At 66.9% G+C, this 57,384-nt stretch carries 46 protein-coding genes and 1 riboswitch (1 of these 47 only partly in view); of the genes, 26 read left to right on the forward strand and 20 right to left on the reverse strand.

The window, feature by feature from the left end; all coding sequences use genetic code 11:
- Positions 1–476 precede the first annotated feature (476 nt).
- The 5 genes from mdtD to AC5QAH_RS00025 all read right to left on the reverse strand — a co-directional run bounded on the left by mdtD (position 477) and on the right by AC5QAH_RS00025 (position 5,099).
- Positions 477–1,886: a multidrug transporter subunit MdtD gene (gene mdtD, locus AC5QAH_RS00005; RefSeq protein WP_010482759.1), complete on the reverse strand. Its 1,410-nt coding sequence runs from the start codon at positions 1,884–1,886 to the stop codon at positions 477–479.
- A gap of 92 nt (positions 1,887–1,978) precedes the next feature.
- Positions 1,979–3,061 carry a uroporphyrinogen decarboxylase gene (gene hemE / locus AC5QAH_RS00010; protein WP_019336385.1) on the reverse strand — a complete coding sequence of 361 codons (1,083 nt, stop codon included), beginning with the start codon at positions 3,059–3,061 and terminating at the stop codon, positions 1,979–1,981.
- 26 nt (positions 3,062–3,087) lie between these two features.
- Entirely contained in the window at positions 3,088–3,327 is a 240-nt protein-coding gene (locus AC5QAH_RS00015) for a WGR domain-containing protein (protein WP_019336384.1), read from the reverse strand.
- Positions 3,328–3,447: 120 nt separating this feature from the next.
- Positions 3,448–4,560 carry a 3-dehydroquinate synthase gene (gene aroB, locus AC5QAH_RS00020; RefSeq protein WP_049454938.1) on the reverse strand — a complete coding sequence of 371 codons (1,113 nt, stop codon included), beginning with the start codon at positions 4,558–4,560 and terminating at the stop codon, positions 3,448–3,450.
- Positions 4,557–5,099: a shikimate kinase gene (locus tag AC5QAH_RS00025; RefSeq protein ID WP_010482764.1), complete on the reverse strand. Its 543-nt coding sequence runs from the start codon at positions 5,097–5,099 to the stop codon at positions 4,557–4,559. Before AC5QAH_RS00025 ends, aroB begins: the two co-directional genes overlap by 4 nt.
- A 99-nt stretch (positions 5,100–5,198) precedes the next feature.
- On the opposite strand from AC5QAH_RS00025, the gene AC5QAH_RS00030 reads away from it, so the two are divergent.
- Complete coding sequence (locus AC5QAH_RS00030; protein WP_005410663.1) at positions 5,199–5,402, forward strand: dodecin family protein; 204 nt, start codon at positions 5,199–5,201, stop codon at positions 5,400–5,402.
- 6 nt (positions 5,403–5,408) lie between these two features.
- On the opposite strand, the gene AC5QAH_RS00035 is transcribed toward AC5QAH_RS00030, so the two are convergent.
- The gene (locus AC5QAH_RS00035; protein ID WP_049454936.1) at positions 5,409–6,236 is read right to left on the reverse strand and encodes a kinase; all 828 of its coding nucleotides are present in this window, start codon (positions 6,234–6,236) and stop codon (positions 5,409–5,411) included.
- Positions 6,237–6,276: 40 nt separating this feature from the next.
- Between AC5QAH_RS00035 and pdxH the strand changes: the two genes are divergently transcribed.
- A complete protein-coding gene (gene pdxH, locus AC5QAH_RS00040; RefSeq protein WP_049410407.1) occupies positions 6,277–6,876 on the forward strand; it encodes a pyridoxamine 5'-phosphate oxidase in 600 nt (199 codons plus the stop codon).
- 84 nt (positions 6,877–6,960) lie between these two features.
- Here the strand turns inward: pdxH and prpR are convergent, their stop codons facing one another.
- Positions 6,961–8,544, reverse strand: a complete 1,584-nt coding sequence (gene prpR, locus AC5QAH_RS00045; RefSeq protein WP_495232027.1) for a propionate catabolism operon regulatory protein PrpR — start codon at positions 8,542–8,544, stop codon at positions 6,961–6,963.
- A 154-nt stretch (positions 8,545–8,698) separates the two neighbouring features.
- Between prpR and prpB the strand changes: the two genes are divergently transcribed.
- The 9 genes from prpB to pbpC all read left to right on the forward strand — a co-directional run bounded on the left by prpB (position 8,699) and on the right by pbpC (position 24,403).
- Complete coding sequence (gene prpB / locus AC5QAH_RS00050; RefSeq protein WP_010482769.1) at positions 8,699–9,592, forward strand: methylisocitrate lyase; 894 nt, start codon at positions 8,699–8,701, stop codon at positions 9,590–9,592.
- Positions 9,593–9,628: 36 nt separating this feature from the next.
- Positions 9,629–10,786 (forward strand): bifunctional 2-methylcitrate synthase/citrate synthase, encoded by a 1,158-nt coding sequence (prpC, locus tag AC5QAH_RS00055; protein WP_010482770.1) that lies wholly within the window; start codon positions 9,629–9,631, stop codon positions 10,784–10,786.
- 97 nt (positions 10,787–10,883) lie between these two features.
- On the forward strand, positions 10,884–13,502 hold the full coding sequence (gene acnD, locus AC5QAH_RS00060) for a Fe/S-dependent 2-methylisocitrate dehydratase AcnD (protein ID WP_049410403.1): 2,619 nt from the start codon (positions 10,884–10,886) through the stop codon (positions 13,500–13,502).
- Positions 13,503–13,602: 100 nt separating this feature from the next.
- Positions 13,603–13,860: a type II toxin-antitoxin system ParD family antitoxin gene (locus AC5QAH_RS00065; RefSeq protein ID WP_019338677.1), complete on the forward strand. Its 258-nt coding sequence runs from the start codon at positions 13,603–13,605 to the stop codon at positions 13,858–13,860.
- Positions 13,847–14,173, forward strand: a complete 327-nt coding sequence (locus AC5QAH_RS00070) for a type II toxin-antitoxin system RelE/ParE family toxin (RefSeq protein WP_019338676.1) — start codon at positions 13,847–13,849, stop codon at positions 14,171–14,173. Before AC5QAH_RS00065 ends, AC5QAH_RS00070 begins: the two co-directional genes overlap by 14 nt.
- 23 nt (positions 14,174–14,196) lie before the next feature.
- Entirely contained in the window at positions 14,197–15,375 is a 1,179-nt protein-coding gene (prpF, locus tag AC5QAH_RS00075) for a 2-methylaconitate cis-trans isomerase PrpF (protein ID WP_049454932.1), read from the forward strand.
- A gap of 71 nt (positions 15,376–15,446) precedes the next feature.
- Positions 15,447–16,907, forward strand: a complete 1,461-nt coding sequence (locus AC5QAH_RS00080) for a bifunctional 2-methylcitrate dehydratase/aconitate hydratase (protein WP_019338674.1) — start codon at positions 15,447–15,449, stop codon at positions 16,905–16,907.
- A 157-nt stretch (positions 16,908–17,064) separates the two neighbouring features.
- On the forward strand, positions 17,065–21,972 hold the full coding sequence (locus tag AC5QAH_RS00085; protein ID WP_049454930.1) for an alpha-2-macroglobulin family protein: 4,908 nt from the start codon (positions 17,065–17,067) through the stop codon (positions 21,970–21,972).
- Between the two features lie 49 nt (positions 21,973–22,021).
- Entirely contained in the window at positions 22,022–24,403 is a 2,382-nt protein-coding gene (gene pbpC / locus AC5QAH_RS00090) for a penicillin-binding protein 1C (protein ID WP_049454928.1), read from the forward strand.
- A gap of 154 nt (positions 24,404–24,557) precedes the next feature.
- On the opposite strand, the gene AC5QAH_RS00095 is transcribed toward pbpC, so the two are convergent.
- Together AC5QAH_RS00095 and AC5QAH_RS00100 are read right to left on the reverse strand one after the other, a co-directional pair.
- Positions 24,558–25,133, reverse strand: coding sequence for a ferritin-like domain-containing protein (locus tag AC5QAH_RS00095; RefSeq protein ID WP_010482780.1), 576 nt, complete (start codon positions 25,131–25,133; stop codon positions 24,558–24,560).
- Positions 25,134–25,162: 29 nt separating this feature from the next.
- Positions 25,163–25,645 (reverse strand): peroxiredoxin, encoded by a 483-nt coding sequence (locus AC5QAH_RS00100; protein WP_049454927.1) that lies wholly within the window; start codon positions 25,643–25,645, stop codon positions 25,163–25,165.
- A 261-nt stretch (positions 25,646–25,906) separates the two neighbouring features.
- On the opposite strand from AC5QAH_RS00100, the gene AC5QAH_RS00105 reads away from it, so the two are divergent.
- Positions 25,907–26,800: a DnaJ C-terminal domain-containing protein gene (locus AC5QAH_RS00105; RefSeq protein WP_010482782.1), complete on the forward strand. Its 894-nt coding sequence runs from the start codon at positions 25,907–25,909 to the stop codon at positions 26,798–26,800.
- 88 nt (positions 26,801–26,888) lie between these two features.
- Here AC5QAH_RS00105 and pilH read toward each other — a convergent pair whose 3' ends face one another.
- Positions 26,889–27,260: a twitching motility response regulator PilH gene (gene pilH, locus AC5QAH_RS00110; RefSeq protein WP_005410644.1), complete on the reverse strand. Its 372-nt coding sequence runs from the start codon at positions 27,258–27,260 to the stop codon at positions 26,889–26,891.
- An 88-nt stretch (positions 27,261–27,348) separates the two neighbouring features.
- The gene (locus AC5QAH_RS00115) at positions 27,349–28,344 is read right to left on the reverse strand and encodes a YhdH/YhfP family quinone oxidoreductase (protein WP_495232028.1); all 996 of its coding nucleotides are present in this window, start codon (positions 28,342–28,344) and stop codon (positions 27,349–27,351) included.
- A 153-nt stretch (positions 28,345–28,497) separates the two neighbouring features.
- Between AC5QAH_RS00115 and hflK the strand changes: the two genes are divergently transcribed.
- The 5 genes from hflK to AC5QAH_RS00140 all read left to right on the forward strand — a co-directional run bounded on the left by hflK (position 28,498) and on the right by AC5QAH_RS00140 (position 33,145).
- Positions 28,498–29,631: an FtsH protease activity modulator HflK gene (gene hflK, locus AC5QAH_RS00120; RefSeq protein WP_010482784.1), complete on the forward strand. Its 1,134-nt coding sequence runs from the start codon at positions 28,498–28,500 to the stop codon at positions 29,629–29,631.
- A complete protein-coding gene (gene hflC / locus AC5QAH_RS00125) occupies positions 29,628–30,491 on the forward strand; it encodes a protease modulator HflC (RefSeq protein WP_010482785.1) in 864 nt (287 codons plus the stop codon). The genes hflK and hflC overlap by 4 nt, the downstream gene beginning before the upstream one ends.
- Positions 30,492–30,559: 68 nt before the next feature.
- Complete coding sequence (locus AC5QAH_RS00130; protein ID WP_049454925.1) at positions 30,560–30,745, forward strand: DUF2065 domain-containing protein; 186 nt, start codon at positions 30,560–30,562, stop codon at positions 30,743–30,745.
- A gap of 317 nt (positions 30,746–31,062) precedes the next feature.
- Positions 31,063–32,355, forward strand: a complete 1,293-nt coding sequence (locus tag AC5QAH_RS00135; RefSeq protein WP_010482787.1) for an adenylosuccinate synthase — start codon at positions 31,063–31,065, stop codon at positions 32,353–32,355.
- Positions 32,356–32,482: 127 nt separating this feature from the next.
- Entirely contained in the window at positions 32,483–33,145 is a 663-nt protein-coding gene (locus tag AC5QAH_RS00140) for a hypothetical protein (protein WP_049410388.1), read from the forward strand.
- On the opposite strand, the gene AC5QAH_RS00145 is transcribed toward AC5QAH_RS00140, so the two are convergent.
- A complete protein-coding gene (locus tag AC5QAH_RS00145) occupies positions 33,081–33,731 on the reverse strand; it encodes a M23 family metallopeptidase (protein WP_049454923.1) in 651 nt (216 codons plus the stop codon). The genes AC5QAH_RS00140 and AC5QAH_RS00145 overlap by 65 nt on opposite strands.
- A 4-nt stretch (positions 33,732–33,735) precedes the next feature.
- Positions 33,736–34,695 carry a L,D-transpeptidase family protein gene (locus AC5QAH_RS00150; protein WP_049454921.1) on the reverse strand — a complete coding sequence of 320 codons (960 nt, stop codon included), beginning with the start codon at positions 34,693–34,695 and terminating at the stop codon, positions 33,736–33,738.
- Positions 34,696–34,930: 235 nt separating this feature from the next.
- Between AC5QAH_RS00150 and AC5QAH_RS00155 the strand changes: the two genes are divergently transcribed.
- Positions 34,931–37,054, forward strand: a complete 2,124-nt coding sequence (locus tag AC5QAH_RS00155; protein WP_049454919.1) for a methyl-accepting chemotaxis protein — start codon at positions 34,931–34,933, stop codon at positions 37,052–37,054.
- Positions 37,055–37,191: 137 nt separating this feature from the next.
- Here the strand turns inward: AC5QAH_RS00155 and AC5QAH_RS00160 are convergent, their stop codons facing one another.
- Together AC5QAH_RS00160 and AC5QAH_RS00165 are read right to left on the reverse strand one after the other, a co-directional pair.
- Entirely contained in the window at positions 37,192–37,686 is a 495-nt protein-coding gene (locus tag AC5QAH_RS00160) for a hypothetical protein (RefSeq protein WP_049454916.1), read from the reverse strand.
- A 22-nt stretch (positions 37,687–37,708) separates the two neighbouring features.
- Positions 37,709–39,799 (reverse strand): catalase, encoded by a 2,091-nt coding sequence (locus AC5QAH_RS00165; RefSeq protein ID WP_049454914.1) that lies wholly within the window; start codon positions 39,797–39,799, stop codon positions 37,709–37,711.
- A 114-nt stretch (positions 39,800–39,913) separates the two neighbouring features.
- Here AC5QAH_RS00165 and AC5QAH_RS00170 point away from each other — a divergent pair, with 114 nt between their 5' ends.
- From AC5QAH_RS00170 to AC5QAH_RS00180, 3 genes are all read left to right on the forward strand, one after another.
- A complete protein-coding gene (locus AC5QAH_RS00170) occupies positions 39,914–40,636 on the forward strand; it encodes an AraC family transcriptional regulator (protein WP_043399063.1) in 723 nt (240 codons plus the stop codon).
- An 82-nt stretch (positions 40,637–40,718) separates the two neighbouring features.
- The gene (locus tag AC5QAH_RS00175) at positions 40,719–42,086 is read left to right on the forward strand and encodes an amino acid permease (protein ID WP_043399061.1); all 1,368 of its coding nucleotides are present in this window, start codon (positions 40,719–40,721) and stop codon (positions 42,084–42,086) included.
- A 140-nt stretch (positions 42,087–42,226) separates the two neighbouring features.
- A complete protein-coding gene (locus AC5QAH_RS00180) occupies positions 42,227–42,637 on the forward strand; it encodes a VOC family protein (protein WP_005410627.1) in 411 nt (136 codons plus the stop codon).
- A 92-nt stretch (positions 42,638–42,729) separates the two neighbouring features.
- Here the strand turns inward: AC5QAH_RS00180 and gcvP are convergent, their stop codons facing one another.
- Positions 42,730–45,597 carry an aminomethyl-transferring glycine dehydrogenase gene (gene gcvP, locus AC5QAH_RS00185; RefSeq protein ID WP_019338660.1) on the reverse strand — a complete coding sequence of 956 codons (2,868 nt, stop codon included), beginning with the start codon at positions 45,595–45,597 and terminating at the stop codon, positions 42,730–42,732.
- 62 nt (positions 45,598–45,659) lie between these two features.
- Positions 45,660–45,762, reverse strand: a riboswitch (glycine riboswitch).
- Between the two features lie 301 nt (positions 45,763–46,063).
- Between gcvP and AC5QAH_RS00190 the strand changes: the two genes are divergently transcribed.
- The 3 genes from AC5QAH_RS00190 (at position 46,064) to AC5QAH_RS00200 (ending at position 48,804) form a co-directional block, all read left to right on the forward strand.
- Positions 46,064–47,290, forward strand: coding sequence for a multidrug effflux MFS transporter (locus tag AC5QAH_RS00190; protein WP_049454912.1), 1,227 nt, complete (start codon positions 46,064–46,066; stop codon positions 47,288–47,290).
- Positions 47,291–47,431: 141 nt separating this feature from the next.
- Entirely contained in the window at positions 47,432–48,328 is an 897-nt protein-coding gene (locus AC5QAH_RS00195) for a siderophore-interacting protein (protein ID WP_010482799.1), read from the forward strand.
- An 83-nt stretch (positions 48,329–48,411) separates the two neighbouring features.
- On the forward strand, positions 48,412–48,804 hold the full coding sequence (locus AC5QAH_RS00200) for a hypothetical protein (protein ID WP_010482800.1): 393 nt from the start codon (positions 48,412–48,414) through the stop codon (positions 48,802–48,804).
- A 127-nt stretch (positions 48,805–48,931) separates the two neighbouring features.
- Here the strand turns inward: AC5QAH_RS00200 and AC5QAH_RS00205 are convergent, their stop codons facing one another.
- The 4 genes from AC5QAH_RS00205 to AC5QAH_RS00220 all read right to left on the reverse strand — a co-directional run bounded on the left by AC5QAH_RS00205 (position 48,932) and on the right by AC5QAH_RS00220 (position 55,733).
- A complete protein-coding gene (locus tag AC5QAH_RS00205; RefSeq protein WP_049454910.1) occupies positions 48,932–50,896 on the reverse strand; it encodes a M2 family metallopeptidase in 1,965 nt (654 codons plus the stop codon).
- A 581-nt stretch (positions 50,897–51,477) separates the two neighbouring features.
- Positions 51,478–53,127: a phosphoethanolamine transferase gene (locus tag AC5QAH_RS00210; RefSeq protein WP_010482802.1), complete on the reverse strand. Its 1,650-nt coding sequence runs from the start codon at positions 53,125–53,127 to the stop codon at positions 51,478–51,480.
- Positions 53,124–53,891: a phosphatase PAP2 family protein gene (locus AC5QAH_RS00215; RefSeq protein WP_029379842.1), complete on the reverse strand. Its 768-nt coding sequence runs from the start codon at positions 53,889–53,891 to the stop codon at positions 53,124–53,126. Before AC5QAH_RS00215 ends, AC5QAH_RS00210 begins: the two co-directional genes overlap by 4 nt.
- Before the next feature lie 111 nt (positions 53,892–54,002).
- Positions 54,003–55,733, reverse strand: coding sequence for an ArnT family glycosyltransferase (locus AC5QAH_RS00220; protein ID WP_277883754.1), 1,731 nt, complete (start codon positions 55,731–55,733; stop codon positions 54,003–54,005).
- A gap of 103 nt (positions 55,734–55,836) precedes the next feature.
- On the opposite strand from AC5QAH_RS00220, the gene AC5QAH_RS00225 reads away from it, so the two are divergent.
- Positions 55,837–56,550 (forward strand): response regulator transcription factor, encoded by a 714-nt coding sequence (locus AC5QAH_RS00225; protein ID WP_049454906.1) that lies wholly within the window; start codon positions 55,837–55,839, stop codon positions 56,548–56,550.
- A protein-coding gene (locus tag AC5QAH_RS00230; RefSeq protein ID WP_049435291.1) for a sensor histidine kinase crosses the window boundary here: on the forward strand, positions 56,537–57,384 show its 5' portion. The gene runs 439 nt beyond the window's last position; the window shows 848 of its 1,287 coding nt (coding positions 1–848); the start codon lies at positions 56,537–56,539; its stop codon lies beyond the right edge, outside the window. Before AC5QAH_RS00225 ends, AC5QAH_RS00230 begins: the two co-directional genes overlap by 14 nt.

A 57,384-nucleotide genomic window follows, 5' to 3' on the forward strand; every position in this document is an offset into this window, starting at 1 on the left:
CGGGGCCCGGCCCAGCCGCTGGCGGCTGTGCGTTCGGGCGCTTGCGAAGCAGTGCTTCGCAAGCAAAGCGCCCTCACCCATGTAAGCTCGGTCGCCGCATCCATGCGGCTCACGCCCCCGCAACCGGACCCACCCCGCCTTTGACAGATTCTCGCGAGCTGCCGGCGCCCTGTGTAGAGCCGAGCCATGCTCGGCTCAAATCTCACAGATATCGAAATGTTCGATTTCAATGGACGTTCATCCACGCACGGCGTGGATCTACCCGATCGCGAAAATCTGTCAGAGGTGGGGCGGTGTGGGCTTGCAGGACCGTTGGCGCCATGGATGGCGCCATCGAGCCCCCATGGACGGGTTTACGGCGTGTCCTGCAAGCCCACACCGCCCCGCCATCCCAAGGAATGCCTGCTTTTGCTGTTGCTGTTGCCTTGGCTTGAAGCCTCTGCAGGTGCAGGGCCGCAGGCCCTGCCGAACCACCCTCACTCCGCGACGTGCTCGACCTGCCGTGGCTCCGGCTTGGTATCGGGCAGCTGCCAGAAGATCATCGTCGAAGTCAGCGTGATCGCGCCCACGCACAGGAACGTCGCATGCAGCGCCGCGGTCGCGCTGTTGCTGTCCAGGTGGTTGCCGAACGCGGCCAGCAGGCTGCCCGCAGCGGCGGCACCGAAACCAGCGGCGAGCATCATCACCATCGACAGCAGGCTGTTGCCGGAACTGGCGAATTCGCGGTCCAGGTCGCGAAGGGTCACGGTGTTCATCACGGTGAACTGCAGCGAATTGACCGCACCGAAGAACGCCAGCTGCAGCAGGCGCCACGCCAGGTGTTGGCCCGGTGTCATCAGGATGAAGCTGGCCATCGCCAGGCCGACCAGCACGGTGTTGACCATCAGCACGCGGCGGTAGCCGTAGCGCTCAACCAGCTTTACCGCCAGCTTCTTCGACACCATGCCGGCCGCTGCCACCGGCACCATCATCAGGCCGGCGTTCATCGGGCCCAGGCCCAGGCCGACCTGTAGCAGCAGCGGGATCAGCATCGGCATGGCGCTGCTGCCGATGCGCGAGAACAGGTTGCCGAGGATACCGATGCGATAGCTGGGCACGCGGAACAGGGCCAGCGAGAACAAGGGAGCGGTGGAGTTGGCGGCGTGCAGCCAGTAGCCCACCAGCGCAGCCAGGCCGGCCACGGTCATCAGCATCACCAGCGCATGTGGCGTGCCGAGTCCAGAGATGCCGTCCAGCGCCAGTGACAGCACCACCATCGCGAAGGCCAGCATGATGTAGCCACGCAGGTCGAAGCGGGTGCGATGGCTGGCGTAGTGGTCGGGCATGATCTTCATCGCGGCGATGAAACCGATCACGCCGATCGGCAGGTTGATCAGGAACACCCAGTGCCACGAGGCGATCTCGACCAGCCAGCCACCCAGCGTGGGACCGATCAACGGGCCGACCAGCGCGGGGATGGCGATGAAGCTCATCGCACGCAGGAAATCCTCGCGCGGCACCGAACGCATCACCGCCAGGCGACCGACCGGCAGCAGCATCGCACCGCCGATGCCCTGCAGCACGCGCGCACCGACCAGCTGGTGCAGGTGCTGGGCCAGCGCGCAGGCCAGCGAGCCGAGGGTGAACAGGATGATCGCCACCAGGAAGGTGCGGCGGGTGCCGTAGCGGTCAGCGATCCAGCCGGAGGCGGGAATGAAGGTAGCCACCGCCAGCGCATAGCTGAACACCACCGACTGCATCTGCAGCGGGCTTTCGCCCAGGCTGGCGGCCATCGCCGGCAACGCCGTGTTGACGATGGTCGAGTCCAGCATCTGCATGAAGATCGCCAACGAAACCAACCACAGCAGGGGGCGCTGGCGGTTGTAGGTCGATGGCGATGTGGACATGGGGCGCGGCCGGTGCAGCGTGGGGGAGACCATGATCGCGCACTGCGGGTCACGGCGCGATCAACATCGCGCCGCAACCGCATGCGCAAGGTTCAGCGCTGGCTGTGCGCGTGCACCGCGTCGACCAGCACCTGCACGTGCGCCGGGTCCATGTCCGGCGACATGCCGTGGCCAAGATTGAACACATGGCCCTCGCGCGAACCACCGTTGCCCGCGGCATAGGTGTCGAGCACGCGTGCGGCAGCGGCGGCGATCGCATCCGGCGAGGCGTACAGCGTGGTCGGGTCGAGGTTGCCCTGCAGGGCAACGCGGCCACCGGTGCGGCGCATGGCCTCGTCCAGGTCCAGCGTCCAGTCCAGGCCCAGCGCATCGGCGCCGGTCTGCGACAGCGCTTCCAGATGCAGGCCGGTGCCCTTGCCGAACAGGATCAGCGGCGTGCGCTCGCTGCCTTCGCCACGCTCCAGGCCCTCGGCAATGCGCTGCAGGTAACGCAGCGAGAACTCGCGGTACATCGACGGCGACAGCACGCCACCCCAGGTGTCGAACACCTGCAGCGCCTGCGCACCAGCCGCACGCTGCGCGCCGAGGTAGGCGATCACCGCTTCAGTGGTGACCTCCAGCAGGCGGTGCAGGGCCTGGGGGTGGTTCAGCGCCATCGCCTTGATGCGCGCAAAGTCCTTGCTGCCGCCGCCTTCCACCATGTAGCAGGCCAGCGTCCACGGGCTGCCGGAGAAGCCGATCAACGGCACCTGGCCATCCAGTTCGCGGCGGATCAGGCGCACCGCGTCCATCACATAGCCCAGGTCCTGTTCCATGTCCGGCACGGCCAGCCTGGCGATGGCCGCTTCATCACGCACCGGGTGGCGGAACTTCGGGCCTTCGCCTTCGACGAAGTACAGCTCCAGGCCCATCGCGTCGGGAATGGTGAGGATGTCCGAGAACAGGATGGCCGCGTCCAAGGGGAAGCGGCGCAGCGGCTGCAGGGTGACCTCGCAGGCGATCTCCGGATTCTTGGCCATGGCCAGGAAGCTGCCGGCCTTGGCCCGGGTCGCGCGGTACTCCGGCAGGTAGCGGCCGGCCTGGCGCATCAGCCAGACGGGGGTGCAGTCCACCGGTTCGCGGCGCAGGGCGCGCAGCAGGCGATCATTGCGGAGAGGGCTGGTCACGATGGGCATTCCTTGGACGAAAGTTGGCAGCGGCGTCAGTCGCCGTGCGAAAGGATCTGGAAGCCGCGATGCAGTTCGGCATCGCGGGCCTTCTCGAAAGCATGGCGGGCTTCGTCGGCCTGCAGGAACAGCTCGCGCCGCAGCTGCGAGCGGGCACCGACGCGGCCGCTTTCGCGCAGCAGTTCCCAGCCGCCGAACAGATCCGGCTGCAGGCTCAGGCGCAGGAAGCGCGGTGCCTGCGCACCGGCGTCGGGATGTTGCAGGTAGACGTGCATGGCGCCGATTGTATCGCCCCGGGGCGGCACGGACCTGTAGAGCCGAGCCCACGCTCGGCTGCGCTTCATGCCGCAGCACAATCCGTCAGCGCCGGGCCATGCCCGGCGAACGCGGAAAGGTCAGCCCGCGCCCAGCACCTTCAGCACAGCCTTCTCATCCACGTCCGGCACCACCTCGGCACGGCCCATGCCGCGCCACAGCACCAGGCGCAGGCGGCCGGCCACGTTCTTCTTGTCCAGCCGCATGCGGCCGAGCAGGGCCTGTGGGTCCAGCCCGGCCGGAATCGCCACCGGCAGGCAAAGGCGCTCCAGAAGCGATTGCAGGCGCGCGCGGTCGGCATCCTCGGCCAGGCCCAGGTGGGTGGACAGCTTCGCCGCCAGCACCATGCCCACCGCCACGGCCTCGCCGTGGTTCAGCGCATCGCGGCCCGGGGCCGAGTAGCCCTGTTCGGTCTCGATGGCATGGCCGAAGGTGTGGCCCAGGTTGAGCAGGGCACGCTCGCCCTTCTCGAACGGATCGCGCTCGACGATGGCGGCCTTGTGCCGGCAGCTGCGCGCGATGGCTTCGGAAAGCACGTTGTCTTCACCGGCGATCAGCGCATCGGCATGCTGCTGCAGCCATTCGAAGAACATGGCATCGCCCAGCGCGCCGTACTTCACCACTTCGGCCAGGCCGGCACGCAGTTCGCGCGGCGGCAGCGTAGCCAGCACGCGGGTATCGGCAATGACCGCGCGCGGCGGATGGAAGGCGCCGACCAGGTTCTTGCCGGCCGGAATGTCGACCGCGGTCTTGCCGCCCACCGACGAATCGACCATCGCCAACAGCGTGGTCGGCAGCTGCACGCAGTCCACGCCGCGCATCCAGCAGGCGGCTGCAAAACCGGCGAGATCACCGACCACGCCGCCGCCGAGGGCGAACACGCAGGCGTCGCGGGTGGCGCCAAGCGCGGCCAGTGCTTCGATCGCACGGCCGAACTCGGCCAGGGTCTTGGAGGCTTCGCCTGCGGCCAGCACGTGCTCGCCGACGATCAGGTCGGGGCGTGCGGCCAACAGCGTCTGCTTCACGGCGTCCAGATAGCGTGGGGCCACTTCGCTGTCACTGAGCAGCAGCACGTGGCGGCCGCGAACATGCGAGGCCAGCGCAGCGCCGTCGGCCTGGGCACCGGCGCCGATGGTGATGGTGTAAGGGCGGTCGCCGCCAACGGCGACCTGCAGCAGGGCGGGGGAAGTCATGCGGTCAGGTCCTGGCGCTGCCATTGCGTGGCCAGCTTGACCACCAGGTGGGCGGTCGCGTCGGCAGCGGTATACGGGTCGGTATCGAGGGTGAGGTCGGCCAGTTCGCGGTACAGCGGGTCGCGGTGTGCGGCCAGATCGTGCAGCACCTGCTCGCGGTCCGGGCGCTGCAGCAGCGGCCGGCCCTTGTCGCGGGCCAGGCGTTCCAGCTGCGCGGCCACGCTGACCCGCAGGTAGACCACGAAGCCGCGCTGGGCGATCAGTGCACGATTGCCAGGATCCAGCACCGCGCCGCCACCGGTGGAGACAAGCTGGCCGCGGCCTTCCAGCACGCGCGCAAGCGCCTCGCGTTCATGGCTGCGGAAGCCGGCTTCGCCGGAGTGCTCGAAGATGGTCGGGATGCTGGCGCCGGCGGCATCGACGATGGCCTGGTCGACGTCGACGAAGTCCAGCGTGAAGCGCTCGGCCAGGCGGCGGCCGATGCAGGTTTTGCCGGCGCCCATCGGGCCGATCAGGATCAGGTTCGGAGCAGGATTCATGCATCTCTGATGCTAACACCTCCGTGCCCTGGCCTTTACGTTCTTCACGTCAGGGTAGGCGTTCCTGCGGGGTCTCCCGCGCCAGCCGGAGTACAGGCCATGACGGTCGCCAAGGTCATCGAAATCACCGCCTCCTCGCCGAAAAGCGTGGAGGACGCCGTGCGCAGCGGGCTGAAAAAGGTCTCCGAGACGGTCAAGGGCATCCAGGGCGCCTGGGTGAACGAGACCAAGGTGGTCACCAATGGCAGTGGCGAGATCACCGAATGGCGGGTCAACCTGCGGGTGACCTTCCTGGTGGAATAGGCGCGCTCAGCGCACGTCCTGCACCTGTCGCTGGCCGTCCAGCACCACCACGTGGTCGGCCAGGGCGGGCAGGGCACGCAGCGCCTGGCGGCTGACCCGCTCGTAATACTGCACGAAGCGCTCCAGCTGTGGCCGGCTCATGCCGTGCCGGCCCGGCTGCGCGGCCTGAAGGTTCTGCTCCTGCTGCCAGCGCCAGCGTGGCACCACCGAGAAATCCGGTGGCTGCAGGAACCACAGGCGGTCGCAGCGCTGCCACAGCGCAGGATAGTCGCAGGCCAGCGCCTGGTTGCACCAGCGCCGCCAGCGGCCATCGGCGTCGGCCTCGCGTTCCAGCGCGTTCAACGGGCTGTCCAGCGCGTCGTCATCCTGCGCAGGCGTGCCCAGGAACCAGCCTTCGAACACCAGCAGGTCCAGCGGTTGTTGCAGCTGCGACCATTGCGCTTCGGGCAGGCGTTCATCGGCAAGCTTGTCGAAGCGCGGCATCGCGAAGGGCTGGCGTGCGGCCACTGCATCCAGTACCGCATGGGCCAGCGGCAGGTCATGGGTGCCAGGCGGGCCGCGGGTGATCAGCAGTGGGTGCACCTGGCGGGCCAGCCGTTGGCGCTGTGCGCGGGTCAGGTAGACATCATCGATCGACAGCGTGGCTGCCCTCAGGCCGCGTGCCTGGGCGCGGGCCACCACCTGCGCGGCCAGCGTCGATTTGCCGCTCCCCTGCAGGCCGCTGATCGCCAATACTGGAACCGCTGCGTCGCTGCCCAGCGCATCGTCCAGCGCCTGTTCGGCCAATGTTTCGGGGAATCCTTTCACCTGGGGCATATACGCAGCAGCGGCCATGCAGCCACAATAGCCCAATCCGTGTGAGAAGAACGCAATCATGAGCGACCTGTACGCCGAAGCCCTGTCCACGTTTGCCGGCCTGTTCGAAGAGGCCAAGCAGAGCCGCGAGGTCGAGCCGAATGCGATGACCGTGGCCACCGCCGATACGCAGGGTCGTCCCTCGGCACGCACCGTGCTGCTGAAGGCGTTCGATGAGCGCGGCTTCGTGTTCTACACCCATCTGGACAGTCACAAGGGCCAGGAACTGCAGGCCAATCCGCAGGCGGCGCTGTTGTTCCTGTGGCGCAGCCTGCGCGAGGCCGGCATCCAGGTGCGCATCGAGGGGCGCGTGGAGCAGGTGGCCGACGCCGAAGCCGATGCCTATTTCGCCAGCCGTCCGCGGATGAGCCAGATCGGCGCCTGGGCCTCGCAGCAGTCGAAGACGCTGGCAACGCGTGAAGAGTTCGACGCGCGCGTTGCCGGAATCGAAGCCCGCTTCGAAGGCAAGGACGTGCCGCGCCCGGAGGGTTGGAGCGGCCTGCGCGTGGTGCCCGACCGCATCGAGTTCTGGTACGGCGCGCAGTTCCGCCTGCACGAACGCTGGTGCTATGAAGCCGGTGCCGAAGGGCGCTGGAGCAAGCGCCTGCTGTATCCGTAAGTCGGGGCGGTGCCGGGGCTGCGGTAGAGCCGAGCCCATGCTCGGCTGTTGTCCCTGCAGAAGCAGCCGAGCATGGGCTCGGCTCTACAGACCCTCCGCGCGCAGCCAGCGCCATAGCGTGGTGCGTGATACGCCCAGCGCCTGTGCCATGCCCTCGCGGTCATTGCGATGTTCCTGCAGCAATGCTTCCAGCTGCGCACGCGGCGGGCGTCTGCCGTTACTTTCCAGCGGCAGTGCCGTCGCGCCTTCGCTTGCCAGCTCGGGCGCAAGCTGCAGCAGTCGCGAAGCATCAATAGGCCCTTCAGCCGGCTGCCAGTGGATGCGCAGGCGATCCACCAGATTGCGTAGTTCACGCACGTTGCCGGGCCACTCGGCCGTGGTCAGTACCGCCAGTGCATCCTTATCCAGTGGTGCGTCAATGCCACGCAGCTGGCGGAAGAAGTGCTGTGCCAGCAGCGGAATGTCCCCGCGCCGGGCACGCAGCGAGGGCAGGGCGATGCGCAGCGCCGCCAGCCGGTAATACAGGTCGCGACGGAAGCTGCCTGCTGCTGCGCGCTGCTCCAGCGATTGCAGCGTGGCGGCTACCACGCGCAGGTCGACCGGCGTCGGTTCGGTGGCGCCCACGCGCAGCACTTCACGTTCTTCCAACACCCGCAGCAGGCGGGTCTGCAACGGCAGCGGCAGCTCGCCGATCTCATCCAGGAACAAGGTGCCCCCGTCTGCGGCTTCAACCAGGCCGACGCGTCCGCCGCGACGTGCGCCGGTGAAGGCACCATCGCTGTAGCCGAACAGTTCTGCCTCCAGCAGCGATTCGCTGATCGCGCCGCAGTTCAGCGCGACGAAACGCCCACGACGACCACTTACGGCGTGCAGCTGGCGCGCGACCAGTTCCTTGCCGGTGCCGGTTTCGCCACTGACCAGCACGGTGCTGTCGTGCGGTGCATAGAGCGCAATCTGTGCGCGTACCTGTGCCATCGCATCGCTGTCGCCGAGCAGTTCATGCGCGTCGCCACGTACTGCCGGGCGCCGGCGTGGGGTGGATCGGTTGCCACTGGAGCGGGCCAGCGTCTGGGTCAGTTCCAGCGCATGCTCGAACGCCTGCCGCACCGAGTCGGCCGAGTACAGCAGCACGCCAGGCAGGCCGGCCTGTTCGGCGTGATCGATGGCCATGCCGGTGCCGACGATCACTTCGATGCCATTGGCGCGCAGGTCAGCGATGCAGTCGCGGGCGTCCTCGCGGGTGACGAAACGGCGATGCTCGATATCCAGGCCGAAACTCTGCTGGAAGTTGCTGAACACCGGTACGTCGCTGGCGTGGGTGACCAGGCCGATGCGGCTGGCGATCCGTCGTGCCCGGGCCAGCGCTTCCATCAGGTCGAAGCCGTTGGCCTGGATCGGCACCAGCGGCAGCTCCAGCCGGCCGCGCAGCCAGGCCGCGTTGGAGCCGCCGGCGATGACCACGTCGCAGTGCTCGCGGCGCAGGCGCTGCCCGATCACATCCACCGCTTCCTCGAAGCCGAGGTTGATCTGTTCGATGCGCGCGCGGCGGTCGAACTCGGGAATGACGTCGCCCAGCAGGCCGGTCAGCCGCGAGACACTGACCGTCCAGATCACCGGGCGGCCGGGGTCGGCATCGGTGTGGCGCAGGGGCGAGCGGGGCAGATACATGGTGGCTCGGACCGGGAAGGGTGTTTCATGGTACATCTGTTTCAGTGTTTCATATGTTTCACTGATGCGGGTCAGTCATCCCCGTGAAATCAAGCGCTTGCAGGTTGGCATGGTGTTTGCGCATACACACACGTTCTCCAACCTGGATTGCCGCATGACCGCTTCCACTCCTTTCTCTGCCGGTGCCCGCTTCCGTGAGGCGCTGGCTGCCGAATCGCCGCTGCAGGTGATCGGCGCGATCAACGCCAACCACGCCCTGCTGGCCAAGCGCGCCGGCTTCCGCGCCATCTACCTGTCTGGTGGCGGTGTTGCCGCCGGCTCGCTGGGCCTGCCGGACCTGGGCATCAACACCCTGGAAGACGTGCTGGTGGACGTGCGCCGCATCACCGATGTCTGCGACCTGCCGCTGATGGTCGACATCGATACCGGCTTCGGCCCGAGTGCGTTCAACATCGCGCGCACCGTGAAGTCGCTGATCAAGGCCGGTGCGGCCGCCTGCCACATCGAGGACCAGGTTGGCGCCAAGCGCTGCGGTCACCGTCCGGGCAAGGAGATCGTGTCGCAGGGTGAAATGGTCGACCGCGTGAAGGCGGCCGCCGATGCCAAGACCGATCCGGACTTCTTCCTGATCGCGCGCACCGACGCCATCCAGGTGGACGGCGTGGACAAGGCCATCGAACGTGCCATCGCCTGTGTCGAGGCCGGTGCCGACGGCATCTTCGCCGAGGCCGCCTACGATCTGGATACCTACCGCCGCTTCGTCGATGCGGTGAAGGTGCCGGTGCTGGCCAACATCACCGAGTTCGGCGCCACCCCGCTGTTCAGCCGCGACGAACTGGCTTCGGCCGGTGTTGCCATCCAGCTGTTCCCGCTGTCTGCCTTCCGCGCCGCCAACAAGGCCGCCGAGAACGTCTACCAGGCGGTGCGCCGCGATGGCCACCAGCGCAACGTGGTGGAGACCATGCAGACCCGCGAAGAACTCTACGACCGCATCGGCTACCACGCGTTCGAGCAGCAGCTCGATGCACTGTTCGCCGCCAAGAAATAAGCAGTACCCTGCACCATCAAGTTTTCGGAGGGAAACATGAACGATACGACCGCAACCCCGACCTTCAAGCCGAAGAAGTCCGTCGCCCTGTCCGGCACCGCTGCCGGCAACACCGCGCTGTGCAGCGTGGGCCGCAGTGGCAACGACCTGCACTACCGTGGCTACGACATCCTGGACCTGGCCAACACCAGCGAGTTCGAGGAAATCGCCTACCTGCTGGTGCACGGCAAGCTGCCGACCCGCGCCGAGCTGGTTTCCTACAAGGCCAAGCTGAAGTCGCTGCGTGGCATTCCGGCCGCGGTGAAGGCCGCGCTGGAAGAGCTGCCGCCGTCGGCGCACCCGATGGACGTGATGCGCACCGGCGTGTCCGTGCTTGGCTGCGTGGCGCCGGAGAAGGACGATCACAACCACCCCGGCGCGCGCGACATCGCCGACAAGCTGATGGCCTGCCTCGGTTCGATGCTGCTGTACTGGTACCACTGGAGCCATAACGGCCGCGCCATCGATGTGGAAACCGATGACGACTCGATCGGTGGCCACTTCCTGCACCTGCTGCACGGCGAGAAGCCGCAGGAGTCGTGGGTGAAGGCGATGCACACCTCGCTGATCCTGTATGCGGAACACGAGTTCAACGCCTCGACCTTCACCTGCCGTGTCATCGCCGGTACCGGCAGTGACATGTACAGCGCGATCTGTGGTGGCATTGGTGCCCTGCGCGGTCCGAAGCACGGTGGCGCCAACGAAGTGGCGTTCGAAGTGCAGAAGCGCTACGACACCCCCGATGAGGCCGAGGAAGACATCAAGGCCCGCGTCGAGCGCAAGGAAGTGGTGATCGGTTTCGGCCACCCGGTCTACACCGTCTCCGATCCGCGCAACAAGGTGATCAAGGACGTGGCCCGCGAGCTGTCCGAAGAACAGTCCAGCATGAAGATGTACGACATCGCCGAGCGCCTGGAATCGGTGATGTGGGACATCAAGAAGATGTTCCCGAACCTGGACTGGTTCAGCGCCGTCAGCTACCACATGATGGGCGTGCCGACTGCGATGTTCACCCCGCTGTTCGTGATCGCCCGCACCGCCGGCTGGAGCGCGCACATCGTCGAGCAGCGCATCGACGGCAAGATCATCCGCCCGAGCGCCAACTACATCGGTCCGGAAGACCGCGACTTCGTCGCCATCGACAAGCGCGTCTGATCCACCTGCTGTACCCATCCGGCCGGCCGCGTGCCGGCCGGATGCTTTCGCCGCCGCACCGCCGGCACCCGGCCCGCCTCAAGCACTCCGCCAGCCCATGAATACCGATTACCGCAAGAACCTCCCCGGCAGCGCGCTGGACTATTTCGACGCGCGTGCCGCTGTCGATGCGATCCAGCCCGGCGCCTACGCCACCCTGCCGTACACCTCGCGCGTGCTGGCCGAGAACCTGGTGCGCCGCTGCGATCCGGCCACGCTCAGCGATTCGCTGAAGCAGCTGATCGAGCGCCGTCGCGACCTCGATTTCCCGTGGTTCCCGGCGCGCGTGGTGTGCCACGACATCCTCGGCCAGACCGCACTGGTCGATCTGGCCGGGTTGCGCGATGCGATCGCCGACAAGGGCGGCGACCCGGCCAAGGTCAATCCGGTGGTGCCGGTGCAGCTGATCGTCGATCACTCGCTGGCGGTGGAGTGTGGCGGTTTCGATCCGCAGGCGTTCGAGAAGAACCGCGCGATCGAAGATCGTCGCAATGAAGACCGTTTCCACTTCATCGACTGGACCAAACTGGCCTTCGAGAACGTGGACGTGATTCCGCCGGGCAACGGCATCATGCACCAGATCAACCTGGAGAAGATGTCGCCGGTGGTCTACGTGCAGGACGGCGTGGCCTTCCCGGATACCTGCGTGGGCACCGACAGTCACACCCCGCACGTGGATGCACTGGGCGTGATCGCAATTGGTGTTGGCGGCCTGGAAGCAGAGAACGTGATGCTGGGCCGCGCGTCGTGGATGCGCCTGCCCGACACCGTCGGTGTCGAACTGAGTGGCCGCCCGCAGCCGGGCATCACCGCCACCGACGTGGTGCTGGCCCTGACCGAGTTCCTGCGCAAGGAGCGCGTGGTCGGAGCCTGGCTTGAATTCTTCGGCGAGGGTGCTGCGGCACTGACCATCGGTGACCGCGCCACCATCTCCAACATGTGCCCCGAATACGGTGCCACCGCCGCGATGTTCTACATCGACGCACAGACCACCGATTACCTGCGCCTGACCGGCCGCGAGGAATCGCAGGTGGCGCTGGTGGAAAACTATGCACGCACCACAGGCCTGTGGGCCGACGACCTAGCCACCGCGCAGTACGAGCGCGTGCTGCGCTTCGACCTGTCCAGCGTGGTGCGCAACATGGCGGGCCCGTCCAACCCGCACAAGCGCGTCGCCACTTCCGAGCTGGTCGAGCGCGGCATCGCCGACGAGGCCAAGCTGGCAGCGGGCAAGGCCGAGCAGGCGCAGGGCCTGATGCCGGATGGCGCGGTGATCATCGCCGCCATCACCAGCTGCACCAACACCTCCAACCCGCGCAACGTGATCGCCGCCGCACTGCTGGCGCGCAAGGCCAATGAACGTGGCCTGCTGCGCAAGCCGTGGGTGAAGTCCTCGTTGGCGCCCGGCTCGAAGGCGGTGCAGCTGTACCTGGAAGAGGCCGGCCTGCTGCCGGACCTGGAAAAGCTGGGCTTCGGCATCGTCGCCTTCGCCTGCACCACCTGCAACGGCATGAGCGGCGCGCTCGATCCGGCCATCCAGCAGGAGATCATCGACCGGGACCTGTACGCCACGGCCGTGCTGTCGGGCAACCGCAACTTCGATGGCCGCATCCACCCGTATGCGAAGCAGGCTTTCCTGGCGTCGCCGCCGCTGGTGATCGCCTATGCCATCGCCGGCACCGTCCGCTTTGATATCGAGAAGGACGTGCTGGGCGTGGACGCCGATGGCAACGAGGTGCGCCTGAAGGACATCTGGCCGAGCGATGCCGAGATCGACGCGGTGGTGAAGGCCTCGGTGAAGCCCGAGCAGTTCCGCAAGGTCTACAACCCGATGTTCAACGTGCGCGTGGAGAACGGTGCCGCGGTCAGCCCGCTGTACGACTGGCGCCCGCAGAGCACCTACATCCGCCGTCCGCCGTACTGGGAGGGCGCACTGGCCGGTGAGCGCACGCTGGCCGGCATGCGCGCGCTGGCGGTGCTGCCGGACAACATCACCACTGACCACCTGTCGCCGTCCAACGCGATCCTGGCCTCCAGCGCCGCCGGCGAGTACCTGGCGAAGATGGGCCTGCCGGAAGAGGACTTCAATTCCTATGCCACGCATCGCGGTGATCACCTGACTGCGCAGCGCGCCACCTTCGCCAATCCGAAGCTGTTCAACGAGATGGTGCGCAACGACGATGGCAGCGTGAAGCAGGGTTCGCTGGCGCGCGTGGAGCCGGAGGGTAAGGTGATGCGCATGTGGGAAGCGATCGAGACCTACATGGAGCGCAAGCAGCCGCTCATCATCATTGCCGGTGCCGACTACGGCCAGGGCAGCTCGCGCGACTGGGCCGCCAAGGGCGTTCGCCTGGCCGGCGTGGAAGCGATCGTGGCCGAGGGCTTCGAACGCATCCACCGTACCAACCTGATCGGCATGGGCGTGCTGCCGCTGGAGTTCAAGCCGGGCACCACCCGCCTGACCCTGGGCATCGATGGCACCGAGACCTTCGACGTGGTGGGCGAGCGCACCCCGCGCGCCGACCTGACCCTGGTCATCCACCGCCGCGACGGCCAGGACCTGATCGTGCCGGTCACCTGCCGCCTGGACAGTGACGAGGAAGTGGCGATCTACGAAGCCGGCGGCGTGCTGCAGCGCTTTGCCCAGGATTTCCTGGAAGGCGCCAAGGTGGCGTGATACCGGCCTGAATGCCTGCCCCCGGAGGCCGGGGGCGGGCTTGTCCGACACCTGGGCAGGGCGCACACTGACTTGGCAAAAACTGCCAATGGAGAGTCTCATGGCCACCATGAACATTTCGCTGACCGACCCGCTCAAGCAGTTCGTGGACGAGGAAGTGCGTGAAGGCGGCTATTCCAGTACGTCGGACTACGTGCGTGACCTGATCCGCCAGCGCCAGCGCAGCAAGGCCGAAGAACTGCTCAAGCAGCTGATTGCCGAGGGGCTGGCTTCTGGGCCTGGCGTCCCGGTGACGGCCGACACATTCGAGCGCATGCGTCGTGAACTGACCGAAAGGATGGAGCGTGAAGGCGATTGAATGGCGACCCAGGGCCGAAGCCGACGCAGCCGATGCCGCGCTGTGGTTCGCACGGCAGGGTGGGCTGATACTGGGTCGGCGCTTTCTCGCCGAGTTGGAGGCCACGCTTCAACGCATCGCGGTATTTCCAGGCTCGGGTTCCACCCGGCACGCCGACCTCGCAGCACAGCTGCCGGTGCCGTTGCGGTTCATGCTGGTTCCGGGCTTCGAACGGTACCTCGTCTATTACCTCGATCTACCGGACCGCGTGGACATCATGCGTGTGTGGTGCGTTGATCGTGGCCTTGATGCCCTGATGCAAGACATTTCCTGAAATTCAAACGCGTGGATTCGACGATGACCTTCCTCCCGCAACTCCGTATTCCCGCCACCTACATGCGTGGCGGCACCAGCAAGGGCGTGTTCTTCCGCCTGCAGGACCTGCCCGAAGCCGCGCAGGTGCCGGGCGCCGCACGCGATGCGCTGCTGATGCGCGTGATCGGTTCGCCCGATCCGTATGGCAAGCAGACCGACGGCATGGGCGGCGCCACCTCCAGCACCAGCAAGTGCGTGATCATCTCCACCGCCTCGGTGCAGGACCACGACGTGGACTATCTGTACGGCCAGGTCTCGATCGACACCGCTTTCGTCGACTGGAGCGGCAACTGCGGCAACCTCAGCACTGCGGTCGGCCCGTTCGCGATTGCCAATGGCCTGATCGATCCCGCCCGCGTGCCGCGCGATGGCCTGTGCACCGTGCGCATCTGGCAGGCCAACATCGGCAAGACCATCATCGCCCACGTGCCGATGCGCGATGGCGAAGTGCAGGAAATCGGCGATTTCGAACTGGATGGCGTGACCTTCCCGGCCGCCGAGATCCAGCTGGAGTTCATCGATCCGTCCGATGACGGCGATGCGGGCGCGATGTTCCCGACCGGCAACCTGGTCGACACCCTGGACGTGCCGGGCGTGGGTAGTTTCGAGGTGACCATGATCACCGCCGGCATTCCGACCATCTTCCTCAATGCGGCCGACCTGGGCTACACCGGCACCGAACTGCAGCCTGCGATCAACGAGGACAAGGGGGCGCTGGAGCGCTTCGAGAAGATCCGCGCCTACGGCGCCTTGCGCATGGGGCTGATCAAGAACCTGGAAGATGCGGCCACGCGCCAGCACACGCCGAAGGTGGCCTTCGTGGCACCGGCGCAGGACTATGTGTCGTCCAGCGGCAAGGCCATCCCGGCCTCGGCCATCGACCTGCACGCGCGTGCGTTGTCGATGGGCAAGCTGCACCACGCGATGATGGGCACTGCCGCCGTGGCGATCGGTACCGCGGCGGCGATTCCGGGCACCCTGGTCAATCGCGCCGCCGGTGGCGGCGAACGTGAGGCGGTGACCTTCGGCCATCCCTCGGGCACGTTGCGCGTGGGTGCGCAGGCTGGTCTCGTTGACGGCCAGTGGACAGTGACCAAGGCCATCATGAGCCGCAGCGCCCGTGTGCTGATGGACGGCAAGGTGCGGGTGCCGGCCGAATAGTGCTCTGGTAGATGCCAGCCTTGGTTGGCATGGTGCACGGGCAACCGTGCACCGCAACGAGGAGATCGACGATGTCCGACAACCACACCCCATCCAACGAGCGTGCAGCGTGGGATGCACTGCTGGTGGATATCGTCGATTATGTGCGCGATGCCCGCATCGACTCACCGCTGGCGTTCCAGACCGCGCATCACTGCCTGCTTGATACGCTGGGCTGCGGCCTGGAAGCGCTGTCCTTCCCGGCCTGCAGCAAACTGCTCGGTCCACTGGTGCCGGGCATCAGCGTGGTCGACGGCGCGCGCGTACCGGGCACGCACTACGTGCTGGACCCGGTGCAGGCCGCCTTCAACATCGGCGCAATGGTGCGCTGGCTCGATTTCAACGACACCTGGCTGGCCGCCGAATGGGGCCATCCATCGGACAACCTGGGCGGCATCCTTGCCGTCCTTGACTGGCTGGGGCGCAACGCGCAGGCCCTGCGTCGTCCGCCGCCGACCGTGCACGACGTGCTGCTTGCGATGATCAAGGCGCACGAGATCCAGGGCGTGCTGGCGCTGCAGAATTCCTTCAACCGCGTCGGGCTGGACCATGTGGTGCTGGTCAAGGTGGCCACCACCGCGGTGGTCTCGCAGCTGCTCGGGCTGGATCGCGAACGCATGCTCAATGCAGTGTCGCTGGCCTGGATAGATGGCCAGGCGCTGCGAACCTACCGTCACGCGCCCAATACCGGCTCGCGCAAGAGCTGGGCCGCTGGCGATGCGACCAGTCGTGGCGTGCGTCTGGCGCTGATGGCAGCCAGCGGCGAGATGGGCTATCCCAGCGTATTGAGTGCACCGACATGGGGTTTCGAGGCCGTATCCATGCACGGTCAGGCACTGACACTGGGGCGACCGCTGGGCAGCTATGTGATGGAGAACGTGCTGTTCAAGATCAGCTACCCGGCCGAGTTCCACGGCCAGACTGCAGTGGAGGCGGCGGTCACGCTGCACCAGCAGCTGCGCGCGATGGAACGGCGGGTCGAGGACATCGCGCACATCGCCATCCGCACCCAGGAAGCCTGCATCCGTATCATCGACAAGCAGGGGCCGTTGCATAACCCGGCCGACCGCGATCACTGCGTGCAGTACATGGTCGCCATCGCGTTGCTGCACGGGCGGTTGGTGGCCGAGGATTACGAGGACGACGTTGCCGCCGATCCGCGCATTGATGCGCTGCGCGCGAAGATGGCCTGCCATGAAGACCCGCAGTTGAGCGCGGATTATCTGGATCCGGACAAGCGCAGCATCGCCAACGGCCTGAGCGTGCGCTTTACCGACGGCAGCGAGCTGCCCGAGGTACTGGTGGAATACCCGCTCGGCCACGCCCGGCGCCGCGAGGAAGGCATTCCGCTGCTGATGGACAAGTTCCGCCGGCACCTGGCCCATCGCTTCCCGACCGCCCAGCAGCAGCGCATCTGGGCCGCTTCACTGGACCCGGTGACGCTGGCGGCGATGCCGGTGACCGACTACGTGGACCTGTACCTGCCGGGGTGAGGCCGCTCTGGTAGATGCCAACCTTGGTTGGCATGGGGGGCGCCAACCAAGGTTGACGGCTACCGGGTCCCGGGCGGGACCGGGTTTCCGACCGCCGGGGCGTCAACACCTTGACGCGGCCTGCCTATAATGGCCACCTCGATCAAGGAGTGACGACATGAGCGGTCCGGCACGGCGGAAGCGGTGGGGATGGGCGGCGGCGGTACTGGCAGGAGGCCTGTTGCTGGGTCTGGCCGGCTGCCGCAACGACAGCGGGCAGCTGCCCAAGGCCAGCGGTGAAGCCATCACCACCAAGGCCGAGCAGGTGAAGGAGTTCACCCTGCTGCGTGCCTACCCGGACCAGAAGAATGACGGCTTGTCGCTGGCGCTGGAGTTCTCGCGCCCGCTCGTCGGCACCCAGGATTTCGACAAACTGGTGCGCTTCGAGGAAAAGGTCGGCACCGACGACAGCAGCTGGACGCTGTCCGATGACGGCCTGACCCTGCGTTACCCGTTCGTCGAGGCCGGCAAGGAGTTCAGCCTGGTGGTTTCGCCGGACCTGCTGGCCGCCGATGGCAGCCGCCTGGGCAAGGAACTGAAGCAGAAGGTGTTCAGCGGCGAGCTGAAGCCGGTGGTCGGCTTCGCCTCGCAGGGCAGCGTGCTGCCGGCCAAGGACAGCCGTGGCCTGCCGGTGGTGTCGGTGAACGTGCCGGAGGTCGACGTCGAGTTCCTGCGCGTGCGCGAGAAGGACCTGCCGACCTTCTTCAGCCAGTACCAGCGCGGAGGCCGCCGTGGCAGCTGGGAGCTGAGCAGCGACTACGAGCGCAGCCCGATCAACAAGCTGGCCGAGCCGGTCTACGTCAACCGCTTCATCCTGGGTGGCAAGCAGAACGAGCGGGTGCTGACCTACCTGCCGACCCAGGACATCAAGGAACTGCAGGAGCCGGGCCTGTACTTCGCCCTGCTCAAGCGCACCGGTGACTACGAGGGCGAGTTCGATACCGCGTTCTTCTCGGTCAGCGACATCGGCCTGCATACCCGCGCCTACAAGGACAAGCTGTTCGTGCACACCGCCGGCCTCAAGGACGGCGCACCGCTGAAGGGCATCGACCTGCGGGTTCTCGATGCCAAGGGCGAGGTGGTGCTGAAGGGCAGCACCGACGGCAACGGCAATGCGCTGCTGAACTACACGCTGGATGCCACCCACGTGCTGGTCGCCAGCACTGGCAAGGACACCAGCTTCCTGCCGTTCAACCAGCCGGCGCTGGACCTGAGCGAATTCGCCGTGGCCGGCCGTGACAATGCCTGGTTCGACGTCTACGCCTGGTCCGGCCGCGACCTGTACCGCCCGGGCGAGACCGTGCGCCTGTCCGCGCTGCTGCGTGACAACGATGGCAAGCCGGTCAAGGCGCAACCGGTGTTCCTGCGCCTGAAGCAGCCCGACGGCAAGACTTTCCGCGAGACCCGCCTGCAGCCGGGTGACCAGGGCTACATCAATTTCGAGCAGGTGATCCCCGCCGAGGCGCCGACCGGGCGCTGGCAGATCGAGTTCCGCACCGACCCGGCCAGCAAGGAGGCGATCCAGGGCATGACCCTGCGCATCGAGGAGTTCCTGCCCGAGCGCATGAAGCTGGATCTGGACAGCGCGCAGAAGACGCTGAAGCCGGGTGAGGACCTGCGCCTGCAGGCCAATGGTGCCTACCTGTATGGTGCGCCGGCCGATGGCAACCGCTTCACCGCGCGCATGGCAGTGGCGGCCGAGCAGCAGCCGGTGGAGGGCCTGCCGGGCTACTTCTTCGGTGACCCGACCCTGCAGCTGCCGCGCGAAGCCAAGGACGTGATCGACACCACGCTGCCGGCCAACGGCCAGCTGCGCGAGGATGTGGCATTGCCGGAGGAGGCGACCAAGGCCAAGGCACCGATTGCGGTGGTGCTGTCCGGCAGCCTGTACGAGACCGGCGGCCGTACCGTCACCCGCACCTTGAAGCGGGTGATGTGGCCGGCCAATGCGCTGGTGGGCGTGCGCCCGCTGTTCAATCCCGAAGACGGTGCCGATGCCAACGGCAATGCGCGCTTCGAGCTGATGCGCGTAGATGCAGCGGGCAAGCCGCAGCCGGCCAAGGGCCTGAAGATCACCCTGGTGCGCGAACTGCGCGACTACCACTGGACCTTCAACGACAACCGCTGGGACTACGACTTCACCCGCCGTTTCGAGAACAAGGAAACGCGCACCGTCGATGCCGGCGGCAGCGCGGTGGCCTTTGATTTCCCGGTGGAGTGGGGCGAGTACCGGGTGGACGTGTTCGATCCGTCCACCGGCCTGACCAGCCGCTATCCGTTCCGTGCGGGCTGGAGCTGGGGTGATGACAACCGCGGCCTGGACGCGCGCCCTGACAAGATCAAGCTGGGCCTGGACAAGACCGGCTACAAGGCAGGCGACACGCTCGAGGTGACGGTGACCCCGCCGCACGCCGGCAAGGGCATCCTGATGGTCGAGACCGACCGCATGCTGTACGTGCAGGGCATCGACGCCAAGCCGGGGTCGACCTTCAAGATTCCGGTTACCGCCGACTGGGAACGCCACGACGTGTACATCACCGCGCTGGTGTTCCGTGGCGGCAGTGCGCCGAGCAAGATCACCCCGGCCCGTGCTGTGGGGGTGGTGCACGTTCCGATGGACCGCAAGGGCCGCACCGTGGCGGTTGGCCTGGCTGCGCCCAAGCAGATGCGGCCGGAGCAGGACCTGCCGGTGACGGTCAGTGCACCGCAGCTGGCGGGCAAGATGGCGCACGTCACCGTCTCGGCGGTGGATGTAGGCATCCTCAACATCACCCGCTTCCCGGTGCCCGACGCCGGCGCGCACTTCTTCGCCCAGCGTCGCCTCGGCATCGATGCCTACGACATCTACAGCCGGGTGATCGAGAGCTTCGATGGCGGCAGCGGCAAGCTGAAGTTTGGTGGCGACATGGCGCTGCAGGCGCTGCCGCAGGCCAAGCGCCCGACCGCACGCGTGCAGACCGTGGACCTGTTCTCCGGCCCGGTGCAGCTGGATGCCAAGGGCATCGCCCGCATCCGCCTGAAGGTGCCGGACTTCAACGGCACCCTGCGCGTATCGGCGCTGGTCTACAGCGATGACCAGTACGGCAAGCGCGATGTGGAGACCGTGGTGCGCGCGCCGATCCTGGCCGAAGCCAGCATGCCGCGCGTCCTGGCCCCGGGCGACCGCAGCACCGTGACCCTGGACGTGCAGAACTTCACCGGCAAGCCGGGGCAGTTCAACGTGAAGGTGGAAAGCGAGGGCCCGTTGAACCTGGGTGAGGGCAGCCGCAGCGTGCAGTTGAATGCCGATGCCAAGACCACGCTGAGTTTCCCGCTGTCCGCGCGTGAGGGCCACAGCGTAGCCAAGGTGCGGGTGCGGGTGGACGGCAACGGATTCAAGGCCGACCGCCGCTACGAGCTGCCGGTGCGTGCGGCGTGGCCGCAGGTGCTGCGCTCGCAGGTACGCACGCTGGATCCACTGGCCGCGGTCAGCCTCGACAACAGCCTGACCGACGGCCTGATGGCCGAGTCGGTGAACGCGCGCCTGCTGGTCAGCCCGCTGCCGCCAATCCCGTTCGCCAGTGCCCTGCAGGGCGCGTTGAACTACCCATACGGCTGCGCCGAGCAGACCACCAGCAAGGGCTACGCCGCACTGATCCTGGACCAGGCGACGTCGTCGATGCTCGGGGCTGACGGATTGGATGCCAAGACCCGCCGCGAGCGCATGGAAGGCGCGTTCGGTCGCCTGGCGTCGATGCAGGTGGCCAACGGCAACTTCTCGATGTGGGGTGACGACGGCTACGTGAACCCGTGGCTGACCCCGTACATCACCGAGTTCCTGCTCGATGCCAAGGACGCCGGCTTCGCGGTGCCCGACAACGTACTGCAGAAGGCACTCAGCCGCCTCAGTGAGGACCTGCTGTCCGGTGGCAATCAGTTCTACGGCCAGGATGACCGCGAGAAGCTGAAGTTCGCCAACCAGGCGTATTCGGGCTATGTGCTGGCCCGGGTCAACCGGGCGCCGCTGGGTACCCTGCGCACGCTGTACGACAACGAGCGCAGCAAGGCGGTCGGTGGCCTGTCGCTGGTCCACCTGGGCGTGGCGCTGTCACTGCAGGGTGATGCCAAGCGTGGCCAGGCGGCACTGGCGGCGGCGTTCGCCAAGTCCAGCAGCGAGCGCCCGTCGTACTTCGGCGACTACGGCAGCGCGATCCGCGATGACGCACTGATGATCGCGCTGACGCACGAGAACAAGCTGGCCAAGCCCGCCTGGGACGCACGTGCGGTCGATCTCGGCCGTGGCCTGGATGCCCGCCGCAATGCCGGCTGGATGTGGCTGAGCACCCAGGAGCAGGTGGCGATCGCCCGCCTCGGCAAGGCCCTGGCCGCCAACCAGAAGGCGCTGGTGGCCGGTGAGCTGGTGATCGGTGGCAGCACCGAGGCGATCAGTGAGCGCAAGCTGTTCGGCCGCAACTTCACCGGCAGCGAACTGGCCAGCGGCGTGCGCTTCACCCCGCAGGGCCAGCCGCCGATGTTCGCCAGCATCGACGTGGCCGGCATCCCGCGCAGCGCGCCGGCACCGGACAACAGCGTGCTGGGTGTTGAACGCAGCTACTTCGGCACCGATGGCAAGCCGTGGACGCCGCGGCCGCTGAAGGAAGGCGAAGCGCTGATCGTGCGCGTCACCGTCACTGCCGATACCACCATGCCGGATGCACTGCTGACCGACCTGTTGCCGGCCGGCCTGGAGATCGAGAACTTCAACCTGGGCGACGCCAAGCAGTGGGCCGATGTGGTCGTGGACGGCATCACCATCAGCGATCGTGGTGAAGCCGCCGATACCAAGCACGAGGAGTTCCGCGACGACCGCTACGTGGCTGCGCTGAAGCTGTCGCGTGGCAGCAAGGCCAACGTGTTCTACCTGGTACGCGCGGTGACCCCGGGAACCTACTCGGTGCCGCCGCCGCTGGTGGAGGACATGTACCGGCCGCAGCTGCGCGGCGTCGGCCGCAGCAACCCGACCACGATCACGGTGGTACAGCCGTGACCGCGCGGACGGGCCGCGACGGCGCGGCCCGTCCTGATGGCAATTCGCAATGAATGACGCAATGAAGACCCGGCTGGCGGCCCTGCGCCGCCGGCTGCGGCCGCTGTGGCCGTGGTTGCGCTGGGGCACGGCCGCCTCGCTGGCGCTGCTGCTGGTGCTGGACTTCGCTTTCCCGCCGCCGCTGCCGAAGCAGCGTGATACCAGCACCCTGGTGGTGGCCGCCGACGGCACGCCGCTGCGTGCCTTTGCCGATGCCGAGGGCGTGTGGCGCTATCCGGCTTCGATCGACAGCGTCTCGCCGCTGTACCTGCAGGCGTTGCTGACCTACGAAGACCGCTGGTTCTGGCGCCATCCTGGCATCAACCCGCTGGCGATCCTGCGTGCCAGCGGCCAGTTGCTGCGCGGCGGCCGCATCGTGTCCGGTGGCTCGACCCTGACCATGCAGGTTGCCCGCATCCTCGACCCGCATACGCGCACGCCTTGGGGAAAGCTCAAGCAGATGCTGCGCGCGGTGCAGCTGGAAGTGCATCTGAGCAAGCAGCAGATCCTGGCCCTGTATCTGGAGCGCGCGCCTTACGGCGGCACCATCGAGGGCGTGGAAGCGGCCAGCTGGGCCTACCTGGGCAAGCCGGCGGCGCAGCTGTCGCATGCCGAGGCCGCGTTGCTGGCGGTGCTGCCGCAGGCGCCAAGCCGGCTGCGCCCGGACCGCCATCCGGAAGCGGCGCAGAAGGCGCGCGACAAGGTGCTGTCACGCATGGCCGAACTGGGTGCGTGGACGCCGGAGGAAGTGGAGGACGCGCGCATCGAGAACGTGGTGGCGCGCTCGCTGCGGCCGCCGCTGCATGCGGCACTGCTGGCGCAGCGGCTGCATTCAGCGCAGCCGGGCAAAGCGCGCATCCAGAGCAGCATTGATATCGGCCTGCAGCGCACGCTGGAAGAGCGCGTGGCCAGCTACTTCTCGACGCTGCCCGAACGCACCTCGTCCGCCCTGCTGGTGGTCGACAACCAGACCCTGCAGGCACGTGCCTATGTGGGCACGCTGGCGTTCGGTGACCGCCAGCGGCTGGGGCACGTGGACATGGTGCAGGCCTGGCGCTCGCCGGGGTCCACGCTCAAGCCGTTCCTGTATGCGATGGCACTGGATGACGGCCTGATCCATTCGGAAAGCCTGCTGGTGGATGCGCCGCAGAGTTTCGGCAGCTACCGCCCCGGCAACTTCGACATGGCCTTCAACGGACCGATCGGCGCTTCCAGTGCATTGCGCCTGTCGCTCAACGTACCCTCGGTGGATCTGCTGCAACGGGTCGGTGCTGCGCGTTTCGCCGCTCGCCTGTCGCATTCCGGCATCCAACTGCGTTTCCCGCCGGGCAGCACGCCTAATCTGTCGCTGATCCTGGGCGGCACCGGCGCGCGGTTGGAAGACCTGGTCGGCGCGTTCGCCGCGCTCAACCGCAATGGCATCGCCGGGCGCGTGCGTTACACCGACGATGAGCCAATGATCGAGCGGCGCCTCGCTTCGCCCGGCGCAAGCTGGATCGTCCGCGAGATGCTGGAATCGAATCCGCGGCCGGGCTATGGCGTCGGGACGTTCGATGTCGGTGGCCGCCCGCGTGTGGCGTGGAAGACCGGCACCAGTTACGGGTACCGCGATGCGTGGGCCATCGGCAGTACCCGTCACTACACAGTGGGCGTGTGGGTGGGGCGACCAGACGGCACGCCGTTGCCGGGCCAGTATGGTGCGGTTACCGCACTGCCGCTGATGTTCGAAGTGGTGGACAGCCTGCCGCGCCAGCGTGGCGATTCCGCTGCTGCGCCAATGCCGGCCAGTGTCAGCCAGGAAGACATCTGCTGGCCGACCGGCGAACGTGCCGAGGGACTGCCAGCTGCGCTCTGCCAGCGCAGGATGCAGGCCTACCTGCTGGACGGTGCAGCACCACCGACCTTCCCCGAGCGCGAGGCGCGGCGCTGGCAGCCGGGGCGGCAGCGTTACCTGGCCGATGCGCGGACCGGTCTGCGTGTCTCCGCTGATTGCCGTTTGCCGCATGAGGAAGTCGCGCGTGAGATCGCTCGCTGGCCGGCGCTGTTGTCGCCATGGTTGTCCAAGGCCACGCGCGAGGCCTCGCAATTGCCAGCGCTATCGCCTGACTGCCGCGACGATGGGCGTGAGGCCAGTGTCGCGTTGCACATCGATGGCCTCAATGATGGCGCAGCACTGGCGCGTGCACCCAACGCCGAACATGGCGTACGCCTGCAGCTGCGCGCGCTGGGCAGCGAGCAGGCGGTGGACTGGTTGCTGGATGGACGCTGGATTGCGCAGACCCACGGCGCGCAGTTGATGCAGCGCGAGTTCGCCGATCCGGGAGCACATACCCTGACCGCGCTGGCGGCAGATGGCGCGTGGACCCAGGTACGGTTCAACGTGCTGCGGTAGGTGCCGACCTTGGTCGCCGCTTTCCGTATATTTGCGACGCTGTTGTAGAGCCGAGCCCATGCTCGGCTGACTGCACCACGCACGTCGCAAGAGCAGCCGAGCATGGGCTCGGCTCTACAACGCGGCAGATGGCAGCGAGCGTGTGGCGTAACCGCTATTCCCCGATCCACCCATCCAGCAGGTCGGCAAACTCGTCGGCGTGTTCCTCTTCCTGCGCCAGGATCTCTTCGAGGATGCGCTTGGTGGTGGTGTCGCGGTCGCCGATGAAGTTGATCATCTCGCGGTAGCTGTCGATGGCAATGCGTTCGGCCACCAGGTTCTCGCGCACCATGTCGCGCAGGTCACTGCCTTCCTTGTACTCGGCGTGCGAGCGCGCGGTCAGCGTATCCGGGTTGAAATCGGGCTCGCCGCCGAGCTGGACGATGCGCTCGGCCAGCTTGCCGGCGTGTGCCTGCTCCTGCTGTGCGTGCTCGAGGAACTCGGCCTTGACCGCGTCGGCCAGCATGCCCTTGGCCATGAAAAAGTGCCTGTAGTAGCGCAGCACGCACACGTACTCGGTGGCCAACGCGTCGTTGAGCAGCTTGATCACTGCCTCGCGGTCGGCATTGTAGCTGTCGGTGATCGCACCATCTTCGATGTTGCGCCGGGCGCGTTCGCGCAGGGTCTTGCGGTCGCTGATGCCGGGAACCTTTGCGGCAGGCTTTGTGGCTTTGGCTGGCTTGCTGGACATGGCTGGCCGTTTCCTCTTGCGGTGGGGAATCAGGTGGGCAGGTGCTCCAGCACGTACTCGGCCGAAGACACCTCGAACTGGCCCGGCTGTTCGACCCAGGCCGCACGCACCACGCCATCGACCACGTACAGGGCGAAACGGCGTGAGCGGATGCCCATGCCCGAGGCGCTGGCGTCGAGTTCCAGGCCGAGCGCGCGAGTCAGTTCGGCGTTGCCGTCGGACAGCATCAGCAGGCCGTCGGGCACGCTCTGGTCGGCGGCCCAGGCCTTCATCACGAACGGGTCGTTGACGGCCATGCAGTAGACGTCGATGCCGCGCTGGCGGAATGCCTGGAATTTTTCGACGTAGCCGGGCAGGTGGCGGGCCGAGCAGGTCGGGGTGAACGCGCCGGGCACGGCGAACAGCACCACCTTGCGCGCATCGAACAGCGAATGCGTATCGAGTGTTTCGATGCCCTCGCGGATGCGCTTGAGGGTCACTTCCGGAATGCGGTCGCCGACATGGATGGTCATGGGGAACTCCTTGCTGGGGCAGGCTAGTGGGCCGGATGGGACAGGGGCGTCAAGACATTGGAAAACCTGCGTGCAGGCCCCATCTTCGGGCTTTGCGGCAGGGGCTTCCAGCCACAGCGTGGGGCATGGGGATGGCAGCCGCATTGCGCAGGATCAGTCGGCCTCACCGGCGCCGCACGAGGCCCGGCGTAGCATCGCCGGCGCGTAGAATGAACCCGGGGCGGCGCCACCGGCGCGGCCGAAGCGAATCGAGGTAGCTGGATGGAATTCAAGGATTACTACGCCACCCTGGGGGTGGAACCGAGCGCGGGCGAGGCGGAGATCAAGACCGCCTACCGCCGGCTGGCACGCAAGTACCACCCGGACGTCAGCAAGGAGGCCGGGGCCGAAGACAAGTTCAAGGCGGTCAACGAGGCCTACGAGGCGCTGCGCGACCCCGAAAAGCGGGCGGCCTACGATCAGCTGCGCGCGCAGGGCTATCGCCCGGGCGAGGAGTTCAACGTGCCGCCGAACTACGGCGGCGCCGGGGGGTTCAATTTCGAGGAAGTGTTCGGCGGCGGCGGCCCCAACGGCGGCTTCAGCGACTTCTTCGAAAGCCTGTTCGCGCGCCAGCGTGGCGGTGGCGGCGCTGGTCCGGGGCCGGGCTTCAGCAGCCAGGGCCATGCGCCCAATCGCGATACCCGCGCCAAGCTGTCGGTACCGCTGGAAGCGGCCTACAACGGTGACAGCCTGCGCATCACCGTCAACGGCAAGCAGCTGGACGTGCGCGTGCCCAAGGGCATCCGCCCGGGCCAGGTGATCCGCCTGGCAGGGCAGGGCAACCATGGCGGCAACCTGCTGCTGGAAGTGGAGTACGCCGCGCACCCGCAGTTCGAGGTCGATGGCCGCAACATCCTCTATACGCTGCCGGTCACACCGTGGCAGGCCGCGTTGGGGACCAGCATCAGCGTGCCGACCCTGGGCGGTGCGGTGGAGCTGAAGATTCCGGCCGATTCCGATGCCGGGCGCAAGCTGCGCCTGCGTGGCCGTGGCCTTCCCGGCAGCCCGGACGGCGACCAGATCGTCGAAATCGAGATCGTGGCCCCGGCTGCGACCGACGAGGCGCAGAAGAAGGCCTATCGGAATCTGGCCAAGGCGTTTGGCGAAACGATCTGAGATCGATTCTGGTGGGTGTGGACCTCGGTCCACACGCCTTTCGGCCGTTCAAGGCGTGCCAACCAAGGTTGGCACCCACCGGAATGTTTCAGCCCTGCCCGGCGAACACCCGTTCCAGCACCTCGGACAGTTCATCTTCCGAGAACGGCTTGGTGATGTAGGCTTTGGCGCCCTGGCGCATGCCCCACATGCGGTCGGTGTCCTGGTCCTTGGTGGTCACCAGGATCACCGGAATGTGCCGGGTCGCCTCGTCGCGGGCGAGGGTGCGGGTAGCCTGGAAGCCATTGAGGTTGGGCATCACCACGTCCATCAGGACCAGGTCGGGCAGCTCGGCCTTGGCGGTTTCGACCCCGGCGGCGCCATCGGTGGCGGTCAGGATCTGGTGCCCGAGCTTCTCGACGATGCGCTGTATCCCCAACAGCTGCGACGGTGAGTCGTCGACGATCAGAATGCGTGCCATGTTGTTCCCCATGTAATGCCCGCAGTGTAGTGCGGGCACATTACCGGCGGGAGGGGCGCGTCTGCCGTCCGTCGCCTGCCTGCGACGTTCAGTCGATCCGCACCACCGTGCGCCCCAGCGAGCCGCCGGCCAGCATCCGCTGGAACACGGCGGGCAGGCCATCCAGGCCGACTTCGGCAGTGCAGATGCGGTCCAGGTGCTGCGGCTTCCAGTCACTGCCCAGTCGCGACCACACCTCTTCGCGCAGCCCGCGCGGCGCATTGGCCGAGGACACCCCCAGCAGCGAGACACCGCGCAGGATGAACGGCATCACGGTCATGTCCAGCGTCGGGCTGGCGGCCAGACCGGCGCTGACCACGCTGCCGTAGGGCACGGTCTGCGCCAGCAGGCTGGCCAGCATGTGGCCTCCGGCATTGTCGAGGCCACCGCCGAAGCGCGCCGACTGCAGCGGGCCGGTATCGGCCAGCGCGTTGCGTGGCAGTACCTCGGTGGCGCCGATGCTGCGCAGGAAATCGGCCTGGTCCTGCTTGCCGCTGACCGCGTGCACGCTGTAGCCGGCACGGCTGAAGATCGACAGCGCCAGCGCTCCGACGCCGCCGCTGGCACCGGTGACTGCCAGCGGGCCGAGTTCCGGGGTCTGCCGGTTGTCCTGCATGCGCAGCAGGGCCAGCGCCGCAGTGAAGCCGGCGGTGCCCAGCACCATCGCCTCGCGCGGGGTCAGCCCGGCCGGCTGGGCGATCACCGCGCGCGATTCCAGCCGCACGTACTGGCTGTAGCCGCCATCACGGGTCTCGCTGAGGCCGCAGCCGGTGGCCAGCACCGCATCGCCTTCACGCCAGTCCGGGTCGGAGCTGGCGACCACGGTACCGGCCACGTCGATGCCGCCCACGAGCGGGAAGCGGCGCAGGATTTTCCCCTTGCCGGTACCGGCAAGGGCATCCTTGTAGTTGACCGAGGACCAGTGGGCGCGGATCAGCACCTGTCCGGGGTTGAGGTCGTCGATCCGGAGCTGGGCAAGGCCGCTGCGGTAGCCGGCGTCGTCGTTTTCGATGCGGAAGGCGGTGAACGGGGTGGTGGGGGCCATCGGCGTTGCCTGACTTCGAGGAAAACGCCACCTTACCCCGTTGCCCCCCTTTCGATCCTGCCGATCCGCCCCATCTTGTATGATCGGTGATGGTTTCACGGCTGGCGGTGCGGGAAGGGCCCGCGCCGCAGCCCAAATCTTGATGGAGCGTGCATGGCCTGGAATACACCCGGCGGCAACAAGGGCGGACAAGGCCCCGAGGACAATCGACGCGGGCCCTTCGGGTCGCGCGGCGGTGGCAATGGTGGTGGCTGGGGCGGACTGCCCGGGCCGCTGAAGGACCTGTTCGACGGTGGCATCGTGCGTTGGGTGGTGGCAGCCGTGGTGTTGCTGGTGCTGTTCTCCAGCTTCCAGCTGATCGGCGAACAGCAGCGTGGCGTGGTGCTGCGCTTCGGCCAGTTCTCGCGCATCCTGCAGCCCGGCCCGAACTTCAAGCTGCCGTGGCCGATCGAATCGGTCACCAAGGTCAATGCCACCGAGATCAAGACCTTCTCGATCCAGGTGCCGGTGCTGACCCGCGACGAGAACATCGTCAACGTCTCGCTGAATGTCCAGTACCGCATCGACGACCCGCAGCAGTACCTGTTCGGCACGGTCGATGCCAACCAGGTGCTGGAGCAGTCGGCGCAGAGCGCGGTGCGCGAAGAAGTGGGCCGCGCTGATCTCAACGCCGTGCTGAACAACCGTGGCCCGCTGGCCGTGGCTGCCGAAGAGCGCCTGCAGGCGCTGCTGAAGGCGTTCAAGACCGGCCTGACCGTGACCGGCCTGACCCTGCAGGACGCCCGTCCGCCAGAAGAGGTCAAGCCGGCCTTCGACGAGGTCAATGGCGCCCAGCAGGTCAAGGAACGCCTGATCAACGAAGCCCAGGCCTACGCCGCCAAGGTCGTGCCGGAAGCCCGAGGCCAGGCCTCGCGTGCCCGTACCACTGCCGAAGGCTACAAGCAGGCCGTGGTGTCCAAGGCCGAGGGTGACGCGCAGCGCTTCAGCCTGTTGCAGGCCCAGTACAAGGACGCCCCGGAAGTGACCCGCAAGCGCCTGTGGCTGGAGACCGTGCAGCAGGTGCTGAGCGAGAACCGCAAGGTGATCGGTGGTGATGGCCGCCAGCTGATCTACGTGCCGATGACCGGCGATACCCGTCCCACCACCCCGGCTCCGCCGGGAGTGACGAACCCGGAGGTGGTGATGCCGTCGCTGCCGGGTGCAGCGGCGGAAGCTTCCCGTGATCCGGGCCGGCCGGTGGGCCGCCCGACCGGGCGACCGAGCGGCCGTGAGGAGGGCAGCCGATGAAGAGTCCTATCTGGATCGCCGTGATCGTGGCGGTGGTGCTGGGCCTGCTCGGCTCGGTGTACGTGGTCCGTGAGGACCAGACCGCCATGGTCCTGAACCTGGGCAAGGTGGTGCGTTCGGACATCAAGCCGGGCCTGCACTTCAAGGTGCCGGTGGTGGAAACGGTGAAGGTCTTCGACCGCCGCTTCCAGGTGCTCGACACTGCGCCGGCGCGTTACTTCACCGCCGAGCAGAAGGACGTCAGCGTCGACTTCTTCGCCATCGGCTACATCTCCAACGTGGGTGACTACTTCCGTGCCACCGGCGGCGATCCGCGGATCGCCAATGCCCGCCTGGCACCGATCATCACCGACTCGCTGCGCAACCAGATCAACTCGCGCACCCTGCAGCAGCTGGTCTCCGGCGACCGCAGCGAGCTGATCGCCGAGCAGCTGAAGGGGATCAACGAAGCCGTGGCCGGCCTCGGCATGCAGATGATCGACCTGCGCATCAAGCAGGTGGACCTGCCCACCGACAGCCAGGTGATCAATGACGTGTACGAGCGCATGCGCGCCCAGCGCAAGCAGGAAGCCGCCAAGCTGCGTGCCGAGGGCGAGGAGCAGTCGCTGACCATCCGTGCCCAGGCCGACCGTGACAGCACCGTGCTGATCGCCGAGGCCGAGCGTGATGCCCAGCGCCTGCGTGGTGAAGGCGATGCCGATGCCGCCCGTATCTACGGCAAGGCCGGCTCGGCCGATCCCTCGTTCTACGCGTTCTACCGCAGCCTGGAGGCCTACCGTGGCTCCATGACCGACGGCAACGGCGTGATCGTGCTGGACAAGAACGACCCGTTCCTGCAGTACCTGAAGAACGACCGCTGAGGTCGCAGGGCACTACCCCACGGGGCCCGGCCAGACGCCGGGCCCCGTGCTTTTTCCGGAGTCCCCCCATGAAAGATCTGTTCGCCGCCGTCTGCCTGGTCGCGGTGCTGGAAGGCCTGTTCCTGTTCGTCGCCCCGTTCGCCTGGAAGCGCATGGCCGACCGCCTGCTGGACCTGCCCAGCCCGGCCCTGCGCAGCTTCGGCGGGCTGGTGCTGCTGGCCGGCCTGAGCCTGCTGTGGTGGGTGCGGCACTGAACCCCGCCCTGTAGCGTCCGAGCCCATGCTCGGGCGGCGCCGCGCAGCGGCGGGAAGGCAGCCGAGCATGGGCTCGGCTCTACATGAGACGCCGGCCTGACCGGCCGGTGAAGCCGTCCGTCGGAAAGGTGGCACCCGACCCCGGAAACCCGGATAATGCACAAAAGCCGGACGGGCCTCCCCGTTCGGCTTTTTCCGTGTCTGGGCCTTCCATCGCCGGCTGCTCCCCGTTTGGAGCCGCCCTCCAGGTGCTGGCCAGCCCCGCCACGGTTTACCCGTCCGCGGCCCCGATGGCCGCAACATATGAGGAGCCCGTCATGGGTCAGTCTGTCGTAGTGCTTGGTGCCCAGTGGGGCGATGAAGGCAAGGGCAAGATCGTCGATCTGCTCACTGAGGAAATCGGCGCCGTCGTGCGCTTCCAGGGCGGCCACAATGCCGGCCACACCCTGGTCATCAACGGCAAGAAGACCGTCCTGCACCTGATCCCGTCGGGCATCCTGCGTGACGATGCGCTGTGCCTGATCGGCAACGGCGTGGTGATCTCGCCGGCCGCGCTGCAGAAGGAAATCGCCGAGCTGGAATCCTCCGGCGTGGAAGTGCGTTCGCGCCTGAAGATCTCCCCGGCCGCGCCACTGATCATGCCGTACCACATCGCCCTGGACCAGGCGCGCGAGCGCGCTGCCGGTGGCAAGGCGATCGGCACCACCGGCCGTGGCATCGGCCCGGCCTACGAAGACAAGGTGGCGCGTCGCGGCATCCGCATCGCCGACCTGCATTACCCGAAGCAGCTCGAAGAACTGCTGCGCACCGCGCTGGACTACCACAACTTCGTGCTGACCAAGTATCTGAACACCGATGCGGTCGACTTCCAGAAGACCTTCGACGAAGCGCTGGCCTTCGGCGAGTACGTGCAGCCGATGAAGTCCGACGTGGCCGGGATCCTGCACGACCTGCGCAAGCAGGGTAAGCGCGTGCTGTTCGAAGGCGCGCAGGGTGCGCTGCTGGACATCGACCACGGCACCTACCCGTACGTCACCAGCTCCAACACCACCGTCGGTGGTGCGCTGGCCGGTTCTGGCGTCGGCGCCGATTCGATCGACTACGTGCTGGGTATCGCCAAGGCCTATGCCACCCGCGTCGGCGGCGGCCCGTTCCCGACCGAACTGGACGACGAAGTCGGCCAGGGCATCCGTGACCGCGGTGCCGAGTACGGTGCCTCGACCGGTCGCCCGCGTCGCTGCGGCTGGATGGACATCGTCGCGCTGAAGCGCGCCGTGGCCATCAACGGCATCAGCGGCCTGTGCATCACCAAGCTGGACGTGCTCGATGGCATGGAAAAGCTGAAGGTCTGCATCGCCTACGAATACAACGGCAAGCGCACCGAGTACGCCCCGCTGGACGCACAGGGCTGGGAAGACTGCACCCCGGTGTACCTGGAGTTCCCGGGCTGGAGCGAGAACACCCACGGCATCACCCACTGGGACGACCTGCCGCCGGCCGCACGTGCCTACCTGCGTTCGCTGGAAGAGCTGGCGGGTTGCCCGATCAGCATCGTCTCCACCGGCCCGGACCGCGACCACACCATGGTCCTGCAGGATCCGTTCGCCTGAGTGCGTGACCGGTAGCGCTGGGCCATGCCTGGCGTCGCAGAAGGAAGAAGCCCCGCGAACGCGGGGCTTTTTCGTTACTGTGTTGCCAGTGCCGGCGAGGAAGCGAAGCGATGACCAGGATGTCAGCGTGAAAGGCGAGACCGTGGTGCGGGTCACCCTGTGGGTGTTGTGGAGCCTGTGGGTCATCGCCTGCGCGGTTCTGGCGCTCGGCGCCATCGCCAACCATCTGGCCTCGCGTACCCAGACCCTGCCGCTGCTGCTCAGCCCCGGCGCGACGGCCGAGGTGACGGTCTACCGCTTCATTGATGACCAACTGCGGCTGCGACTGCGGTATGCCGCAGACGGTACTGAGGCTGACCCTGAAGTGCTGCTGCGCATCGACACTCCCACCGATCATGGGGACTTCCGCGCAGGAGAGCGTTCGGGAGTGGCCGGGCAGGGTATCAACCGCAGGCTGGCATCGGTTGAGTCCAGCGGGCTCATGGCGTCCTACTTTGGATATGGCCGCGGTGATGCATTGCCACGCGGACGCTCATGGCTGCGGGTAACCGTACTGGAGGTGGACCCGGCGCTGGCGGGCAGGGCGGCCGTGATCGAACTGCAGCCCCCGCTGGACCTGCTGAAGCTGACCGACCTGGATTACGTCTGGCTGTGGCCGTTCTTTTTCTGGAAGGTGGCGGCACTGTTCCTGCTGATTCCCGGGGGTGCGTTGGCGGTGTTCACGTTCACCTTGCGGCGCTGGCAGCGCCGGGCGTCGAAGCAGCCGATTTCAGCAGCGGATACGGATTGATCGATTCCCCCTTCCACCACTGCTTCTCCGGCCCCAGTACGTGTACTTCGAAATGCAGGTGCGGGGCCTCCGCGCTGGCATTACCAGTGCTGCCCACATAACCAATCACATCCCCGCGTTTGATCACCTGCTTTTCGCTCAGGCCATCGGCATAGCGCTGCAGATGCGCGTAGTAGTAGCACCAGCGTCCGCCGGGCTCGAACTGGTAGATGGTCAGCCCACCGCGCTTGCTGTCGAACAGCTTCTCCACCGTGCCGTCGGCCACCGCCAGCACCGGCGTACCGGCATCGGCCATGATGTCGATCGCATCGTGCACGCGGCCCTCGCTGCGTGCATCGGTGAAGGTGTCGCGCAGTTGAGAGGGCAGTACCCCCTGCACCGGCAGCAGCAGGGTGCCCGAGGCCGCGTCGATGCCAGTCGGTGCCGTCGCGCGCGGCGCGGCAGCTTGCATCGACGGCGTTGTGGCCACGCTGGGCTGCGCTGCAGGAGTGGACGCGGCCACGAATTCGCCAGCATCGCGGCGCAGCCACCAGCCCAGTCCCACACCCAGCAGCACGCCCAGCACGATCAGCTGCGAAAAACGCATCGGCTCACTCCTGCATCACCACGGGGACGGAGGTATCCACCGCATCGGCCACGCGCAGCGCATCCCAGTTGGTCATGCGTACGCAGCCATGCGATTCGGTCTTGCCTACATGGCCCGGTACCGGCGTTCCGTGGAGGCCATAGTGGGGCTTGGACAGGTCGATCCAGACCCGGCCGACCGGATTGTTAGGGCCTGGCGGCAGCGTGGCTTTCTTCTCGCCTTTGCGCGCATCCCAGAACAGCTTGGGGTTGTAGTGGAACGGCGGGTCGCGATAGACGCCGAGAATCTTCCATTCACCGATCGGCAGCGGATCATGCTGGCTGCCGGAAGAGACCGGCACCTGCGCGATCACCTTGCCCTGCACATCCAGCAGCTGCAGGGTGGAATCGGACTTGTCGACCACGATCTTCGCCGCCTTCGGCAATGCAGCCGGTGCGATGTTGGGCACCTGGATGCGGCTGCCGGCCTTGGCCAGATCGACGCCGGGGTTGAGCGTCTTCAGCAATGCCGGCGACGCATGGAAACGCTCTCCCAGTGATTCCTCGACGCTGCTGTAGCCCAGTGCCTTCAGCTTTGCCTGCGCGGCGGGCGTCTTCGGAACGGCGATGAACGGCCCGGCCACGTCCTCGGCGGTCAACGTGTAACTGGCAAGCGGCGTGGTCGCATCGGCCTGCAGTGCTTTCCAGGTGGCATCGTCCAGCTCTCCGCTCACTGTCAGGCCGTGGGCCGCCTGGAAGCCTGCCACGGCCCGGCGCTGATTGCTGCCGACTTCACCGTCGATCTCGCCCGGGGAGAAATTGGCGCGATCCAGAAGCACCTGGGCGTGCAGTGGCGAGCGCGCCGCGGTATCGGGTCCGGTCTTCTCGGCAATGGGCTCCGGCAGCTGGACCGGCGGGGGCACCTGCGCGAAGGCGGGGGACATCAGCAAGGACAGGGCGAGCAGGGCGGGGCGACATACGGGCATGGAGATCTCCGGCAGATGGCAGCTCCACCCTGCCCGGAGAGGCTGCGCAGCCCCCGTGAAAGCAACCTGATGCCGGCATGAGCAGTGCGGTCCCGGCGGGCGGTTGGACCTTGCCGCAGAAGCGCGGCGCGTGGCCTCACCAAGGTGAACGGCTGCCGACGCGCGTGCGTGTTGCCGATCAAGATTGCCGGTGGCACGGCCGATAGGGGCGCATCCCCCCGTTTTGGATGTACCGATGAACTACTTGAGGAATGTCAGGGTTGCCTGGCGTCTTGGGCTGGGCTTTGGCCTGTTGCTGCTGCTGGTCGCCGCCGTGGTGGCCACCGGCGCCACCGCCAGTGTCGTGCAGAAGCGCGCGATGCAGCAGGTGGTCGACGTCAGCGTGGCCAAGGTGCGCCTGCTGTCGCAGATGCTCGATGCCAACAACCAGATGATGGTGGTGCGCCGTGAAATGCTGATCCGCCAGGGCGAAGCGCGCGACAGCGACGAGCAGCGCATCGCCGATCTGGTCAAGCGCTATGAGGCCAGCTGGACCGCCTATCAGGCACTGCCGGGTGATGCGGAGGGCAAGGCCATCGCGGAAACCATCGCGGCCAAGCGCGCCATCGCGCGCCCGCTCAACAAGCAGACCAGCGAACTGATGGAGCAGGGCGACTACCCGGGCGCCGTGGCGCTGACCCTGGGCCCGGTGCAGGAAGCGGCCAATGGCTGGAACAAGGCGCTGTCCGACGGCGTGGACTTCGAAGAGAAGGAAAGCCGCGATGCAGCCGCCGAGGCGATCAGGCTGGGCGAGCGCAGCCTGCTGCAGCTGCTGGTGCTGGGCGGCGTCGCACTGCTGGTCGGCATCGGCGCCTCGGTGATGATCGGCCGCAGCCTGACCGGCCCGCTGGCCCGCGCGGTGAACCTGGCCGAACGGCTGTCCAAGGGCCAGCTGGACCAGGAGTTCCGTCTGGGTGGCCGTGATGAGCTGACCCAGCTTGGCGAGGCGATGGCCAGCGTGCGGCAGAGCGTGCAGGCGGCGATCGGCGCGCAGCTGCAGATGGCCGAACAGCATGAGGCGGGCGCGATCCGCTATCGCATGGACGCCAGTGCGTTCCCTGGCGATTTCGGCCGCATGGTGCAGGCGACCAACAGCCTGGTCGAATCGCACGTGCAGGTGGAACTGCTGATGGCTGAAGTGATGCAGCGTTACGCCATCGGTGACCTCAGCCGCGACCTGCCGGACTACCCGGGCGAGAAGGGCACGCTGACCCGCACCCTGGCCGCGGTGAAGCAGAGCCTGATGGCGATCAACGCGCAGATCGATGAACTGGCCCGCGCCGCGCGTGCCGGTGATTTCAGCATGCGTGGCGATGCCACTGCGTTCCAGTTCCAGTTCAAGGCGATGGTCGAGCACCTCAACGGCATGATGGCCAGTTCGCAGTCCAGCATTGCCGATGTCTCCGACGTGCTGCGCGCGATCTCGCACGGCGACCTGACCGCACGCATGGATGGCGAGTACGACGGTGTGTTCGCCCGCATGCGCGACGACGCCAACACCACCACTGCGCAGCTGACTGGCATCGTGCGGGGCATCCAGGTGGCTGCCGACAGCATCAACAACGCGGCGCAGGAACTGGCCGCCGGCAACAACGACCTGTCGCGCCGCACCGAGCAGCAGGCCGCCAATCTGGAAGAAGCGGCCGCATCGATGGAGGAACTGACTTCCACCGTACGCCAGAACGCCGAGCTGGCACGTCAGGCCGACAGCGAAGCGCATGCCGCCGGTGCCGCGGTGCGCGAGACCGAGCAGGCGATGGCACAGATGGCATCGGTCATGGGCGAGATCGATCAGTCGTCGGCTCGCATCTCGGAGATCTCCACGGTGATCGACGGCATCGCGTTCCAGACCAACATCCTGGCGTTGAATGCTGCAGTGGAAGCTGCGCGCGCAGGCGAGCAGGGCCGTGGTTTTGCCGTGGTCGCCAGCGAAGTGCGCACGCTCGCGCAGCGTGCCGGTGTCGCCGCCAAGGAGATCAAGGAGCTGATCGAAGACGCCGCTGCCAAGGTGAAGAGTGGCCTGGCGGTGACCGTTGAATCGGAAGCCGCGATCGCGCGCGTGGCCCAGGCCAGCTCGCGCACCACCCAGCTGATGAGCGACATCGCAGCGGCCAGCAAGGAACAGGCCGCCGGCATCGAGCAGGTCAACCAGGTGGTGGCGCAGATGGATCAGGTGACCCAGCAGAACGCGGCCCTGGTGGAAGAAGCCACTGCGGCGAGCCGCGCGCTGGAAGAACAGGCGCATGCGCTGACCACGTCGGTGGCGGTATTCAAGGTGGAAGGCGCGGCGGTCTCTGCTGTGCCCCGTCGCGCAGCCTGAGCGGGCAGTGCAGCGACAGGAATACGGCCGCCTTGAGCGGCCGTATTTCGCTGGAAGGAGCCCGTCTACTGCTGAAGGCCGTGCTGACGCAGCCGAAGTTGCCGCATGGATGAGGACGCTCCCCCCTGACCGACGCTTCAGGCGCGCGCACGCGTACGCGTACGCGTAGCTTTCTTCGCCGCCGCCTTGCGCACGGTCTTCTTCGCGGCCCGCGTCTTGGCTGCCTTCTTTGCGGCGGCGCTCCGCGAGGCGGCCGTACCCGTCTTCCTGGCCGCAGCCTTCTTCGCCGTCTTCTTTGTGGCCTTCTTTGTCGCGGTCTTGCGAGCCGGTGCCTTCTTCGCCACCGCCTTCTTCGCAGGTGCCTTCTTCGCTGCCGTCGCCTTGGTCGTGGCCTTCTTTGTGGCCGACTTCCTGGCAGGCGCCTTCTTGGCAGCCTTCTTGCTGGTCGCCTTCTTCGCGCCCTTGCGGGCACTGCCGCTACGCTTGCCGCCGCCGTCCTGCTTGTTCACGGTGGCCCAGGCAATGCGCTCGGCGGTGCCTTCACTCGCGCCGCGATCACGTTCGCTTTCCTCGATGTGCTCGGCCTGGCGCTTCTGTTTTTCGGTATATGCGGATTTGTCACCACGGGGCATGACAGTTCTCCTGTTGTCGTAGTCAGGCCAGCAGGCGCAGCTTGGGCTCGCGAGCCCACTGACGGGTGGCGGCCGCCGCCAGGAAGGCCTTGGCGTCTTCCGCTTCGACGATGCCGGCATCGTTGCCGACCCGCGCCGCCTTCAGCAGCGTCTGGCCGCCTGCGTCGCTGGCGATGGCCTTCAGGTGCGTCCACGCCTGGCTGACGAATTCGACGGCTGCACTCTCTTTCGACAAGGCCTTCGCGGCTTCCGGGCTGAGCACCACGGCCACCGCATCGAACACAGCCGATGGCGTGCCCGCCAGTTGCCCATCCGCCGTCTGCATCGCCCCATCGCTCAGCGTGGCGCCGCCTACTTTGGGCGCGACCAGCTTCACGTCTGCACCCGCCTTCCGGGCCGCTTTGCTCAGGCTGGCCATCACGCGCGCGTCGGAGCCCTCATCAAACAGGATGCCGATGCTGCGCCCTTGCAGGGTGGGCTTGTTGCGCCCGATCACGCGCACCTCGGGAGCGGCAGGCATGTCCTGCACCGGCGTGGCGGTCGGCGCGGGGTCGGGCAGTGCAGGCAACGCGAGCCCATCAGCTACGCGCTGCGCCAGTGATTCGTCGATGTTGCGCAGGTGGCTGACGGTACGCTCCCGCACCTTCAGCGTTTCCACCTTGGACAACTCGAAAACCAGCGCCGATGCCAGGTGCGCCTGCTCCGGCTTTTCCAGGCTGCGGAAGAACATGCGGGCTTGGCTGTAATGGTCGGCGAAACTCTCCGCGCGGGTGCGGCCCTTGCGGCCATCGTCCGCGCTGGCATGGCTGCGGAATCCGGCAGGCGTCTCGCGCGGGGTGTCCTCCTGCAGCGAACTGGGATCGTAGGCCACCCGGCCCTTGGGCACCTGCATCTGCATGTGGCCGTCGCGCTGATGATTGGCAAACGGGCACTTGGGCGCATTCACCGGGATCTGGTGGAAGTTCGGGCCACCCAGGCGCAGCAGCTGGGTGTCCAGATAGGAGAACAGGCGCCCCTGCAGCAGCGGGTCGTTGCTGAAGTCGATGCCCGGTGGCACGTTGGCCGGGCAGAACGCCACCTGCTCGGTCTCGGCGAAGAAGTTGTCCGGCCAGCGGTCCAGCACCATGCGCCCGATGACCTGCAACGGCACCAGCGATTCGGGAATGATCTTGGTCGGGTCCAGATGATCGAACGGGAATGCGTCGGCCTCTTCTTCCGTAAACAGCTGCACTCCCAGCTCCCATTCGGGAAAGTCGCCGCGCTGGATGGCCTCGAACAGGTCGCGGCGATGGAAGTCATTGTCGGCCGACTGCAGTTTCAACGCTTCGTCCCAGACCGTGGACTGGATACCCAGCTTGGGCCGCCAGTGGAACTTGACGAAGGTCGACTCTCCCGCCTCGTTCAGCAGGCGGAAGCTGTGCACACCGAAGCCTTCGATCATCCGCAGCGAACGCGGTATGGCGCGGTCGCTCATCGCCCACATGATCATGTGCATCGACTCGGGCATGAGCGAGATGAAATCCCAGAAGGTGTCGTGGGCCGTGGCGGCCTGCGGAAACGCACGGTCCGGTTCCATCTTCACTGCGTGCACCAGGTCCGGGAATTTCATGGCGTCCTGGATGAAGAACACCGGAATGTTGTTGCCAACCAGATCCCAGTTGCCCTCCTTGGTATAGAACTTGACCGCGAAGCCGCGCACGTCGCGGGGGGTATCCACCGAGCCCGCGCCGCCGGCTACCGTCGAGAAACGGGTGAACACGGGCGTCTTGACGCCTACCTCGGTCAGGATGCACGCGCGGGTATGGGCGGCCAGTGACCGGGTCAGCTCGAAGTAGCCGTGTGCTGCGCTGCCACGTGCGTGCACGATGCGCTCGGGAATGCGTTCGTGATCGAAGTGGGTGATCTTCTCGCGCAGGATGAAGTCCTCCAGCAGCGTGGGCCCTCGGGGCCCTTGCCGCAGGGAGTTCTGGTTGTCGGCCACCGGGATGCCCTGATCGGTGGTCATCACCGGATGGGTGCCCCCGGCCTGCTGGTGCAGTTCATCGCCATCGCCCCGGCGGTGGTTTTCGGCAGGGGCAGTTGCGCGCTTGCCGGTCGGCTTGCTGGCGGCCATTGACGTTGGCTCCGGATCATCAAAAGGAACTACGACACTGGAACCAGCCCCGTTAAACCGAGGTCCGGCAGAGGTGAACGTACAGGCAAAAGCAGGCTCGGGTATGCTTGCTGCATGCGAGTCGAGCCCGCCGACATCGAAGCCCTGTTCGACGCCATCCCGGATGTGCTGTTTTTCATCAAGGACCTTCAGGGGCGTTACACCCACGTCAACCAGACCATGCTGCGGCGGCTGGGCCTGCGCGCGCGCAAGGACGTGATCGGGCGTACCGCGGCCGAGATCTACCCGACCGGCCTCAGTGCGGACTATGTCGACCAGGATGCCCGCGTGCTGTCCGGCGAGGTGATCGAGAACCTGATGGAGCTGCACCTGTTCGCCAACCGCGAACCGGGCTGGTGCCTGACCTGCAAGCGCCCGCTGGTGGTCGATGGGGCCATCGAGGGCCTGATCGGCATTTCCCGCGACCTCGGCCAGAAGGACAGCCTCGGTACCCAGTACGAGCAGCTACGGCTGGCCCTGGCCCACCTCAATGCGCACTACGCCGAGAACGTGCGCATGCAGACCCTGCTGGACATCACCGGCTTTTCGCTGTCCAAGCTGGAGCGCAGTTTCCGCAAGGTGTTCCAGATGACCCCTCAGCAGGTGCTGACCCGGCTGCGCATCCAGATGGCCATGCACCTGCTGCACGGCGACGACAGCATTGCCTGCATCGGCCAGGCCTGCGGCTTCAGCGACCAGAGCGCCTTTACCCGCAAGTTCAAGGCTGAAACCGGTTTCTCGCCGCGCGCCTACCGCGCCCGCATCGGCGGCAGTGTCGGCGAGCCCGCGCTGGCCTGAGCCGCCTGCTGCGCTGTGCCTATCCCCGCAGGCATGGGACAGGGTAAGGTGTCGCCCCTGTAGCCCGCCGCCAGCCCCGCCGATGCCCAACTCGATTCCGACCGCTTCGCCGTCCCGCCTCGGGCATTCGCTCAAGCCCCGCCAGCTGATCATGATGGGCCTGGGCAGCGCCATCGGCGCCGGCCTGTTCCTCGGTTCGGGCGTGGGCGTGCAGGCGGCCGGTCCGGCAGTGCTGGTGTCGTATCTGGTCGCAGGCGCGCTGGTGATCATCGTGATGAACGCACTGGGCGAGATGGCGGCGGCCAAACCGACCAGCGGCGCGTTTTCGGTGTATGCGGCCGACGCCATGGGCGCCACCGCCGGTGCCACGGTCGGCTGGTTGTGGTGGGTGCAGCTGGTGATCGTGATCGCCGCCGAGGCGGTGGGCGCGGCCGGGTTGCTGGCCACGGTCTGGCCTGCGGTGCCGGTACCGATGGCAGCGCTGGCCTTCATGCTGTTCTTCACCGCCATCAACCTGCTCGGGGTGAAGAACTTCGGCGAGTTTGAGTTCTGGTTCGCCATCCTCAAGGTCGCGGCGATCCTGGCGTTCATCGCCATCGGCGTGGCGCTGCTGATGGGCTGGCTGCCGCAGGTGACCTCGCCGGGCTTGAGCAACTTCACCGAACATGGCGGCTTCGCACCCAAGGGTCTGGCCGGTATCGGTGCCGCGCTGCTGGTGGTGGTCTTCGCCTTCGGTGGTACCGAGATCGTGGCCGTTGCGGCGGCGGAGACCGAAGATCCGGAGCGCAGCATCGCCCGTGCCATCCGCACCGTGGCGTGGCGCATCCTGGTGTTCTACATCGGCTCGCTGAGCGTGATCATCGCTGTGGTGCCGTGGACCAGCGAGGCGCTGAAGTCGCCGTTCGCCGCCGTGCTGGATATCGCCCGTATTCCGGGTGCCGGCACTGCCATCACCCTGATCGCGGTGATCGCGCTGCTGTCGGCGCTCAATGCCAACCTCTACGGCGCCTCGCGCATGATGTACTCGCTGGCGCAGCGCCGTGAAGCGCCGGCCGTGCTGGGCTGGACCGATCCGCGCCAGGTGCCGGTGATCGCCGTGCTGGCCAGCGTGCTGTTCGGCTTCGCCGCCACGGTGATGGAACTGCTGTTTCCGGACCGGGTGCTGCCGGTACTGCTGAACATCGTCGGTTCCACCTGCCTGCTGGTGTGGACGCTGTCGCTGGTCTCGCAGCTGGTGTTGCGCCGCCGCGCCGATCGCCTGGGCACTCGCCTGCCGTTCCGCATGGCCGGTTTCCCGTGGCTGACCTGCTGCGCGCTGGCGATCCTGGCGCTGATCTTCGGCCTGCTGCTGAGCGAGGCGCACACCCGCCTGCAGTTCCTGTCGATGGTGGCGCTGACCGCCACGATCGCCGCTGGCAGCGCCATCGCGCGGCGCATGCGCGAGGCGTGATTCTGTAGAGCCGTCCCTACGGTCGGCTGCTGTTCGCGCGGCCGCCAGCCGAGCATGGGCTCGGCTCTACAGCAGGCATACATCCGCCGTGCCATCCTGATCGCGTGGGCCGCCAGCGGCCCGTCGACCGGGAGTACCGCATGCTGCGCAGCCGTCCTTTCCTGATGTTCACCGGCCAGGCCGAGGCCGCCCTGGCCCTGTACGCCGAAGCTTTCGCCGATTTCCGCCTGCTGGCAATGCAGCGCCATCCGGACGGCGCCGGTGCCGGCGTGCCCGGGCAGGTCCGCCAGGCCATCTTCCTGCTGGGCGGCACCCACTACCTGTGCTTTGACAGCCTGGACGTGCACGACTTCACCTTCAGCCCGTCGATCTCGCTGTTCGTCGAGTGTTCCGGTGCCGAGCAGTTCGAGCGCGCCGCGCGTGTGCTGGGCGAGGGCGGCCACTGGTTGATGCCGGTGGGCGACTATGACTTCAGCAACCGCTACGGCTGGGTGCAGGATCGCTTCGGCGTGTCGTGGCAGTTGAGCCTGGGGCAGATGCCGGACCCGTGATCGGATGTTTGTGGGTGTGGACTTTGATCCACACACCCTCATGAAAACGGCCCGCTTGCGCGGGCCGTTCTCTTTACCGATGCAGCGAGGAATCAAGCCTCGACTTCATCATCCTTGTAGGCATCGACCGGAATGCAGGCGCACATCACGTTCTTGTCGCCGTACACGTTGTCCACGCGCGCCACCGGCGGCCAGTACTTGCTCTGCTTCAGGCTGGCCAGCGGGAACGCAGCCAGTTCACGCGGGTAGGCGTGGGTCCACTCGCTGGCGGTCACCGCGGTGGCGGTGTGCGGCGCGTTCTTCAGCGGGTTGTCCTCGCGGTCCAGGCGGCCGTCTTCGATCGCGGTGATCTCCTCGCGGATCTGGATCATCGCGTCGATGAAGCGATCCAGCTCGTGCAGCGATTCGCTCTCGGTCGGCTCGACCATCAGCGTGCCAGCCACCGGGAAGCTCAGGGTCGGGGCATGGAAGCCGAAGTCGATCAGGCGCTTGGCCACGTCCTCGGCGCCGATGCCGCTGGTCTTCTCCAGCGGGCGCACGTCCAGGATGCACTCGTGCGCCACCAGGCCGTTGCGGCCGGTATACAGGGTCTTGAAGTGCGGTGCCAGGCGCTTGGCGATGTAGTTGGCGTTGAGCTGTGCGACCTGGGTGGCCTTGCGCAGGCCTTCGCGGCCCATCATCGCGATGTACATCCAGCTGATCGGCAGGATCGAGGCGCTGCCGAAGCTGGCCGCGCTGACCATGCCGACCGGGCCGTTGTCACCCAGCTTGCCCGGCAGGAACGGCGCCAGGTGCTCCTTGACCGCGCACGGGCCAACGCCCGGGCCGCCACCGCCGTGCGGGATGCAGAAGGTCTTGTGCAGGTTCAGGTGCGAAACGTCCGAACCCCACTTGCCCGGCTTGGCCACGCCGACCAGGGCGTTCATGTTGGCACCGTCGGTGTACACCTGGCCGCCGTGCTTGTGGATGATCTCGCAGATCTCCACCACCTCTTCCTCGAACACGCCGTGCGTGGACGGGTAGGTCATCATGATCGCGGCCAGGCGGTCGCTGTACTTCTCGGCGTTGAGGCGGATGTCCTCGACATCGACGTTGCCGTTGGCATCGGTCTTGGTCACCACCACCTTCATGCCGCACATCTGTGCCGAAGCCGGGTTGGTGCCGTGTGCCGAATCCGGGATCAGGCAGATGTCACGGTGATCTTCGCCGCGCGAACGGTGGTAGGCGCGGATCGCCAGCAGGCCGGCGTACTCGCCCTGCGCGCCGGAGTTCGGCTGCAGGCTGACCGCGTCGTAGCCGGTGCATTCGACCAGCATCGCTTCCAGCGTGTCGATCAGTTCCTTGTAGCCCAGCGCCTGGTCGGCCGGCACCAGCGGGTGGATCTGCGAGAACTCCGGCCAGGTCACCGGGATCATCTCGGCGGTGGCGTTGAGCTTCATGGTGCACGAGCCCAGCGGGATCATCGTGCGGTCCATCGCCAGGTCCTTGTCGGCCAGCGAACGCAGGTAGCGCAGCAGTTCGTGCTCGCTGTGGTGGGTGTTGAACACCGGATGGGTCAGGAACGCGGACTGGCGCAGCAGGCCGGCCGGCAGCGCGTCGGCGGTGCTGGCATCCAGCGCGTCGACGTCCAGCGAAGCACCGAACACTGCAGCCACGGCGACGATGTCGGCGCGGGTGGTGGTCTCGTCCAGGCTGATGCCGACCGAGTCGCTGTCGATCGCGCGCAGGTTGTAGCCGGCGGCGCGGGCCTTGGCATGGATCTCATCGGCGTGCACGCCGGTGACATGCAGGGTGTCGAAGAAGTCGCCACCAACCTGCACGCCGGCATTGCGCAGCGCTGCGGCCAGGATCGAGGCCAGGCGATGGGTGCGGCGGGCAATGCGGGTCAGGCCTTCCGGGCCGTGGTAAACGGCGTACATCGAGGCCATCACCGCCAGCAGCACCTGCGCGGTACAGATGTTGGAAGTCGCCTTCTCGCGGCGGATGTGCTGCTCGCGGGTCTGCAGGGTCAGGCGGTAGGCCGGGTTGCCCTGGGCATCGACCGAAACACCGATCAGGCGGCCCGGCATCGAGCGCTTGTAGGCGTCACGGCAGGCCATGAAGGCGGCGTGCGGGCCACCGAAGCCGAACGGCACGCCGAAACGCTGGCTGTTGCCGACCACGATGTCCGCGCCCCATTCGCCCGGGGCGGCCAGCAGGGTCAGGGCCAGCAGGTCGGTGGCCACGGCCACCAGGCCGCCGCGTGCGTGCACGGCATCGACCAGCGCCTTGTAGTCGCCCACCTGGCCGAAGGTATCCGGATACTGCAGCAGCAGGCCGAAGGCTTCCGCTTCCAGTGCTTCGGCCGGGGTGCCGACGCGCAGCACGATGCCCATGGGCTCGGCGCGGGTACGCAGCAGTTCCAGCGTCTGCGGATGCACGGCGTCGTGCACGAAGAAGGTGTCCGACTTGGACTTGGCCGAACGCTTGGCCAGGGTCATCGCTTCAGCAGCGGCGGTGGCTTCGTCCAGCAGCGAGGCGTTGGCGATTTCCATGCCGGTCAGGTCGGCGCACAGGGTCTGGAAGTTGATCAGCGCTTCCATGCGGCCCTGCGAGATTTCCGCCTGGTACGGAGTGTAGGCGGTGTACCAGGCCGGGTTTTCCAGGATGTTGCGCAGGATCACGTTCGGCGTGTGGGTGCCGTAGTAGCCCTGGCCGATGAAGCTGCGCAGCACGGTGTTCTTGTCGGCGATCGCACGGATCTTCGCCAGTGCCTGTACTTCGGTCATCGACTCCGGCAGCGCCAGCGGTGCCGGCGACTTGATCTTGGCCGGTACGATGGCATCGGTCATGCCATCCAGCGACGCGTGGCCGACGACATCGAGCATCTGCGCGATCTCGGCGTCGTTGGGGCCGATGTGGCGCTCGACGAACGCGTTGTGGTGCTCGAGCTCACGCAGGGAAGGGGTGTTCTGGGACATGGCGAAGGATCCGTCAGGAAAGGGCACACGCACGGGCACAAGCCGCCTGTCGGCGGTCTGCGGGGCGCCCCTCTGTCCTTTTGCCTGAGAGTTTAAAAGCGCGGAAAACCGCAGCTTCGTGCCCCTTCGGCGCCGGATCGAACCGGTCTCTCCAGAGTTGTGTTACGGGTGGTATCGGGCCTGAGCGATTACGGGCGTTGCGCCTTCGGCAGCGGTGTTCCGCTTCTCCCACCGTGTTGCCCGCCGATTATAGCCCGTTGCGGGCCCGGCCAGCGGCCGCCGGTCGGTGCCGCCGCGCCTGAATGGCCGATGGCCCGGCCGTGCGTTTTGTGCAGTGCTGCATGGCATCAGGCGCAATCCCCACCTATGATGGGCGGATACCCGAATTCATCTGGCGCCGTCCCCGTTGTTGCGGGACCGGCGCCCGCCGTGCGTGCCCCGCATGGCCCTGCCGGACGCTTCCTCCATGACCGCCGCTGTTGCCCCTTCCACCCGCCGCATGGCCCTGCTGCTTGCCGGCCTGGCCATGTTCGGCCCGTTCTCGATCGACACCATCTTCCCGGCGTTCCCGCAGCTGGCCCAGCGCCTGGCGGTGGACGAGGTGGCGGTGCAGCAGACCATCAGCGTGTACCTGCTGTTCTACGGCCTGATGAGCCTGGCGCACGGCCCGCTGTCCGATGCCTGGGGCCGCAAGCGGGTGATCCTGGGCGGCCTGGTGGTGTTCGTCGGCGCCTCGGTCGGCTGCGCGCTGTCCACCGACCTGTCCACGCTGCTGGCGTTCCGCGCGCTGCAGGGCCTGTCGGCGGGTGTCGGCATGATCGTCGGCCGCGCGGTGATCCGCGACCTGTACCACGGCCACGATGCCCAGCGGCTGATGAGCCAGGTGTCGATGCTGTTCGGCATCGCTCCGGCCATCGCACCGATCATCGGTGGCTGGATCCTGCTCAGTGGCGCCGGCTGGCCGCTGATCTTCTGGTTCCTGGTGGTGTTCGGGCTGGTGCTGTTGGCGGCCACCGCGTGCTTCCTGCCGGAAACCCATCCGGTCGAGGCACGGGTGCCGCTGTCGCCGCGCGTGCTGCTGCGTGACTACGTGCGCATCGGCTTCAACCCGCGCTTCCTGCGCCTGGCGCTGGCCGGCAGCATCGGTTTCGGCGGCATCTTCCTGTACATCTCCTCGGCACCGGTGTTGGTGATGCAGCACCTGCACCTGGGCGAGGGCGGTTTCGCCTGGTTGTTCATCCCCACCATCGGCGGCATGACCACCGGCTCGTTCCTGTCCGGGCGCATGGCCGGGCACACCACGCCCACACGCCAGGTCGCCATCGGTTTCAGCCTGTGCGCGCTGTCGGCGCTGCTGAATGTCGGCTACGTGGCGCTGTCGCCGCAGTTCGTGCTGCCGTGGGCGGTGCTGCCGATCTTCCTGGGCGGCATGGGCATGGCCCTGATCTTCCCGATCCTGGCCTTGGCGGTGCTGGACATGTACCCGCACCAGCGCGGCCTGGCCTCGTCGCTGCAGGCCTTCGTGCAGCTGATGATCAGCACCGTGGTGGCCGGCGTGGTGTCGCCGCTGCTCAGTGCCAGCCCGCTGCACCTGGCGCTGGGCCAGGCCGCGTTCTTCGGCGCCGGATTCGTTTTCTGGTACTGGGAACACCAGCGTGAACGCGCGGCGCAGGCAGCCTGCACGGGCCATTGAGCAGCGCGCAGGGGTAGGGCAGGCCGCGATGCCCGTAACGCTTGCGGCGAGGAGCGACCGGACTAGGCTGGGGACTCCAGCCAGCCGGTGCGTGGATGCACGACAGCCAGCCGATCCGATGTCGTTGCATGAGGTTCCCCCATGGCTGCGCAGCAGACCTATCGCCTGTTCGAGGTGGCGCTGAAGGAGCGCCGCGTTCTTTCCCCTTCCCTGGACCGCATGGTGTTCACTGGTGCCGACGTGGCGCGGATGAAGACCGAAGGCCCGGACCAGCGCATCAAGGTGTTCTTCCCCTTGCCCGGCCAGGAGGTGCCGCAGGTCCCCAGCGGTGACGACTGGTACCCACGCTACCGGGCCCTGCCGGACGACCAGCGCCCGCCCATGCGCACCTACACCATCCGCCACCTGCGCGCCGAGCAGGGCGAGGTCGACGTTGATTTCGTGCTTCATGGCGAGACCGGGCCGGCCTCGCGCTGGGCCATCCACGCGCGACCGGGCGACCGCGTAGTGCTGCTGGCCCCCGATGCCGACTGTGCCGACAGCAGCGAAGGCTGGGAATGGAAACCGCCGGCGGGAGTCGGCCAGGTGCTGCTGGTGGCGGATGAAACCGCGCTGCCGGCGGTGGCCGGAATTCTTGAGGAACTGGCGGCCATGGTCGACCCACCGCGCACGCTGGCGCTGCTGGAGGTGGCGCAGGCCGGTGATGCGGTGCACCTGAAGGCGCCCTCCAGCGCCGAGCTGGTCTGGCTGCCGCGCGGGCAGGCCGCCTACGGACAGCCGTTGCTGCAGGCGGTCCAGGCGCGGTTGGCAGCGACCTCGAGCGTGGCTGCCGGCGATGCGCTGGAGGAGATCGACGTCGATACGCAGATCCTCTGGGAGCAGGCTGATACCCGCGTGGCCGGTCCGCTGTATGCCTGGGTGGCGGGTGAGGCGGGGGCGGTGATGGCGATCCGCCGCCACCTGGTGCGCGATTGCGGGCTGGACCGCCGCGCGATCACCTTCATGGGCTACTGGCGGCATGGCAAGGTGCTGGACTGACCGGACTGGATCGAGCACGCGTGAAGCAGCGCTGCGGGCGGGGTGCGCTATCCTTGCGCCCCCCTTCGCAGCGGTACCGCACCATGTCCACCAGTTCCAAGACCCGCCGCGACCAGCGCCGTCGCCAGGAAAAGCAGGCCGTCAACAAGGCCGCCGCGCAGGCGTCGCCGGTGGAACCGCATGCCGAACTGCGCGATGCTCAGCGCACCCTGCTGGCCGGTGTCGTGCGCCGCGACGGCGAATGGGTGCTGGGCATGGACGGCCGCATCGCGGGCCACAGCGAGAGCGCTGCGCAGGTGCTGGCGCTGATCATGCAGGCCGGTGAGCTGCACGAGCGCAATGGCACGCCGGTGCGCCTGATGTACTCCGATGCACTGCGCGATGCCGCACAGGCCGAAGCGCAGGAGAAAGGCCAGACCTTCGAGGAATTCAAGGCCGAGCTGGCCGCGGCGATGGCGGCGAAGAAGAACAGCTGATCGCGCCCAATCTGTAGAGCCGAGCCGTGCTCGGCTTGCCGTGCGCAGCACGGTGGAAACGCAGCCGAGCATGGCTCGGCTCTACAACACGGAGAAGGGGCGGATCCTCGCGGACCCGCCCCTTTTCTCATTTTGCTGCCGGGGCCGCGTTGGCCTGCCAGCCGCACATCTGGCCTTCGTTCTGCTGCTTCAGCCACTCGTTGACCGGGGTGAAGTACTCGATCATCGGGCCGGCATCGAGCTTGTCGGTACCGGTCAGTTCCTTCAGCGTGGCCTGCCACGGCTGGCTGGCACCCTTGCTCAGCATCGCCCAGTACTTCTGGCCGGCTTCCTTGTTGCCGTAGAAGGTGCACTCATGCAGCGGGCCCTTGTAGCCGGACGCGTCGCACAGGCCCTTGTAGAACTGGAACTGCAGGATGCGCGCCAGGAAGTAGCGGGTGTACGGGGTGTTGCCCGGCACGTGGTACTTCGCGCCCGGATCGAAGAACTCTTCGCCACGGGTGGCGGCCGGCGCCACGCCCTGGTACTTGGCTTTCAGGTCCCACCACGCCTTGTTGTAGTTGTCGGCGGTGATCGAGCCATCGAACACGCCCCAGCGCCAACGGTCGATCATCAGCCCGAACGGCAGGAACGACACGCCCGACAGCGCCATGCGCATCTGGTTGTTGATGACCGCCTCGCGGCTTTCGGTCGGCGCATCGACCAAGCCGATCGAGCTGAGGTACTTGGGCGTCATCGCCAGCACGATGGTGTCGCCGATTGCTTCATGGAAGCCATCGTTGGCACCGCCCTGGAACAGCGGCGGCAGCGGGTTGTAGGCCAGGTCGTAATAGATGTGGCCCAGCTCGTGGTAGATGGTGGTGAAGTTCTCTTCGTTCGGCTTGATGCACATCTTGGTGCGCACGTCGCCTTCCATGTTCATGTCCCAGGCGCTGGCGTGGCAGACCACGTCGCGGTCGTCAGGCTTGATGAACTGGGTCTTTTCCCAATAGGACTGCGGCAGCGACGGCATGCCAAGCGACACGTAGAAGTCCTGCGCGCGCTCGGTCATCTGCTTGGCGGTACGCAGTTCGGCCTCACGCTGCGCCTTGTACTGGGCGGCCACGTTGGCGTCCTTGCCGGCCTTGGCCAGCGCCGCGCTCAGGTTGGTCTGGTACTGCTTTTCCAGCGCTGCGGTGATGTCCAGGCTGCCAGCGCCCGGATACGGTTCCAGCTGGTCCCACAGGTTCGACCAGTCCTGCTGCCACATGTTGCCCAGCAGGTGCGCGGCGATCAGGCCGTTGCCCACTTCGGCCTTGTCCTTGCCGTAGGTCTTGTCCAGCTTGCCGCGTGCGTAGCAGTGCAGCTGCTCGTACATCGGCTTGACCTGTTCCCACAGGCGATCGGTTTCCGGGCCGATCTGCTCCGGCGGCATGTCGTAGCCGCTGCGCCACATCTGGCCGGCATCGGTGAAGCCCATGCCCTTGGCACCTTCGTTCACCAGGCCGACGAACTTCTGGTAGTCGCCGCGCATGCTCTTGGTGGTGCTGTGCCACCCCTGCCAGGCGTCGAGCTGCTTGTCGTAATCGCGGCTGCGTGCCAGCACCTGTTCCAGCTCGCCCAGCTGGCGGCAGGAGTTGGGATCGTTGGCGTCGGTGCAGTACTTGCCGGCACCGTAGCTGCCTTCCATGCGGGTGGCGATCTGGGTCAGCTCGGCCAGCTTGGCCGGATCGCGTGGCGCCGGCATCGAGGACATCAGTTTCAGCAGGTGGATCGCGCGCTTGCTGTCCTCGCTCATCGGCTTGCCATCGAACTTGGCGGCCTGCTCGATCCAGCTGTTGAGCTGGGTCAGCGAGCGCTCGTTGGCCTTGGCCGCGATGCGTTCGGAGTCACTGTTGATGTAGGTGGAGGACAGCCACTGCGCCGAGGTCATCTCCGGGTAGGCGGCCTTGAATTCGGCATTGATGCGGGCCACGAACTGGTCGGCGGTTTCGCCGGCCGGGGCGCTGCTGCTGGCGGTATCGGTGCCTGGGGTGGGTTCCTTCTTGCAGGCGGCCAGGGCCAGCGTGGCGGCGGCGACAGCCGAGGCCAGCAGGAGATGACGGTGTTTCACGGGCGGTCCTTGGGTGGTGAACGACGGCCGAAGGCTAGTGGGCCGTCGCTGCCACCGCAAGTGGCGGAAGTCGGCCGGGCGGCGCCCGGCACCCGCAGAGGCTTTCAAGCAACGGCAAAAGGCCGAAGCAACAGCAACAGCGGACTGTCCGTGGTTTGGCGGGGCGGGTCCGGTTGCGGGGGGCGCCGTAAATCCGTCCATGGAGGCTCGGTCGCGCCATCCATGGCGCTCACGCCCCCGCAACCGGACCCACCCCGCCTTCGACAGATTTCCGCGACCTGTCATTGATCCACGCCATGCGTGGATGCTTTTCGAATTCAATTCGACTATTCGATTCCGATGGAAATTCATCCACGCATGGCGTGGATCTACCAGATCGGGACAATCTGTCAGAGGTGGAGCGGTGTCGGAGTGCGGGGTGTCAGCCGCATGGATGCGGCTGCCAAGCCTACATGGACGTACTTGCGGCGTCCCCGCATTCCGACACCGCCCCGCCAAGCCACGAATCGCCTGCTTCTGCTGTTGCCGTTGCTTGTGCAGTGGCCTCGGCGGGTGCAGGGCGCAGCCCTGCCGACAAACCCTCAACTCTCGCAGTTGGCGAACACGTCGCGATCGCGCTCGTACAGCGCCGTCTTCACCTGCATCAGGCCCAGCACCGACGGGAACAGGTTGTCGTGGTCGGTATAGGCCGCCGAACGCCTGCGCACGCATTGCAGGTCCAGCCCGCGGCTGCTGGCGAAGCCCGGCGAGAACCACATCGTCATCGGCACCCGGGTCTGCTCGGCCGGGGCGATGGCGTAAGGCACGCCGTGCAGGAACAGGCCCTTCTCGCCCAGCGACTCGCCGTGGTCGGACAGGTAGATCATCGCCGTGTCGTAGTCCTGCATGCCCTGCAGCGTGCCGATGGTCTTGCTCAGGAAGTGATCGGTGTACAGCACGGCGTTGTCGTAGCTGTTGGTGATCTCTTCGCGCGAGCAGCGGCCGATGTCACGGGTATCGCAGGTTGGCTTGAAGCGGGCGAAGGCGGCCGGATAGCGCTCGAAATAGGCCGGGCCATGGTTGCCCAGCTGGTGCAGCACCACCACGCGGTCGCCGGACTTGGCACGCACCTGGGTGGCCAGGTCCTGCAGCAGGATCTCGTCCATGCAGCGGCCGTCGGCGCACAGGCCCGGGGTGGTCGCATCGGACAGCGACTGGAACTCCAGGCCTTCGCACACGCCCTTGCATCCGGACTGGTTGTCACGCCACAACGGTGCGATGCCGGCACGGTTCAATACGTGCAGCAGCGACTGGTGTGCACGGATCTTCTTCTCGTCGTAGTCGTGACGGCCCCATGGCGAGAACAGGCACGGCAGCGAAACCTCGGTGCTGGTGCCGCACGAATGCATATCCGGGAAATTGACCACACTGGCCTGGGCCAGTTCCGGGGTGGTGTTGCGGCCACCGTTGAGGCCCCAGTTCTGTGCGCGCACGGTTTCGCCCATGACGATCACCAGCAGGCGCGGCTTGCTGGCAGGTGCACGCGGGGTGGCCTTGGCATCGGTACCGATCGGCAGCTTCGGCGCGCGCTGCACCGGGTTGTCGCCACGCAGTGCGCGTGGCATGCCCAGCAGCACGTTGGCCGGGGTGGCGAGGTAACGCACTTCGCGCTGGTTGCGCATCAGTGCCGAGATATCCTGGAACGAGATCAATGCGCCGCCTACCGCGGTCACTGCCGCCACCACCAGGAAGCCGACGCGCCAGAGCAGGCTGCGACCCCAGCTGCGACGGCGCAGCTGCACGCGCCACAGCACGATCATCGGCAACACCGCCAGCAACAGCACCGGCCACACCAGCGACACGGTCATCAGCTCGCGGCTTTCCTTGGGATCGGTCGCCAGCACGTTGCGCAACATGTCCGCATCCAGGTAGATGTGGTAACGGCTCATGTAGTGCGCGGCGAATGCGGTCACCAGCAGCAACAGGCTGATCACCACCCTGGCGTTCCAGCGCCAGACCAGGATGCCCAGCAGCACGCCGTGCGCACCCAGCAGCAACAGCAGCAGCGACAGCGCGTAGCGCAGGCTGCCCGGATGGCTGGCCATCGCGCTGTGCCAGAACAGGCCGTTGCCGGCCACCGCGAAGAACAGGCTGGTCAGTGCGATCAGTGCTTCGGTGGACAGCTGCGGCCGCCAACGGCGAAGGTTTGCCAACGCGGGAAGGCGGGCGGGGCGTTGGACCGATGCACTCATGCGTTTGCCTCCTGGCGGTGGGGACGGTCGAGCTGACGACGTGCCAGGACGCGTTTGACGATCAGATACAGGCCCAGCGAAAGCAGCCAGCAGATCAACGCAGTAGCAACGTCATGCGAAAGGAAATGCGCACCCCGCAGCTGCTGGCTGATGCCGAACACCAGGCCGGTGGCAAGGCCGATCCACAACCCGGCCCAGCGCCATGAAGGGCGCCACAGCAAGGCAAAAAAGTACAGGGACAACCATGCATAACCCGCGCTGGCGTGGCCCGCCGGGAAGCAGGCCTGCGCGGCCATGCCTGCGGGGCGCGCCGTGAAAAGCCCGATGAAAGGCTGGTGGCCGCCGTAGCGCAGCAGGTCCCAGGGGCATTCCATCGGCACCAGCGACTTCAGCAGGGAGATCACACCCGTGCCCAGAGCCATGGCAATTACGACATAAAGCAGCGCCCACCGCAGGGTGCGATCGCGACCCTTCCGCCAGTGGTGGAAGCACAGCAGGATCGCCACGAGGGCAGCAGCCGTGCTCAGCCACTTGCCAGCCTTGTGCACAAGCGTGCGGGTGACCCAGGCGTCCTGCAGCGCCCAGTGGCCCCCCTCAAGGCGGAACAGGTGATCGGCCACCCATTGGTCGCCGCCGAACCCCATCAGCAGCGTAAACAAGGGCAGACCGATTGCGACAGGCAGCCAGAGGTGAGTTACGGCAAATCGTGACGCCAGTGGCGATGTCGCAAGCGGCGCTACCGCATCAAGGGGACGGACGGGCATGCTGGGAAAGGGCGGGTCGGGAATCCGCGGTCATGCTCGTCACCTGGATGTCGGAGAAGGGTCGGACGCTCGTTCGTGCCGGGTTAATGCTTGCCCAGCACGTGCCGACGTTCAGTCTTCTTCGGCGGTCGACCCGGCCCGCTCGGCGTGGCATTGCGGGTTCCATGCGGTACCGGGAAGCAGTTGCCAACGGTTCCTGTTGGCAACACCGATATCGATCACCTTGCTCGGGTCCACGCACGGGCTCATCGCATCATCCAGCACCAGCAGCCAGCGCTTGTCCGGCGCCTCGGCCAGCCACGGCCCGGCGTCGTGCCACTGCTCGGCCCAGGGCCGCTTGAAGCCGAACTCGCGCACCGGCCGGTCGGCCTGCAGCAGGTTCTGCTCGCGCCAGGCCACCAGCGCCAGTTCGGCGTCGGGACCGATCCGAGCGCCGACCCGGCGCATCAGCGCCGATGCCGAGGCGAAGGGGTCCAGTGCAGGCATCAGCACCAGGCCGTAGAGCATCCACAGCATGCCGTGGGTCAGCAGCACCAGCGTCGCGGCACGACGTACCCGCAGCCACACGATCAGCGTGGCCAGGGCAATGGCGAAGGTCAGCAGGCCATCGCCCAGCACCGGCAGCAGCGTATCCGGCATGACGCGGCGTTCCAGTTGCGCCAACGCCCACGGGTGCTCGGTCATCAGCATCACGCCGAGCACGCCGGTGGCCAGCATCAGCACCACGCTGTAGCCGAACAGGTAGCGGCGCACGCACAGGCGGCGCAACAGGCCGGGCAGCAGCGGTGCCACGGCCAGTGCCATTGCCGGCAGCATCGGCAACAGATACACCTCGCGCTTGCCCGGGCTGGCACTGAAGAACACCAGTACCAGCACCGCCCAGCCCAGCAGCAGCCATTGGCGACGGTCGCCACGGCGGATACGGCGCCACCAGGGCTTGAACAGCATCGGCAGCAGCAGGCTGCCCGGCAGCCATAGGGTCAGGATCACCTGCAGGTAGTACCAGGCCGGCTGCCGGTGGTGCCAGGCATTGGCATAACGGGTACCGGTCTGCTTGAACAGCAGCTCATGCGCGTAGGCCTGCAGTTCGGCGCTGGGCGTGTGCAGCAGGGCCCAGCCCAGCGGCGCCAGCCACACGCCCACGCCCAGCAGGAACGCCGGGATCAGCCACAGCAGCGTTGCCGGGTGCGGACCCTCCACGCGGTACCCGCGACGGCGCTGGTACAGCCACCAGCCGAACCAGGGCAGCACCATCAGCAACGGCAGGAAACCCACGCCCTTGGTCACCGTGCCGACGCCTGCGGCGAAACCGGCCAGCCACAGCGCGGGCAGGTTACGACGTTCGCACAGGTGCCGCATCAAGCCCCACACGGCGACGGTGGTCATCCCCACCAGCACCATGTCGATCTGCGCACGCTTGGCCATCAGCCCGAACTGCAGGGTGCAGAACAGCGCCGCGAGGGCATAGATGGAATGCCGCGGCGACCACAGCCGCCGTGCCAGATCCGACACCAGCCACAGGCTCAGCAGGGCGCCCAGCAATGACGGCAGCAGGAACGACCACTGCCAGCTGCCGACCACCTCGTAAGCGGCCGCCTGCAGCCACATGAACACCGGTGGTTTCTCGGCATACAGCTCGCTGCCACGATGCGGCAGCAGCCATTGCCCGCTCTCGACCATGGTCCGCGCGGCCAGCACGAAGCGCGGCTCGTCCGGCGGCTGCGGCTGCCGAAGGCCGATGCCCGCTGCCAATGCAGCAATGATCAGCAGCCACAACAGGGGCAGGCGCCAACGGCGGGGCAGGGCTACGGGCACGGCAGGCTCCGGGAGCAAAACGGCCATTCTGAGGTGGCGGGGGTGGGAAAAGCGTCAGAAGGGGGCGGGACGACCGCATTCCGACATGGGCGGCGCTACCATGGTACGAACTTCCGTGGATGTTTCGTGCATGCGTCTGTTGGTGATCGAGGATAACCGCCAGCTGGTGGCCAACCTGTTCGACTATTTCGAGTCGCGCGGGCATGTGCTCGACGTGGCCCCGGATGGCATCACCGGCCTGCACCTGGCCGGAAGCCATCCCTACGACGCGGTGATCCTGGACTGGATGCTGCCGCGCATGGAGGGGCCGGAGGTGCTGCGCCAGCTGCGCACCGAGCATGCATCGGAAGTGCCGGTGATCATGCTGACCGCGCGTGACGAGCTGCCGGACAAGATTGCCGGCTTCCGTGCCGGCGCCGACGACTACCTGACCAAGCCGTTCGCGCTGCCGGAACTGGAGGTGCGGCTGGAAGCGCTGCTGCTGCGCGCGCAGGGCCGCAACCCGCGCAAGCGCCTGCAGGTGGGCGACCTGGTGCTGGATCTGGCGACGCTGGAGGCCCAGCGTGAGGGCCAGGTGCTGCACCTGTACCCGGCGTGCCGCAAACTGCTGGAAGTGCTGATGCGGGCCAGCCCGGGTGCGGTGACACGACAGCAGCTGGAGTTCGCCCTGTGGGGCGACGAGCCGCCGGATGGTGACCTGCTGCGCTCGCATGTCTACGAGTTGCGTCGCAGCGTTGACGGCCCGTTTGCCGAGAAGCTGATCCACACCCTGCCGCGGGTGGGTTATCGGCTGGCCGTGACCACCGGCAGCGACGCTGGCAAGGATACTGATGAAGGCGCGTAAGCCCGGGCCGCTGTACCGGCGCGTGCTGTGGTGGTTGCTGGGCTACCTGGCGCTGCTTTCGCTGGCGGTGTTCAGCGTCGGCAATTACGTGCATGAGCATGCCGAGCACGCTGCCTGGCGCGCGCTGCTCAATTCCGAACTGGACAGCATCGTCGAACATGTCGAACACGAGCCGCACTACCGCTGGCAGGATTCGGACACGCTCAGCCTCTACCGCTTCGACGCGGTCAACCTGCCCGACAGCCTGCGTACCCTGCATCCCGGGCTGCATGACGGGGTGATGGTGAAGGGCCGCGAGACGGCGGTGATGGTGCGCGAGACCGAATCGATGGGGCGGGTCGCGCTGGCGCTGGATATCTCCGACTTCCACGATCTGGAGCAGTTCGCCACGCGCTGGGTGATGCTGGCGGGCGTGATCATGATCTTCGTCACCGTGCTGATGGCGTCCTTCGGCATGGAGCGGATGGTGCGACCGTTGAGCCTGCTGGCGCAGCGCATCGCCGATCTGCGGCCCGGTGCGCAGGGGCAGCGCATAGAGGTCGACCCGCGTGGCAGCTCCGAGCTGCACACGATTGCCGGTGCACTGAACGATTACCTGGACCGCAACGAACAGTTCGTCGAACGCGAGCGGGTGTTCATCAGCACCGCCAGCCATGAACTGCGCACGCCGATCGCGGTGATGACCGGTGCCGCCGAACTGGCGCTGGAGCAACCGGGCCTGCCCGAGCGTGCGCGCCAGCAGATGCAGCGGGTACTGCGCACCGCGCAGAGCGTGGAGCAGCTGATCGAACTGCTGCTGGTGCTGGCGCGTGATCCGGCACGACTGGCGGCGCG

This window comes from Stenotrophomonas sp. YJH_SMC_43 (genome assembly GCF_059372535.1).

What these genes read in the sequence shown, in the direction of transcription:
- mdtD (WP_010482759.1), bottom strand. Translation starts at nt 1,886, where the DNA reads ATGTCCACATCGCCATCGACCTACAACCGCCAGCGCCCCCTGCTGTGG.
- hemE (WP_019336385.1), bottom strand. Translation starts at nt 3,061, where the DNA reads ATGCCCATCGTGACCAGCCCTCTCCGCAATGATCGCCTGCTGCGCGCC.
- AC5QAH_RS00015 (WP_019336384.1), bottom strand. Translation starts at nt 3,327, where the DNA reads ATGCACGTCTACCTGCAACATCCCGACGCCGGTGCGCAGGCACCGCGC.
- aroB (WP_049454938.1), bottom strand. Translation starts at nt 4,560, where the DNA reads ATGACTTCCCCCGCCCTGCTGCAGGTCGCCGTTGGCGGCGACCGCCCT.
- AC5QAH_RS00025 (WP_010482764.1), bottom strand. Translation starts at nt 5,099, where the DNA reads ATGAATCCTGCTCCGAACCTGATCCTGATCGGCCCGATGGGCGCCGGC.
- AC5QAH_RS00030 (WP_005410663.1), top strand. Translation starts at nt 5,199, where the DNA reads ATGACGGTCGCCAAGGTCATCGAAATCACCGCCTCCTCGCCGAAAAGC.
- AC5QAH_RS00035 (WP_049454936.1), bottom strand. Translation starts at nt 6,236, where the DNA reads ATGGCCGCTGCTGCGTATATGCCCCAGGTGAAAGGATTCCCCGAAACA.
- pdxH (WP_049410407.1), top strand. Translation starts at nt 6,277, where the DNA reads ATGAGCGACCTGTACGCCGAAGCCCTGTCCACGTTTGCCGGCCTGTTC.
- prpR (WP_495232027.1), bottom strand. Translation starts at nt 8,544, where the DNA reads ATGTATCTGCCCCGCTCGCCCCTGCGCCACACCGATGCCGACCCCGGC.
- prpB (WP_010482769.1), top strand. Translation starts at nt 8,699, where the DNA reads ATGACCGCTTCCACTCCTTTCTCTGCCGGTGCCCGCTTCCGTGAGGCG.
- prpC (WP_010482770.1), top strand. Translation starts at nt 9,629, where the DNA reads ATGAACGATACGACCGCAACCCCGACCTTCAAGCCGAAGAAGTCCGTC.
- acnD (WP_049410403.1), top strand. Translation starts at nt 10,884, where the DNA reads ATGAATACCGATTACCGCAAGAACCTCCCCGGCAGCGCGCTGGACTAT.
- AC5QAH_RS00065 (WP_019338677.1), top strand. Translation starts at nt 13,603, where the DNA reads ATGGCCACCATGAACATTTCGCTGACCGACCCGCTCAAGCAGTTCGTG.
- prpF (WP_049454932.1), top strand. Translation starts at nt 14,197, where the DNA reads ATGACCTTCCTCCCGCAACTCCGTATTCCCGCCACCTACATGCGTGGC.
- AC5QAH_RS00080 (WP_019338674.1), top strand. Translation starts at nt 15,447, where the DNA reads ATGTCCGACAACCACACCCCATCCAACGAGCGTGCAGCGTGGGATGCA.
- AC5QAH_RS00085 (WP_049454930.1), top strand. Translation starts at nt 17,065, where the DNA reads ATGAGCGGTCCGGCACGGCGGAAGCGGTGGGGATGGGCGGCGGCGGTA.
- pbpC (WP_049454928.1), top strand. Translation starts at nt 22,022, where the DNA reads ATGAATGACGCAATGAAGACCCGGCTGGCGGCCCTGCGCCGCCGGCTG.
- AC5QAH_RS00095 (WP_010482780.1), bottom strand. Translation starts at nt 25,133, where the DNA reads ATGTCCAGCAAGCCAGCCAAAGCCACAAAGCCTGCCGCAAAGGTTCCC.
- AC5QAH_RS00100 (WP_049454927.1), bottom strand. Translation starts at nt 25,645, where the DNA reads ATGACCATCCATGTCGGCGACCGCATTCCGGAAGTGACCCTCAAGCGC.
- AC5QAH_RS00105 (WP_010482782.1), top strand. Translation starts at nt 25,907, where the DNA reads ATGGAATTCAAGGATTACTACGCCACCCTGGGGGTGGAACCGAGCGCG.
- pilH (WP_005410644.1), bottom strand. Translation starts at nt 27,260, where the DNA reads ATGGCACGCATTCTGATCGTCGACGACTCACCGTCGCAGCTGTTGGGG.
- AC5QAH_RS00115 (WP_495232028.1), bottom strand. Translation starts at nt 28,344, where the DNA reads ATGGCCCCCACCACCCCGTTCACCGCCTTCCGCATCGAAAACGACGAC.
- hflK (WP_010482784.1), top strand. Translation starts at nt 28,498, where the DNA reads ATGGCCTGGAATACACCCGGCGGCAACAAGGGCGGACAAGGCCCCGAG.
- hflC (WP_010482785.1), top strand. Translation starts at nt 29,628, where the DNA reads ATGAAGAGTCCTATCTGGATCGCCGTGATCGTGGCGGTGGTGCTGGGC.
- AC5QAH_RS00130 (WP_049454925.1), top strand. Translation starts at nt 30,560, where the DNA reads ATGAAAGATCTGTTCGCCGCCGTCTGCCTGGTCGCGGTGCTGGAAGGC.
- AC5QAH_RS00135 (WP_010482787.1), top strand. Translation starts at nt 31,063, where the DNA reads ATGGGTCAGTCTGTCGTAGTGCTTGGTGCCCAGTGGGGCGATGAAGGC.
- AC5QAH_RS00145 (WP_049454923.1), bottom strand. Translation starts at nt 33,731, where the DNA reads ATGCGTTTTTCGCAGCTGATCGTGCTGGGCGTGCTGCTGGGTGTGGGA.
- AC5QAH_RS00150 (WP_049454921.1), bottom strand. Translation starts at nt 34,695, where the DNA reads ATGCCCGTATGTCGCCCCGCCCTGCTCGCCCTGTCCTTGCTGATGTCC.
- AC5QAH_RS00155 (WP_049454919.1), top strand. Translation starts at nt 34,931, where the DNA reads ATGAACTACTTGAGGAATGTCAGGGTTGCCTGGCGTCTTGGGCTGGGC.
- AC5QAH_RS00160 (WP_049454916.1), bottom strand. Translation starts at nt 37,686, where the DNA reads ATGCCCCGTGGTGACAAATCCGCATATACCGAAAAACAGAAGCGCCAG.
- AC5QAH_RS00165 (WP_049454914.1), bottom strand. Translation starts at nt 39,799, where the DNA reads ATGGCCGCCAGCAAGCCGACCGGCAAGCGCGCAACTGCCCCTGCCGAA.
- AC5QAH_RS00170 (WP_043399063.1), top strand. Translation starts at nt 39,914, where the DNA reads ATGCGAGTCGAGCCCGCCGACATCGAAGCCCTGTTCGACGCCATCCCG.
- AC5QAH_RS00175 (WP_043399061.1), top strand. Translation starts at nt 40,719, where the DNA reads ATGCCCAACTCGATTCCGACCGCTTCGCCGTCCCGCCTCGGGCATTCG.
- AC5QAH_RS00180 (WP_005410627.1), top strand. Translation starts at nt 42,227, where the DNA reads ATGCTGCGCAGCCGTCCTTTCCTGATGTTCACCGGCCAGGCCGAGGCC.
- gcvP (WP_019338660.1), bottom strand. Translation starts at nt 45,597, where the DNA reads ATGTCCCAGAACACCCCTTCCCTGCGTGAGCTCGAGCACCACAACGCG.
- AC5QAH_RS00190 (WP_049454912.1), top strand. Translation starts at nt 46,064, where the DNA reads ATGACCGCCGCTGTTGCCCCTTCCACCCGCCGCATGGCCCTGCTGCTT.
- AC5QAH_RS00195 (WP_010482799.1), top strand. Translation starts at nt 47,432, where the DNA reads ATGGCTGCGCAGCAGACCTATCGCCTGTTCGAGGTGGCGCTGAAGGAG.
- AC5QAH_RS00200 (WP_010482800.1), top strand. Translation starts at nt 48,412, where the DNA reads ATGTCCACCAGTTCCAAGACCCGCCGCGACCAGCGCCGTCGCCAGGAA.
- AC5QAH_RS00210 (WP_010482802.1), bottom strand. Translation starts at nt 53,127, where the DNA reads ATGAGTGCATCGGTCCAACGCCCCGCCCGCCTTCCCGCGTTGGCAAAC.
- AC5QAH_RS00215 (WP_029379842.1), bottom strand. Translation starts at nt 53,891, where the DNA reads ATGCCCGTCCGTCCCCTTGATGCGGTAGCGCCGCTTGCGACATCGCCA.
- AC5QAH_RS00220 (WP_277883754.1), bottom strand. Translation starts at nt 55,733, where the DNA reads ATGGCCGTTTTGCTCCCGGAGCCTGCCGTGCCCGTAGCCCTGCCCCGC.
- AC5QAH_RS00225 (WP_049454906.1), top strand. Translation starts at nt 55,837, where the DNA reads ATGCGTCTGTTGGTGATCGAGGATAACCGCCAGCTGGTGGCCAACCTG.